This window comes from Geobacillus sp. Manikaran-105 (genome assembly GCF_002809955.1).
Classification (GTDB): Bacteria; Bacillota; Bacilli; order Bacillales; family Anoxybacillaceae; genus Geobacillus; species Geobacillus thermophilus.
On record NZ_PIJG01000011.1, the window covers coordinates 1 to 57671 of the forward strand.

The 57671-nt window shown below is 55.8% G+C and carries 54 protein-coding genes, 1 pseudogene and 1 other annotated feature (1 of these 56 running past the window's edge); of the genes and pseudogenes, 10 read left to right on the plus strand and 45 right to left on the minus strand.

Going from position 1 to position 57671, the window contains the following annotated elements:
* Positions 1 to 187: 187 nt before the first annotated feature.
* The 18 genes from thrS to CV945_RS05070 all read right to left on the minus strand — a co-directional run bounded on the left by thrS (position 188) and on the right by CV945_RS05070 (position 20496).
* Positions 188 to 2131 (minus strand): threonine--tRNA ligase, encoded by a 1944-nt coding sequence (thrS, locus tag CV945_RS04985; protein WP_100659256.1) that lies wholly within the window; start codon positions 2129 to 2131, stop codon positions 188 to 190.
* Between the two features lie 49 nt (positions 2132 to 2180).
* Positions 2181 to 2406: a binding site (T-box leader), on the minus strand.
* A 46-nt stretch (positions 2407 to 2452) separates the two neighbouring features.
* Complete coding sequence (gene ytxC / locus CV945_RS04990) at positions 2453 to 3328, minus strand: putative sporulation protein YtxC (protein WP_100659257.1); 876 nt, start codon at positions 3326 to 3328, stop codon at positions 2453 to 2455.
* A gap of 270 nt (positions 3329 to 3598) precedes the next feature.
* Entirely contained in the window at positions 3599 to 4531 is a 933-nt protein-coding gene (gene dnaI, locus CV945_RS04995) for a primosomal protein DnaI (RefSeq protein ID WP_033010808.1), read from the minus strand.
* Between the two features lie 11 nt (positions 4532 to 4542).
* The gene (locus tag CV945_RS05000; protein WP_044743547.1) at positions 4543 to 5934 is read right to left on the minus strand and encodes a replication initiation and membrane attachment family protein; all 1392 of its coding nucleotides are present in this window, start codon (positions 5932 to 5934) and stop codon (positions 4543 to 4545) included.
* A gap of 105 nt (positions 5935 to 6039) precedes the next feature.
* Positions 6040 to 6501, minus strand: coding sequence for a transcriptional regulator NrdR (gene nrdR / locus CV945_RS05005; protein WP_033008531.1), 462 nt, complete (start codon positions 6499 to 6501; stop codon positions 6040 to 6042).
* Positions 6502 to 6568: 67 nt separating this feature from the next.
* A complete protein-coding gene (locus tag CV945_RS05010; RefSeq protein WP_033008532.1) occupies positions 6569 to 6967 on the minus strand; it encodes a hypothetical protein in 399 nt (132 codons plus the stop codon).
* A gap of 127 nt (positions 6968 to 7094) precedes the next feature.
* Complete coding sequence (gene speD / locus CV945_RS05015) at positions 7095 to 7469, minus strand: adenosylmethionine decarboxylase (protein WP_033008533.1); 375 nt, start codon at positions 7467 to 7469, stop codon at positions 7095 to 7097.
* 300 nt (positions 7470 to 7769) lie between these two features.
* Positions 7770 to 8798 (minus strand): glyceraldehyde-3-phosphate dehydrogenase, encoded by a 1029-nt coding sequence (locus tag CV945_RS05020; RefSeq protein WP_044743538.1) that lies wholly within the window; start codon positions 8796 to 8798, stop codon positions 7770 to 7772.
* A 116-nt stretch (positions 8799 to 8914) separates the two neighbouring features.
* Entirely contained in the window at positions 8915 to 9520 is a 606-nt protein-coding gene (gene coaE / locus CV945_RS05025; protein ID WP_033008536.1) for a dephospho-CoA kinase, read from the minus strand.
* Positions 9521 to 9548: 28 nt separating this feature from the next.
* Positions 9549 to 10373, minus strand: a complete 825-nt coding sequence (gene mutM / locus CV945_RS05030) for a DNA-formamidopyrimidine glycosylase (RefSeq protein ID WP_033008538.1) — start codon at positions 10371 to 10373, stop codon at positions 9549 to 9551.
* A gap of 97 nt (positions 10374 to 10470) precedes the next feature.
* Complete coding sequence (gene polA / locus CV945_RS05035; RefSeq protein WP_100659258.1) at positions 10471 to 13107, minus strand: DNA polymerase I; 2637 nt, start codon at positions 13105 to 13107, stop codon at positions 10471 to 10473.
* Positions 13108 to 13170: 63 nt separating this feature from the next.
* Positions 13171 to 14922 carry a two-component system histidine kinase PnpS gene (gene pnpS, locus CV945_RS05040; protein WP_100659259.1) on the minus strand — a complete coding sequence of 584 codons (1752 nt, stop codon included), beginning with the start codon at positions 14920 to 14922 and terminating at the stop codon, positions 13171 to 13173.
* Positions 14915 to 15622 carry a response regulator transcription factor gene (locus tag CV945_RS05045; RefSeq protein WP_033008543.1) on the minus strand — a complete coding sequence of 236 codons (708 nt, stop codon included), beginning with the start codon at positions 15620 to 15622 and terminating at the stop codon, positions 14915 to 14917. The genes pnpS and CV945_RS05045 overlap by 8 nt, the downstream gene beginning before the upstream one ends.
* Before the next feature lie 169 nt (positions 15623 to 15791).
* Complete coding sequence (locus tag CV945_RS05050; RefSeq protein WP_044743543.1) at positions 15792 to 16259, minus strand: MaoC family dehydratase; 468 nt, start codon at positions 16257 to 16259, stop codon at positions 15792 to 15794.
* Between the two features lie 81 nt (positions 16260 to 16340).
* Positions 16341 to 17279 carry a malate dehydrogenase gene (mdh, locus tag CV945_RS05055; protein ID WP_033008547.1) on the minus strand — a complete coding sequence of 313 codons (939 nt, stop codon included), beginning with the start codon at positions 17277 to 17279 and terminating at the stop codon, positions 16341 to 16343.
* A 26-nt stretch (positions 17280 to 17305) separates the two neighbouring features.
* A complete protein-coding gene (icd, locus tag CV945_RS05060) occupies positions 17306 to 18577 on the minus strand; it encodes an NADP-dependent isocitrate dehydrogenase (RefSeq protein WP_100659260.1) in 1272 nt (423 codons plus the stop codon).
* A 73-nt stretch (positions 18578 to 18650) separates the two neighbouring features.
* Positions 18651 to 19769 carry a citrate synthase gene (citZ, locus tag CV945_RS05065; protein WP_047818860.1) on the minus strand — a complete coding sequence of 373 codons (1119 nt, stop codon included), beginning with the start codon at positions 19767 to 19769 and terminating at the stop codon, positions 18651 to 18653.
* A gap of 271 nt (positions 19770 to 20040) precedes the next feature.
* Entirely contained in the window at positions 20041 to 20496 is a 456-nt protein-coding gene (locus CV945_RS05070; protein WP_044743525.1) for a DUF441 domain-containing protein, read from the minus strand.
* A gap of 93 nt (positions 20497 to 20589) precedes the next feature.
* On the opposite strand from CV945_RS05070, the gene ytvI reads away from it, so the two are divergent.
* Positions 20590 to 21708: a sporulation integral membrane protein YtvI gene (gene ytvI / locus CV945_RS05075; protein WP_044743526.1), complete on the plus strand. Its 1119-nt coding sequence runs from the start codon at positions 20590 to 20592 to the stop codon at positions 21706 to 21708.
* Positions 21709 to 21751: 43 nt separating this feature from the next.
* Here ytvI and pyk read toward each other — a convergent pair whose 3' ends face one another.
* From pyk to dnaE, 6 genes are all read right to left on the minus strand, one after another.
* On the minus strand, positions 21752 to 23515 hold the full coding sequence (gene pyk / locus CV945_RS05080; RefSeq protein ID WP_100659261.1) for a pyruvate kinase: 1764 nt from the start codon (positions 23513 to 23515) through the stop codon (positions 21752 to 21754).
* Between the two features lie 27 nt (positions 23516 to 23542).
* Positions 23543 to 24502 (minus strand): 6-phosphofructokinase, encoded by a 960-nt coding sequence (pfkA, locus tag CV945_RS05085; RefSeq protein WP_100659262.1) that lies wholly within the window; start codon positions 24500 to 24502, stop codon positions 23543 to 23545.
* A 186-nt stretch (positions 24503 to 24688) separates the two neighbouring features.
* A complete protein-coding gene (accA, locus tag CV945_RS05090; RefSeq protein WP_100659263.1) occupies positions 24689 to 25666 on the minus strand; it encodes an acetyl-CoA carboxylase carboxyl transferase subunit alpha in 978 nt (325 codons plus the stop codon).
* Positions 25651 to 26523: an acetyl-CoA carboxylase, carboxyltransferase subunit beta gene (gene accD, locus CV945_RS05095; protein WP_100659264.1), complete on the minus strand. Its 873-nt coding sequence runs from the start codon at positions 26521 to 26523 to the stop codon at positions 25651 to 25653. Before accD ends, accA begins: the two co-directional genes overlap by 16 nt.
* A 75-nt stretch (positions 26524 to 26598) precedes the next feature.
* Entirely contained in the window at positions 26599 to 27201 is a 603-nt protein-coding gene (locus tag CV945_RS05100; protein WP_033008561.1) for a FadR/GntR family transcriptional regulator, read from the minus strand.
* 149 nt (positions 27202 to 27350) lie between these two features.
* A complete protein-coding gene (gene dnaE / locus CV945_RS05105) occupies positions 27351 to 30629 on the minus strand; it encodes a DNA polymerase III subunit alpha (RefSeq protein WP_044743531.1) in 3279 nt (1092 codons plus the stop codon).
* Between the two features lie 112 nt (positions 30630 to 30741).
* Between dnaE and ytrH the strand changes: the two genes are divergently transcribed.
* Together ytrH and ytrI are read left to right on the plus strand one after the other, a co-directional pair.
* Positions 30742 to 31083 carry a sporulation membrane protein YtrH gene (gene ytrH / locus CV945_RS05110; protein WP_033008565.1) on the plus strand — a complete coding sequence of 114 codons (342 nt, stop codon included), beginning with the start codon at positions 30742 to 30744 and terminating at the stop codon, positions 31081 to 31083.
* A complete protein-coding gene (ytrI, locus tag CV945_RS05115; RefSeq protein ID WP_033008567.1) occupies positions 31080 to 31583 on the plus strand; it encodes a sporulation membrane protein YtrI in 504 nt (167 codons plus the stop codon). Before ytrH ends, ytrI begins: the two co-directional genes overlap by 4 nt.
* A gap of 131 nt (positions 31584 to 31714) precedes the next feature.
* On the opposite strand, the gene CV945_RS05120 is transcribed toward ytrI, so the two are convergent.
* Complete coding sequence (locus CV945_RS05120; RefSeq protein WP_033008569.1) at positions 31715 to 32662, minus strand: DHH family phosphoesterase; 948 nt, start codon at positions 32660 to 32662, stop codon at positions 31715 to 31717.
* 100 nt (positions 32663 to 32762) lie between these two features.
* Between CV945_RS05120 and CV945_RS05125 the strand changes: the two genes are divergently transcribed.
* Positions 32763 to 33071, plus strand: coding sequence for a YtpI family protein (locus tag CV945_RS05125; protein ID WP_044743532.1), 309 nt, complete (start codon positions 32763 to 32765; stop codon positions 33069 to 33071).
* 71 nt (positions 33072 to 33142) lie between these two features.
* Here the strand turns inward: CV945_RS05125 and CV945_RS05130 are convergent, their stop codons facing one another.
* Entirely contained in the window at positions 33143 to 34450 is a 1308-nt protein-coding gene (locus CV945_RS05130) for a CBS domain-containing protein (protein WP_100659265.1), read from the minus strand.
* 115 nt (positions 34451 to 34565) lie between these two features.
* Positions 34566 to 35246 carry a metal-dependent hydrolase gene (locus tag CV945_RS05135; protein WP_100659266.1) on the minus strand — a complete coding sequence of 227 codons (681 nt, stop codon included), beginning with the start codon at positions 35244 to 35246 and terminating at the stop codon, positions 34566 to 34568.
* Positions 35247 to 35384: 138 nt separating this feature from the next.
* On the opposite strand from CV945_RS05135, the gene CV945_RS05140 reads away from it, so the two are divergent.
* Positions 35385 to 36479: a M24 family metallopeptidase gene (locus CV945_RS05140; protein WP_100659267.1), complete on the plus strand. Its 1095-nt coding sequence runs from the start codon at positions 35385 to 35387 to the stop codon at positions 36477 to 36479.
* Positions 36480 to 36609: 130 nt separating this feature from the next.
* On the opposite strand, the gene ald is transcribed toward CV945_RS05140, so the two are convergent.
* The 3 genes from ald to CV945_RS17210 form a co-directional block, all read right to left on the minus strand.
* On the minus strand, positions 36610 to 37728 hold the full coding sequence (gene ald, locus CV945_RS05145) for an alanine dehydrogenase (protein ID WP_100659268.1): 1119 nt from the start codon (positions 37726 to 37728) through the stop codon (positions 36610 to 36612).
* An 89-nt stretch (positions 37729 to 37817) separates the two neighbouring features.
* The gene (locus tag CV945_RS05150) at positions 37818 to 38582 is read right to left on the minus strand and encodes an SDR family oxidoreductase (RefSeq protein WP_013144502.1); all 765 of its coding nucleotides are present in this window, start codon (positions 38580 to 38582) and stop codon (positions 37818 to 37820) included.
* Positions 38583 to 38678: 96 nt separating this feature from the next.
* Positions 38679 to 38819, minus strand: a complete 141-nt coding sequence (locus CV945_RS17210) for a hypothetical protein (protein ID WP_011232228.1) — start codon at positions 38817 to 38819, stop codon at positions 38679 to 38681.
* A gap of 112 nt (positions 38820 to 38931) precedes the next feature.
* Between CV945_RS17210 and CV945_RS05155 the strand changes: the two genes are divergently transcribed.
* A complete protein-coding gene (locus CV945_RS05155) occupies positions 38932 to 39378 on the plus strand; it encodes a universal stress protein (protein ID WP_033014467.1) in 447 nt (148 codons plus the stop codon).
* A 64-nt stretch (positions 39379 to 39442) separates the two neighbouring features.
* Here CV945_RS05155 and argH read toward each other — a convergent pair whose 3' ends face one another.
* Both argH and CV945_RS05165 read right to left on the minus strand, forming a co-directional pair.
* Entirely contained in the window at positions 39443 to 40822 is a 1380-nt protein-coding gene (gene argH / locus CV945_RS05160) for an argininosuccinate lyase (RefSeq protein ID WP_100659269.1), read from the minus strand.
* A gap of 42 nt (positions 40823 to 40864) precedes the next feature.
* Positions 40865 to 42085: an argininosuccinate synthase gene (locus CV945_RS05165; protein ID WP_033008582.1), complete on the minus strand. Its 1221-nt coding sequence runs from the start codon at positions 42083 to 42085 to the stop codon at positions 40865 to 40867.
* 216 nt (positions 42086 to 42301) lie between these two features.
* Between CV945_RS05165 and CV945_RS05170 the strand changes: the two genes are divergently transcribed.
* Together CV945_RS05170 and CV945_RS05175 are read left to right on the plus strand one after the other, a co-directional pair.
* Positions 42302 to 42601, plus strand: a complete 300-nt coding sequence (locus tag CV945_RS05170; protein WP_232722012.1) for a hypothetical protein — start codon at positions 42302 to 42304, stop codon at positions 42599 to 42601.
* Between the two features lie 73 nt (positions 42602 to 42674).
* Positions 42675 to 43097: pseudogene (locus CV945_RS05175) on the plus strand (AMP-binding protein); the annotation flags it as partial.
* 151 nt (positions 43098 to 43248) lie between these two features.
* On the opposite strand, the gene CV945_RS05180 reads toward CV945_RS05175, so the two are convergent.
* The 8 genes from CV945_RS05180 to sppA form a co-directional block, all read right to left on the minus strand.
* On the minus strand, positions 43249 to 43770 hold the full coding sequence (locus tag CV945_RS05180) for a MogA/MoaB family molybdenum cofactor biosynthesis protein (protein WP_100659270.1): 522 nt from the start codon (positions 43768 to 43770) through the stop codon (positions 43249 to 43251).
* A gap of 256 nt (positions 43771 to 44026) precedes the next feature.
* Positions 44027 to 45217, minus strand: a complete 1191-nt coding sequence (locus tag CV945_RS05185; RefSeq protein ID WP_100659271.1) for an acetate kinase — start codon at positions 45215 to 45217, stop codon at positions 44027 to 44029.
* 198 nt (positions 45218 to 45415) lie between these two features.
* Positions 45416 to 46405 carry a class I SAM-dependent methyltransferase gene (locus CV945_RS05190; protein WP_100659272.1) on the minus strand — a complete coding sequence of 330 codons (990 nt, stop codon included), beginning with the start codon at positions 46403 to 46405 and terminating at the stop codon, positions 45416 to 45418.
* Between the two features lie 108 nt (positions 46406 to 46513).
* Positions 46514 to 47014, minus strand: a complete 501-nt coding sequence (tpx, locus tag CV945_RS05195; RefSeq protein WP_047818873.1) for a thiol peroxidase — start codon at positions 47012 to 47014, stop codon at positions 46514 to 46516.
* A gap of 151 nt (positions 47015 to 47165) precedes the next feature.
* The gene (ytfJ, locus tag CV945_RS05200; RefSeq protein WP_033007950.1) at positions 47166 to 47627 is read right to left on the minus strand and encodes a GerW family sporulation protein; all 462 of its coding nucleotides are present in this window, start codon (positions 47625 to 47627) and stop codon (positions 47166 to 47168) included.
* Between the two features lie 11 nt (positions 47628 to 47638).
* Positions 47639 to 48328: a DUF2953 domain-containing protein gene (locus tag CV945_RS05205; protein ID WP_100659273.1), complete on the minus strand. Its 690-nt coding sequence runs from the start codon at positions 48326 to 48328 to the stop codon at positions 47639 to 47641.
* A gap of 99 nt (positions 48329 to 48427) precedes the next feature.
* Positions 48428 to 48880: an RDD family protein gene (locus CV945_RS05210; RefSeq protein ID WP_230581324.1), complete on the minus strand. Its 453-nt coding sequence runs from the start codon at positions 48878 to 48880 to the stop codon at positions 48428 to 48430.
* A gap of 31 nt (positions 48881 to 48911) precedes the next feature.
* Complete coding sequence (sppA, locus tag CV945_RS05215) at positions 48912 to 49919, minus strand: signal peptide peptidase SppA (RefSeq protein WP_094239088.1); 1008 nt, start codon at positions 49917 to 49919, stop codon at positions 48912 to 48914.
* Positions 49920 to 50029: 110 nt separating this feature from the next.
* Here sppA and CV945_RS05220 point away from each other — a divergent pair, with 110 nt between their 5' ends.
* Positions 50030 to 50833, plus strand: coding sequence for an NAD kinase (locus CV945_RS05220; protein ID WP_100659274.1), 804 nt, complete (start codon positions 50030 to 50032; stop codon positions 50831 to 50833).
* Positions 50834 to 51125: 292 nt separating this feature from the next.
* Here CV945_RS05220 and mbcS read toward each other — a convergent pair whose 3' ends face one another.
* The 5 genes from mbcS to ezrA form a co-directional block, all read right to left on the minus strand.
* Complete coding sequence (mbcS, locus tag CV945_RS05225) at positions 51126 to 52721, minus strand: acyl-CoA synthetase MbcS (RefSeq protein WP_100659275.1); 1596 nt, start codon at positions 52719 to 52721, stop codon at positions 51126 to 51128.
* Positions 52722 to 52854: 133 nt separating this feature from the next.
* Positions 52855 to 53058 (minus strand): alpha/beta-type small acid-soluble spore protein, encoded by a 204-nt coding sequence (locus CV945_RS05230; protein ID WP_033009180.1) that lies wholly within the window; start codon positions 53056 to 53058, stop codon positions 52855 to 52857.
* A gap of 80 nt (positions 53059 to 53138) precedes the next feature.
* Complete coding sequence (gene thiI, locus CV945_RS05235) at positions 53139 to 54344, minus strand: tRNA uracil 4-sulfurtransferase ThiI (protein WP_100659277.1); 1206 nt, start codon at positions 54342 to 54344, stop codon at positions 53139 to 53141.
* 7 nt (positions 54345 to 54351) lie between these two features.
* Positions 54352 to 55497, minus strand: coding sequence for a cysteine desulfurase family protein (locus tag CV945_RS05240; protein ID WP_044746335.1), 1146 nt, complete (start codon positions 55495 to 55497; stop codon positions 54352 to 54354).
* A 153-nt stretch (positions 55498 to 55650) separates the two neighbouring features.
* Positions 55651 to 57354 (minus strand): septation ring formation regulator EzrA, encoded by a 1704-nt coding sequence (ezrA, locus tag CV945_RS05245; RefSeq protein ID WP_100659276.1) that lies wholly within the window; start codon positions 57352 to 57354, stop codon positions 55651 to 55653.
* A 192-nt stretch (positions 57355 to 57546) separates the two neighbouring features.
* On the opposite strand from ezrA, the gene hisJ reads away from it, so the two are divergent.
* On the plus strand, positions 57547 to 57671 hold the start of the coding sequence (gene hisJ / locus CV945_RS05255) for a histidinol-phosphatase HisJ (protein WP_100659278.1). The gene runs 700 nt beyond the window's last position; only the first 125 of its 825 coding nucleotides appear in the window; the start codon lies at positions 57547 to 57549; its stop codon lies beyond the right edge, outside the window.

The window sequence follows — 57671 nt, forward strand, 5'->3', positions numbered from 1 at the left end:
CTTCGCTTGGTGGCCCCGACGAGCGTCGCGAACAAAAGTTCGCAACCCTCGTCGGGGATCATTTCGGAATGTCACCCACAAATATTTTACTCACACTTTTCAGTTGACCGCAACAATGCGCTCCAGCCTCCGCCTGCGCGCGAAAAAAAAGCGGTCCGAAACGCGTCGGACCGCCATAGGTCGTTCCTTATTTCGCCCGTTTTTCCCGCACGTCTTCCGCTAACAAGGCGACAAATTCATCAAGCCCCATCGTCCGGCTCTCTTTTTCGCCGTAGCGTCGGACGTTGACCGCTCGCTCGGCCGCCTCTTTGTCGCCGACAACGAGCATGTACGGGATTTTTTGCATTTGCGCTTCGCGGATTTTGTAGCCGATTTTTTCGTCGCGCTCGTCGACTTCAACGCGGAAGCCGCGTTCTTTCAGTGTCCGCTGCACGTCATAGGCGTAATCGAGGTGCGCCTCCGGCGACACCGGGATCACCTTGACTTGAACCGGGGCGAGCCATGTCGGGAACGCGCCTTTGTATTCTTCGATCAAGAACGCGACAAACCGCTCCATCGTTGAGACGACGCCGCGGTGGATGACAACCGGGCGGTGCGGCTTCCCGTCTTCGCCGATGTACGTAAGGTCAAAACGTTCCGGCAAGAGGAAGTCGAGCTGCACCGTTGAGAGCGTTTCGTCTTTGCCGAGCGCCGTGCGCACTTGCACATCGAGCTTCGGCCCGTAAAACGCCGCTTCCCCTTCAGCCTCATAGTAGTCGAGACCGAGCTCGTCCATCGCTTCGCGCAGCATTCGTTGCGCTTTTTCCCACATTTCATCGTCGTCGTAATATTTTTCTTTGTCATGCGGATCGCGGTATGACAAGCGGAACGAGTACTCGTCAAGCCCGAAATCTTTGTATACTTCTAAAATCAAGTTGACGACACGTTTAAACTCGTCTTTGATTTGGTCAGGGCGCACGAAAATATGGGCGTCATTAAGCGTCATGCCGCGGACGCGCTGCAAGCCGGTAAGCGCTCCGGACATTTCGTAGCGGTGCATCGTGCCAAGTTCGGCGATGCGAATCGGCAGCTCACGGTAGCTGTGCAGCTTGCTTTTGTAAATCATCATATGGTGCGGGCAGTTCATCGGACGCAGCACAAGCTGTTCATTGTCCATTTCCATCGGCGGGAACATGTTTTCTTTGTAATGGTCCCAGTGTCCTGACGTTTTGTACAGCTCGACGCTGCCGAGCACCGGCGTATACACATGGTCATAGCCAAGCTCGATTTCTTTGTCGACGATATACCGTTCAATGATCCGGCGGATCGTCGCCCCCTTTGGCAGCCAAAGCGGCAAGCCTTGCCCGACTTTTTGCGACGTCGCAAACAGCTCAAGCTCTTTTCCTAATTTGCGGTGATCACGCTCCTTTGCCTCTTCGAGAAGATGCAGATAGCGCTCCAAATCTTCCTTCTTGAAAAACGCTGTCCCGTAAATGCGCTGCAGCATTTTGTTGTTGCTGTCACCGCGCCAGTAGGCCCCCGAGATGCTGAGCAGCTTGAATTCTTTGATCTTGCCGGTCGACGGCACGTGCACGCCGCGGCAAAGGTCGAAAAACTCGCCTTGCTCGTAAATGGAAATCGTCTCGCCTTCCGGAATATCAGCGATCAACTCGAGCTTCAACTCATCGCCGATTTCTTCATACAGCCGGATAGCTTCTTCACGGCTCACTTCTTTGCGGACGATATCCAAGTTTTCTTTGACAATGTTGCGCATTTCAGCCTCAATTTTCGGCAAATCGTCCGGCGTCAGCTTATGCTCCATATCGATATCATAGTAGAAGCCGTTTTCAATAACGGGTCCGACGCCGAGCTTGACGTTGCGATACAGCCGTTTGATCGCCTGCGCCATTAAATGGGCGGCGCTATGGCGCAAAATATCAAGCGCCTCTGGCATATCTTGGGTGATAATCACCAGCTCGCCGTCCTCATGAAGCGGCGTGCGCAAATCGACGAACCGGCCGTTTAGTTTCCCGGCGATCGCTTTTTTCTTCAGCCCCGGACTGATCGACGCGGCGATGTCTTCGGTCGATGTCCCGCTCGCAAACTCCTTTTGCGCCCCGTCCGGGAACGTGATGCGAATCATGTCTGGCATCGGCAATCACTCCTTTGTCATAATTGAAAAAGAAAAAAACTCCTCCCTCAAAAGGGACGAGTTTTCGTCGTGGTTCCACCCTTCTTCCCATGGCAACACAACGCCATGGCTCAACAACAATAACGGCTAGCCACCGGCGGCAACTACTGGGCGCTCCGTTCGCTGCCGCAGCTCTGAGGGGGTAAGCGCATTTTTCGTGTTAGGAAGGTTCCAGCCGCCGCCTTCCCTCTCTGGAAACCGTAAAAATGCACCCATATCCTCGTCATCGCTTGTCTATGCGGTTATTCATGTACGATATTATAGCGGAACCGAAAAGAAAAATCAAGATTCTTCCCCATTTCCGGCGCTGGCGACAAACAAGCGGGAAAAATCAGCGCGGCGGCGGAGGCGAAGCCGCTCTTGAAACACGTTTTGCAGCGTCTGCACCATGCCGTCATCCGGGTGGTCGGTATACAGCTCAATTTCCGCCGGAGCAAGCGAGACAAGCGGCGCGAGCACCGAAGAATCGATATACATCGGCTGGCTGACGACGAGATGGCGGTCGATCAGCTGTTTCACTTCCGCCGCCGACAGCTCGCGGCGGTGGCGGTCGTAAAACACGAAGTGCGGCGGGTCGTGCACCAAATACAGGCGCGGCCATTGCGGCGTCCGGCCAACCAGGCATTCGCGCAGCATTTGCACGAAAGTTTGATACTCTTGCTCCAATTTGTACTCGTCAATCGCGAGCCCGACATAATGTTCAAGCCGCTCGATGTACGGCTTCAGCCGAAAGGTGACAAACGACGAAAACGAGAAGGACAGCCCGTCGCGCAAAAACGAAGCGAACGCCTCGCGCAGCAGCGCCATGCGCGAAGCAGCAAACTCCGCCCCTTTCTGATAATCGCGCCGTTCACCGTCCAAAAACGAATGGGCGAGCGCCAAAATTTGCTGCTGTTCCTCGCGGTCGCGAAAATAAAAGACACCGGAAATGATCGACAACAACAGCCGGTCTTCGAGGACAGACTGCACAAATGCAGTCATGGCTGGTATGATATACGTCTCGAGCACGTGCTTCTCGTCGCCGTATATGTAAACCGCCACGGTCTTGTTTCCGTCGTAAGCGGCGTGAAACAGCGGACAGGCATCCCGTTTCCGTTCATTCAGCAGCCAAAACAGTTTCTCCGCCTCGCTTGCCTTGTCAAAATGGATTTCGATCACCCGCTGTCCCCCCTTCTCCGAGATCAACGCTTGGTTTATATATATGGGGACAACCAGCTGTTTAGACTAAAAAAGCGCAAAACGTCCAACGTTTCCCGCCTACAGGGCTGCGGCGGACGGAGCGCACAGACATTCGCAACGGGTTCATTCGCCAAGATGCCCCGCTCCTTGGCGGCTGGCGGAGAATGCATCCTTTCCGCCCCAGCGCAGAAAAACGGCGCCCCCTTGCGTCAGGGGACGCCTTAAGCGCGCCGTTTGACCGCTTATCCATCATTCGCGGCGGTTTGGCCCGGTAATTTCAACCGGGTGCGCGAGTGAGCGGATCCGCTCCATAATGCGGGCGGCTTTCACTTTTTCTTCCTCGCCGCGCTGCGAATACGTCAAATGGTGGGCGAGCTGCTTCATATCAAAGTTGGAGGTGAAAAAGGTCGGCAAATTTTCAAACATCCGGTATTGCAAAATTGGGCCGAGCACATCGTCGCGCACCCAGCTCGACATCGCCTCCGCTCCAAGGTCATCGAGCATGAGCACCGGCACTTTTTTCACATAATCGAGCTTTTCGTTCATCGTCTGATCTTGCAATGAATGCTTCAGCTCGCGAAACAGCTCCGGCACATAGACGATGAGCGACGGAATGTTCCGTTTCGCCAGTTCATTGGCGATCGCCCCGAGCAAATACGTTTTGCCGACGCCGAACGACCCGTACAAGTACAATCCTTTCATTTTTTTCCCCGGCTCGTACTCCGTCACGAACTTCTCTGCAAACTGGATGGCTTTAATGCGCCCATCGTCGCTAAGATCCACATCCGACAGCGAAGCTTGCAAAATTTCCCGCGGCACGAACATGCTTTGAATGAGCGCTTCCTGCCTTCTCCGTTCATCATCTTGCACTTTTTTTGGACAGCGGTCGTATTCAACGTCAATTCGCCCGCCGGCGACCACCAAGTTCGGATGATACCCCGGCAGCATATTTGGGCATTGCTCGAGCCCTGGGCACTGGCGGCAATGGCCATGTTGCTCGATAAATTCGTACAGCTTCATTAAACTTCGGTCCACCGCATCGCGCGACAGCTGCTGCTCGTGCGCCTGCAAAAACGGCTGCACGTCCGGATGCGTCAAAATATAGCGCCGCATTTGTTCATAGCGCCGCCGGAACCCTTCGTTTCCGAACAGCCGCTGCAACAGTTGATTTACTCGTTCCATCGCCTTTACACCTACGATCCATCACGGTATTTTTTCAGCCGTTCCTCGAGCTCTTTGCGCGCCTGTTCCACATCAAAGTCGTCATCATCCGGCTGGCTGTAATCCATGTTCAGCCAGTCGGGGACGATTTCGGTGCGCACGACTTTGCGCACTGTCCGCGTCCCTTTTTCTTTTTCATTCGCCCAGTTTTGGTACGTCTTTGCTTCCTCTTTAGCCAGCTCCATCGCCTCTTTGACGGTGCGCACCTTTTTGCGCGCCCAATGGCTGGCGATTTTCTCGACATATTTTTTCGATAGTTTCATATTCGTCCGCAGCATGACGTAATAAATCAGCACATTGACGACGCCCGGAAGAAGCTGCTGTTGAAACATAATATCTTCGATCAATTGCAAATCGGCGAGCGACGGCTCCGCTCCCCCGGAAATTTCCTTCAGAAGCTGGCGCGGGGAGATCGTCTCGAGCTGCTTCATCAACGCCTCCTCTTTTGTGCGCGGCTCGATGTGTTCCATCGTCCGGTAAGCGAGCGGCTGCACCCGTTCGACAAGGCGCGGGGCGGCGCCGCCGTGCTCGAGCTCATACCACTCCCGGGCCGCCCGGCGCAGGGCGTCAATGTCAATCTCGTATGCCGGATCGATGACGCCGAGGACAATTTTTTGCATTTCCAGCGGCGGGATGCCGTACAAAAATGCCAACTTTTTGATCGCTTCTTTCACTTTCGCGGTTACGGCCCGGCGCGGCACCATCTGTTTCGACAAGCCGGCAAAAAACAGCTCAAAATCAAACACGCCGTCATCGAGCGCATACGACGCCTCGTCCCGCCCCATGTGCACTTTTCCATCCGGCGGCTCGAGCTCGCGCCCGGCCTCTTCATTGAATCCCGCGACGATTTGTTCAGCATGAACGGACGAAAATACGTCCGAAAACGCGCGCGTCACCCGGGTGAACTTTGTCTCATCCACAGCCGGGCAGGCAAAACAGTCATTCAGCTGGGCAAACATATGACGGCCGACTTGCCGGTACAAAAAGACGCCGAGCATTTCGTCGCGGAAAAATTGATCCGGCGCCAGCGGTGGGCGCAGCTCATACACAAACTGCTTCGGCTCTTCCGCCTCGGGGGCGTGGACGTACGTATTCAGCAGCCCGATGCCTTCGAGCTTCAGCCGCTCGCTGTAAATGTCCGGCAGGCCGCACTGCATGAGCGCCATAAGCCGATGGTGGGTCGCTTCCCGGCCGCCAAGCAGCTCGAGCTCCCCCCAAAGCGTCATATATAAGGCGAGCGCACGATGGCCGATCAGCGGCTGATACAGCATAGTCAACACTTTTCGGTCCGCATCGTGCAGCGCAGTGCGGCTTTGCACCATATACCGATCAACGGCCAACAACTCTTTCCAATGGTGTGGCATCGCTCCGACCTTCCATTCTGCCATATTCGTTTCCATCCACCTCTCGCCTTCCCGGCCGAAAAATAAGCTGAAAAAAGGGCCTGCCGCATTCCCGCCCGTGCCCTTTTACCGTTGTCCTTTTTTAATCAGCTCTTTTAGCTCTTCGATAAATACGTTGATATCTTTAAACTGCCGATAGACGGAAGCGAAGCGGACATAGGCCACCTCATCGATGCGCGACAGCCGCTCCATGACCATTTCGCCGATCGTTTCGCTTTTTACTTCCGATACGCCTTGGCTGCGCAGCTCGCGCTCGATTTCCTGCGTCACTTTTTCCAATTGCTCAAGCGCCACCGGCCGTTTTTCACACGCTTTGATCAAACCGCGCAAAATTTTTTCCCGGCTGAACTCCTCGCGCGTCCCTTCTTTTTTGACGACAATCAGCGGCGGTTCCTCGACCCGCTCAAACGTCGTAAATCGATAGTGGCATTGTTCGCACTCGCGCCGGCGGCGAATCGAGCGGCCTTCTTCGGCCGGGCGCGAGTCAAGCACGCGCGTGCCTTGGTGATGGCATGACGGACATCGCATAACATCCACTCCGTTCCTCTTCTTATCTTCTATCATACCGGAATGGCAGAGGGCAGACAAGCCATAGTCAGCTATTGAGGCCAGAACCAATATACGGCAGGCGGCCGTCAAGCTTCCGGTATAACTCAAGGATGACCGCCCGGCTGCGACCAAAATCAAACGGCAAGAACTTTGTCTCGGTCGTCACCGAAAAGTCCACCGCCGTTTCAAACGGGCGGACGGAAATGACGGTGGCGACGATAAACAGCTTGGGGCCGCGCCGCGTTTGGGCGCAAAGCTCGCCGCGCTCTTCGGAAACGGAAAGCAGCTCGGCGTCAGGCAGCGAAGCGAGCAGCTCTTTCACCGCGTCGATGACAGCGCGGTGGGCCGCTTTGTAGTAATGGCTCCGGAGCTCGGCGTCCTCATGGTTTTCCCGCGTTTCGCAATGGTTCGTCAACGCATACTTCAACTTTTTCCACATGCTCATAGCCACGTCTCCCTAATCGTTCTTTTTTTTTCACCATCATACCATGATTTTGGCCGCCATGGCACCGCCGAAAGCGTAAAAAAAGGAGCGTCCTGTTTACGCTCCTTTTGCTTCCGTTGTTATGGAATTACAGCGCGTGCGCCTTTTTCACTTCAATCGGGCGCATGCCGCGCGGCAGCTCAATCGTTTCCCGCGTTTGCGCGCCAAGCTTTTCGGCGATGTAATCCGCGGCGATGGTCGGGTCTAAATGGCCGCATGTATACACATCAATGCTGGCATAGCCGTGTTCCGGAAACGTATGAATCGTTAAATGGGATTCGGAAATAATGACGACCCCGCTTACGCCTTGCGGAGCGAATTTATGGAATGCGACTTCGCGAATTTCCGCTCCCGACTTTAATGCGGCGTCTACAAACGTTTTTTCAATAAAGTCCATATCGTTCAGTTTGTCAAAGTCGCATCCCCAAAGTTCCGAGATAACGTGACGACCCATCGTATCCATGCGCAAGTCCCCCTTTTAACCAATTTTCTCAAATAAAAAACAGATTTGTAGGTTGCAAAATGGCATGTATAACTACCACGGGGGAAAGTTAGTCCTAAGAGGTCCTAACCCTTTAAGTAGTCACATTACCTTTGCCGTTAAGAAGTTCACGAAACATAGTATACTTTGTTTAGGGGGTTTTTGCAACAGGCTTTTTTAATTTTTTCGCATGCCAAAAGGAAAAAGCGCCCACACCGCCACACGGGCGGATCGGACGCTTTGCGCATCTTTTCACGATTGCGAGATTGGAAGAAAAACTGCTTAAGCGCTCACATGAAGACGCTCATTCATTTTGGCGGCGACAAGGCTGGCCAAGTCGACGACGCGGCACGAATAGCCCCACTCGTTGTCGTACCAGGCGAGCACTTTCACTTTCCGGCCGTCAATCACCATTGTCGACAAACCGTCAATGATCGCCGAATGCGGGTTCGTGTTGAAATCAATCGACACAAGCGGCTCCATCGTGAAATCCAAAATGCCTTTCAGCGGACCATTGGCTGCGCGGAGAAGAGCTTCGTTCACTTCCTCGACCGTCACATCCCGCTTGACGTCAACGACCAAATCGACAAGCGACACGTTCGGCGTCGGAACGCGCAACGCCATGCCATGAAGCTTTCCTTTTAAATGCGGCAGCACCAGCCCGAGCGCCTTCGCGGCTCCCGTCGTCGTCGGGATGATCGACTGGGCGCATGAACGGGCGCGGCGCAAATCTTTATGCGGATTGTCGATGTTTTTTTGATCGTTCGTATAAGCATGAACGGTTGTCATCAGGCCGTTTTCAATTCCGAACGCTTCATCAAGCACTTTCACGACCGGGGCGAGGCAGTTCGTCGTGCACGAAGCGTTGGAAATGATAAAATGACGGTCAATATCCAACATCTGTTCATTGACGCCGACGACAATCGTCACATCCTCATTTTTGCCCGGAGCGGTTAAAATGACGCGTTTCGCCCCAGCATCCAAGTGAAGGCTTGCCTTTTCGCGGGCGTTAAATTTGCCGGTCGCTTCAATCACAATATCAATATCAAGCTCTTTCCACGGCAATTGTTGCGGATCGCGCGAGTTCAGCAATTTCACCTTTTTGCCGTTGACAAGCAATCCGTCTTCCAAAGCGGCGACATCGCCGTCGAATTTGCCGTGGTTGGAGTCGTATTTCACCAAATGGGCTAACGTTTCCGGCGGATAGCTGGCATTCACCGCCACAATTTCAAGGTCGGGAGAATTGATGGCTCTCCGGAATACCATCCGTCCAATTCGTCCGAATCCGTTAATCGCCACTTTCGCCTTCATTCACCTTGTTCCCCTCTCATATATGTTATACTATTTATTTTCATCCGCATAAATAGTATATCATATTTTTATGAAATGTGGAGAACAAAATCAATAAAACGCAGCAAAAAAGACGCCTATTTTCCCAAGGCGTCCCATTGATGCAAAATGGCCAGCAACTGCCGGCGTGTCTCTTCGATCGTCCCGTTGTTGTCAATCACCGCATCGGCCCGTTTCACTTTTTCCGCCATCGGCCACTGGGAGCGGATGCGGGCGAGCGCTTCCTCTTCGGTGAAACCGTTGCGCGCCATGAGCCGGCGGAGCTGAACGTCATCGTCGACGTACACGACAAGCACTTTATCCACCCAATGAGTCAGCCCGCTTTCAAATAACAGCGGAATATCTAGGACGACGGTCTTCGCTCCGGAGCGGATGTGCGCTTCTTTTTCAGCCAGCATTTTTTTCCGCACCGCTGGGTGAACGATGGCGTTGAGCACTTTCCGCTGTTGTTCGTCGTTAAAGACGATCGCCCCGAGTTTGGCTCGGTCGATTTCGCCGTCCGCCCGCAAAATGCCCGGACCGAATGCAGCGACGATTTGCCGGTACGCCTCCTCCCCCGGGCGGACGACGGCGCGCGCCGCCTCATCCGCATCGATGACCGGAAGGCCGAGCTCGCGCATCATCGCGCTGACCGTGCTTTTGCCGCTCGCAATTCCACCGGTTAATCCGATCGTGAATGCCATTCGGCACCCCTCCTTTTTTGTCTGCTGCCTAGCGTTGGCAACGCGGGCAATAATGCGTGCCGCGGCCGGCGACAACCATTTTCTCAATCGGGGCGCCGCACCGTTTGCACGGCTCCCCTTTGCGGCCGTATACGAACAGGCGATGCTGGAACGTTCCGGCTTCTCCTTGCGTATTCACATACGTGCGCACCGTGCTTCCCCCTTTCATGACCGCCTCGCCGATCGTCGCCACCATTTCTTCGTGCAACCGTGCAAGTTCTTCATCCGTCAGCGAAGCAGCCGGCCGTCCAGGGAGAATGCCGGCGCGAAACAGCGCTTCGTCGACATAAATGTTGCCAAACCCGGACACGACCGTTTGATCAAGCAACAACGCTTTCACCGTCCGCTTTGTTTTCGCCGCTTTTGCGGCCAACACCGCCGGAGAAAACGCTGGGGACAGCGGTTCCGGCCCTAATTGAGCGAGCGGCGGCCGGCAGTCTGCTTCCTCTTTCGCGTACACGTGCATGGTTCCGAATTTGCGTACATCGCGATAACGAAGCTCACTGCCGTCTGTAAAACGAAACACAATGTGCGTATGCGGTTCAAGCGGCTCATCGGACTGGGCGACCGCGTAGCGCCCCTCCATGCGCAAATGGGAGATGAGCATATCCCGGTCAAGCAAAAATTTCAAAAATTTCCCGCGCCGATCGATGCCGCGCACCGTCTGCCCGGCCAGCCTGGCAGCAAACGCCGCCGGGTCTTGCGGATGACGAATGATATTCGGCCAAAACACCCGCACCTCTTCAATCGTTTTGCCAGCGACAAGCGGCAACAGCGTGCGGCGGATCGTTTCCACTTCCGGCAGTTCCGGCATGGCGCCTCCCTCCTTTTCCTGTTCGTGCACCTGTTTTAAAGCAACAGCTCATTGCGCGGCCCCGTGAAAAACCGAGCAGCTGGCGGGCAGGCCGCTTTTATTTAGCGTCGTACCACGTCGGACCGTAATGGTAATCGACTTTCAGCGGCACGCGGAGTGCGACGGCTTGCTCCATCACCTCTGGAACGAGGCGGCACAGCCGCTCGATTTCCTCTTTCGGCGCCTCCAAAATGAGTTCGTCATGCACTTGCAGCAACAGGCGCGCCTGCAGCCGTTCTTCGCGCAGCCTTACGCTTAGATCGATCATCGCTTTTTTAATAATATCAGCGGCACTCCCTTGGATCGGTGTGTTCATCGCCGTCCGCTCGGCGAAGCTGCGGACGTTGAAGTTGCGGCTTGTAATATCGGGCAAATAGCGGCGCCGATGCAGCAGCGTCGTCACATACCCTTTTTGTTTCGCTTCTTGCACAATGTTGTCCATATATTGCTTTACACCTGGAAAACTGGCAAAATATCGCTCAATAAATTCAGCCGCTTCTTTGCGCGTAATGTTCAAGTTTTGCGCCAGACCGTAATCACTAATGCCGTACACGATGCCAAAATTGACGGCCTTCGCTTGGCGGCGCATGTTGGCTGTCACGTCTTCTTCGCTCACATGGAAAATGTCCATGGCTGTTTTCGTATGGATGTCCAACCCGCGCCGGAACGCTTCAATCAAATTGTCATCTTCCGCGATATGGGCGAGGACGCGCAGCTCGATTTGCGAATAGTCGGCCGCAAAGATGAGCCAGTCCGGCTCCGACGGCACGAACGCCTGGCGGATTTTCCGCCCTTCCTCAAGCCGAATCGGAATGTTTTGCAAATTCGGTTCGACGGAGCTGAGGCGCCCGGTTTGCGTCAACGCCTGATTGAACATCGTGTGCACTTTGCCCGTCACGGGGTGCACCACTTTCAGCAGCCCTTCAATATACGTTGACTGCAGCTTGCCGAGTTGGCGGTAATGCAAAATATGTTCGACGATTTCATGGTGCGGTGCAAGCTTCTCAAGCACATCGGCTGAAGTCGAATAGCCGGTTTTTGTCTTTTTCAACACCGGGAGCTGCAGCTTGTCAAATAAAACCGTCCCGAGCTGTTTCGGCGAGTTAATGTTGAACTCTTGGCCGGCGAGTTCGTAAATGCGCCGCTCGACCGCCTGCAGCTGCTCGGTGAGCTCCGCCCCCATCTGTTCAAGCCGCTTCGTGTCCACTTTCACTCCAGTAAATTCCATATTGGCCAAAATGCCAGCCAGCGGCTGTTCGAGCTCGACGAGCAGCCGATCTTGTTCGTTGCGGCGCAGTTCGTCCATCAACGGCTCTTCAAGCGCCCAAATGGCCGCCGCCTTGCGGGCGAGATGCTCGGCAAGCGTCGGTTCATCAGGAACCGTCCGCTTCGCTCCTTTTCCATAGACCGCCTCATCCGACCGCACCGCCTCGTACTGATGCATTTTCGCCACCACGGCAACGTCGCCCGCCGCCTGCGCCGGATCGAGCAAGTAAGCGGCCAGCAACAGATCGAACACGACGCCGCGCAGTTCGATTCCTTTCCATTTTAACGCGACGGCCGCCCGCTTTGAATCAAACATCGTTTTTTTCTTCGTCTCATCGCCAAGCCAAGCGAGAAATTTCGGATCGGCGAGCGCCGTCTCCGGGCGCAGGAAAAACCGCCCGCGTTCGTTGGCCAAGGCGATCCCGACAATCGGGGCATGGTGATAGTTGTCGCCCACCACCTCCACGACGAGGGCCGCTTTGTCGGCGAGCATTTCGTCCGTGACGCTGTCGGCGATCGCAAAATCCATCCCGGCGAGCGGCTTCTCGCCTTCATCCGTTTGGACGGCCATCTTGTCGAGAAACGACTGGAATCCAAGCTCCTGAAACAAGGCGACCACTTTTTCCCGGTCTTCTCCTTTGTAGACAATGTCATCGAGCGTCAGCTCAACCGGGGCGTCGCGGCAAATAGCGGCCAGCTGTTTGCTTAAAAGCGCCAAATCCCGGTATTGGCGCAAATTTTCTTTCAGCTTCTCCCCTTTGATCTCATCGATCGATGCCAGTACGTTTTCGACCGTGCCGAATTGCTTGAGCAGCTTGACGGCTGTTTTTTCCCCGATGCCGGGCACGCCAGGGATGTTGTCGGATTTGTCGCCCATCAATCCTTTCAAGTCGACAATTTGCTCCGGGGTGAGGCCGTATTTTTCCGCGACCGTCTCCGGCGTGTACGACTCGATGTCGGTAATCCCTTTTTTCGTAATCTCCACCGTCACTTGCGGGGAAGCAAGCTGGGTTAAATCGCGGTCGCCGGAAATGACTTTCACTGCAAACCCTTCCCGCTCAGCCCGCGCCGCCATCGTTCCGATAATATCGTCCGCTTCGTAATGGTCGAGCTCATAGGCGGGGATGCGGTACGCCTTGAGCAATTCGCGCAGCAGCGGAAACTGTTCCGACAGTTCCGGCGGCGTCTGCTGCCGCCCGCCTTTATAGTCTTGGAACGTTTCATGGCGGAACGTCGTTTTCCCGGCGTCAAACGCCACGAGAATGTGGGTCGGCTGCTCTTCCGCCAAAATTTTGTTTAACATCATCGTAAACCCGTAGACTGCGTTCGTATGAATCCCTTTATCGTTATGCAAAAGCGGCAACGCGAAAAAGGCGCGGTACGCCACGCTGTTGCCGTCAATTAAGACGAGCTTGTTTTTCAACATCATCCCTCCTCGGACGTTCCTTGTTCTATTGTACCACGCCGGCGGGCGGCCATAAAAAGAAGCCGGCTACCGCCCCGGCTTTGGAAAATGGATCGTGAACACGGTGCCGCGCCCCACTTTACTCGCTACGGTAATATATCCATGGTGAGCCTCAACCAAATGTTTCACAATCGCCAGGCCCAACCCCGTTCCGCCGGAATCGCGGCTGCGCGCCTTGTCGACGCGGTAAAAACGCTCAAAAATGCGCGGGATTTCTTTTTCCTCAATGCCGATTCCGGTGTCTTTCACATGGATCAGCACTTCTTTCTTCGTCTCTTCCGCCTCGACAGCGACCCGTCCGTGCTCCGGCGTATACGTGATGGCGTTGGCGAGCAAGTTCAGCAAAATTTGCTTCATCCGATTTCTGTCACCGCGGATGACAAGCCCGGATGGCGATTCGATATGCAAATCAATTTGTTTTTCCGCCGCTTTTTGGCGAAACACAGCAGCCGCTTCGGCGATGACTTGAGCGATATCCACGTCTTCGAGTTGCAGCTGAAATCCGTGCTGCTCGATTTTCGACAAGTCCAACAGTTCCTCAACGAGCGTCTGCAGCCGCTCGCTTTCTTTTAAAATGATGGTCAAAAAATGCTCAAGCGCCGCTTCGTCTTTCATCGCCCCGTCAAGCAGCGTCTCAGCGAATCCGCGGATCGACGTCACCGGCGTTTTCAACTCGTGCGACACGTTGGCGACAAAGTCTTTGCGGATTTGCTCGAGCCGCTTGAGCTCGGTAATGTCGTGGAACACGACGACGATCCCTTTCCATTCGGCGTTCGTGCCAATGATGGGAGCCCCGTATACATCGAAATGTTTCCGCTCGATGCCAATCGTCAGCCGCATATGCCGGCGCATCGTCGTTTCAGTGATGAAAATATCATCGATAAACCGGACGATGTCGCGGTGCGGCAGCACATCGGCGTACGGACGGTACAAACAATCCGACGGATCGAGATGAAACTGAGTCTGGAACGCCCGATTGATGAGAGAAATATGTCCGCGGTGGTCAATAAACAACAGGCCGCTGCCGACGTTTTCAATGAGCGTGTGAAGCCGATCGGTCTGAATTTCCCGCGCCCGGCTCATCTCCTGCAAATGGCGGGCCAGCCGGTTGATCGAGCGCACAAGCATCCCGGCCTCGTTATATTCACCATCGGGCACACGGGCGGCGTAATTGCCTTTTTCCAGCTCAAACGCCACTTTCGTCGCTTCTTCAATCGGCTTCATATATTGATTGGCGATTTTCCAGACGAGGGCGATGATGACAACGAGCGCCATGCCGAGGCTGCTCGTGAGCACGCCCCAAATTTGTTGGTTCACTTTTTTCAGTGAGCTCGTCGGCGTGCTTAACACGACATAGCCGTCTCGCTCCGAGCCGCGTCCGTATGGAGCGATGTAATAGTATACATCGTTCGCTTTTTCAATAACCGAAAAGCGCGGAAACTGCTGTTTGCGCAAAATGGTGCGGACGATGCGCTCATGGTCTTTGTCGCTGATCGCTGCGACGCGACCGCTGTCAAACCGCACCCGTTCTTCTTTATCGAGCACGGTGATGCGGGACGACAGTTCATTCCCCATTTCCTGCAAATCGGCGCGGATTTGCTCGAGCGGTTCATTTTCAAGCAAAATGGCGAGCGCTTTCGCCTCTTTTTCCATCCGCTTGTTCATCGTCTCGGCGTAAAACTGTTTGAGCAGTTGTCCAAGCAGCAAACCGAGGGCGATCAAAACCGTGACGATGAGCGTGATGAGCCAAAACAACAGCCGGTTGCGCAAGCTATCCATGCCGCTTGGGCTCCTCCAGTTTGTAGCCGAGGCCGCGCACCGTTTTGATGTATGCCGGTTTTTTCGTGTCCTCTTCGATTTTCTCGCGCAAATGGCTGATATGGACATCGACAATGCGCGTATCGCCGGCAAAATCATAGTTCCATACCGCGCTGAGCAGCTGGTCGCGCGTCAGCACCCGCCCTTTATGCCGCGCCAAATACAGGAGCAGCTCAAATTCTTTCGGCGTCAGCTCGAGCGGCTTGCCGCTGATCGCCGCCTCATATCGCTCTGGAAAAATCTCGAGCCGGCCGACGGCAAGCCGCTCGCCCGCCTCCGCCGCCGGCTGTGCAATCTCCGTACGGCGCAAGATCGCCTTCACCCGCGCAACAACTTCCCGCGGGCTGAACGGCTTGGTCATATAATCGTCGGCGCCAAGCTCGAGGCCAAGCACTTTGTCAAACTCGTCATCGCGGGCCGTCAGCATTAAAATCGGCGTCATGATTTGCTGCTGACGGAGCCGCTTGCACACTTCGACACCGTCAAGCTTCGGCAGCATCAAGTCCAAAATGATGAGCGCCGGCTGTTCGGACGCCACTTTGGCGAGCGCTTCTTCGCCGTCATAGGCAGCCACAGCTTGAAAGCCGGCTTTCTCCAAGTTGTACGCCAACAATGTCACGATCGGCTGTTCGTCATCAACGACTAAAATTTTTTTTTCCATGCCGCTCCTCCGTTTCATCCGATAGTTTCTGCCCTTATGATACCATAACTCGCGATTTGTCACAGAAAAAAATAAAGAGACTGCTCCCCCGGCGGGCAAGCAGCCCCGCAAGGAACAGTCTCTCGCACGTTGTCGCCGGCTTTTGGCCGCCGGCGAAACACGATTCCGGTCAAAAATTTTCCAAAACCCGGCCATCAAAACGCGGCAAGGCGTGCGGCGGACAGACGGACAACGTTCCATCCAGCACCGTCTCCGTCCCGCGCGTCGCGGTCACGGCCAAGGTGACGCAATGGCCTTCCTCATCCACCCCGGTCACTTCGAGCCAAAATTCGAGCGTCTCATAATGGTAAACCGGGCGGAGAAAGCGGATGTCCTGCCGGGTGATGTAGCTTCCCGGACCGGGCAAATATTTGGAGACCGCCGACGTAATCATCCCCGTCAACATAATCGGCGGCACAACCGGCCGGCCGAGCGGCGTCTGCGAAGCGTAGTCATGTTGGATGTAAAGCGGGTTGGCATCATCGGTCAGTCCAAGGTAAAGAAGCAAGTCTTTGTCCTCAATGGACGCCTGAAAGACAAGTTTTTCTCCAACCTGAATCTCCCCGATCGTTCTCCCGGGTTTCCGTTTTTTCAACACGTTCCCACCCCTTTGTCTAGAAAGCGCTTTCATTCATCACGGGCAAAAATTCGGGACAGCGCCCGAATTTTCGCCTTTTCGTTATTCCAACACGCGCATGACGTTTTTGACCGATTCGACCGATTTGGCCAGCGCCGCTTTTTCATCTTCGGTCAGCTCGAGCTCGATCACTTTCTCGATGCCGTTGCCGCCCAAGATCGTCGGCACTCCCAGGTAAATCCCTTCATAGCCGTACTCGCCCTCAAGGTAGGCGATCGCCGGCAAAATGCGGCGCTGGTCTTTCAAAATCGCTTCGACCATTTCGACGAGCGAGGCGGCCGGCGCGTAGTAGGCGCTGCCGTTGCCGAGCAAGTTGACGATCTCGCCGCCGCCTTTGCGCGTCCGCTCAACGATGGCGTCCAAACGGTCTTTCGGAATGAGCTTCTCGAGCGGAATGCCGCCGGCGTACGAGTAGCGGACGAGCGGCACCATGTCATCGCCATGGCCGCCCAGCACGAAGCCGGTGACATCTTTCACCGAAATGTTCAGCTCTTGGGCGACGAACGTGCGGAAGCGCGCCGTGTCCAACACCCCCGACTGACCGATGACGCGGTTTTTCGGAAAGCCGGACTCTTTGAAGACCGTGTACGTCATCGCATCGACCGGGTTCGTCAGGACGATGATGTAGCAGTTTGGTGAGTATTTGACGACTTCTTTCGTCACTTGTTTCATAATTTTTTGGTTCGTCGTCACCAAGTCGTCGCGGCTCATCCCCGGTTTGCGGGCGATGCCGGCCGTAATGACGACGATGTCGGAATCGGCCGTGTCGGCATAATCCGACGTACCGATAATGTTGGCGTCAAAGCCGAGCACCGGGCTCGACTCGAGCATGTCAAGCGCCTTCCCTTTCGTCGGATTTTCCAACTGCGGAATATCGACCAATACGATGTCGCCAAGCTCTTTTTGCGCCAGCAGGAACGCTGTCGTCGCCCCCGTGAATCCGGCGCCGATCACCGAGATTTTTTTCCGTTTCATCGCCATCGTTTGCCATCCCTTTCCTTCAAAGGTTAGTCCATATTGCGGATGAGCGCATCAGCAAATTCCGAACATTTCACTTCGGTTGCCCCTTCCATCAGGCGGGCGAAGTCATACGTGACGATTTTCGCGGCGATGGTTTTCTCCATCGCTTTGATGATCAATTTCGCTGCTTCGTTCCAACCAAGATGCTCAAACATCATGACGCCCGAGAGAATGACGGACGACGGATTGACTTTGTCAAGACCGGCGTATTTCGGCGCCGTGCCGTGCGTCGCCTCGAAAATGGCGTGGCCGGTTTCGTAGTTGATGTTGGCCCCCGGCGCGATGCCGATGCCGCCGACTTGAGCGGCCAGCGCGTCGGAAATGTAGTCGCCGTTTAAGTTCATCGTCGCGATGACGTCAAATTCGCGCGGACGCGTCAAAATTTGTTGCAGGAAGATGTCGGCGATGACATCTTTGATAATGATTTTGCCGGACGCTTCCGCTTCCGCCATCGCTTTGTTCGCCGCCTCTTTGCCCTCGGCTTCGACGATCCGATCGTATTGCGCCCACGTGAACACTTTATCGCCGAATTCTTGTTCGGCAAGCTCATAGCCCCAGTTTTTAAACGCGCCTTCCGTGAACTTCATAATGTTCCCTTTATGGACGAGCGTCACCGACTTGCGGCCGTGTTCGATCGCATAGTTGATCGCCGCGCGCACAAGCCGTTTCGTCCCTTGTTCGGAAATCGGCTTAATGCCGATGCCGGACGTTTCCGGGAAACGGATTTTGCGCACGCCCATTTCGTTTTGCAAGAAGTCGATCACTTTTTTCACTTCCGGCGTTCCTTTGGCGTATTCAATGCCGGCGTAAATGTCTTCCGTGTTTTCCCGGAAAATGACCATATCGGTGTCTTCCGGGCGTTTCACCGGCGACGGAACGCCAGGAAAGTAGCGAACCGGACGCAGGCAGACAAACAGGTCGAGCTCTTGGCGGAGCGCGACGTTGAGCGAACGGATGCCGCCGCCGACCGGCGTCGTCAACGGCCCTTTAATGGCGATTATGTATTCGCGGATCGTCTCAAGCGTTTCATCCGGAAGCCAGCTGCCCGTCAGCTTGTACGCTTTTTCACCAGCGAGCACTTCCTTCCAGACGATTTTTTTCTCACCTTTGTACGCTTTTTCCACCGCTGCTTCGAGCACGCGCGAAGCGGCCGCCCAAATGTCCGGGCCGGTTCCGTCCCCTTCAATGAACGGAATGATCGGATTGTTTGGAACATTGAGCACACCATTGGTGACAGTAATTTTTTCCCCTTGCGTCACGAGTAAAACCCCCAATGCCAGTTTTTTATTGAAAAGGCGTGAAGGCTCGCCTTCACCGCCTTGTCCACTTGTTTCAGCCGCGCTCGTCGATCGGCACGTACGCCCGCTTGCCCGGGCCGGTGTACTCGGCGCGCGGACGGATGAGACGGTTGTTGTCATATTGTTCCAAAATATGGGCCAACCATCCCGATGTCCGGCTCACGGCAAAAATCGGCGTAAACAAATCATGATCGATTCCTAAACAATGGTAAACCGAAGCGGAATAAAAGTCAACGTTCGGCGGCAGCGCTTTTTCCGACGTGACAATTTCCTCGATTTTCGTCGACATTTCGTACCAGTGCGGTTCGCCGACGAGCTTCGTCAGTTTTTCCGACATTTTCTTCAAGTGCTTGGCGCGCGGGTCGCCTTTCCGATAGACGCGATGACCGAAGCCCATAATTTTTTCTTTGTTGGCGAGCTTCGTGCGGATGTACGGCTCGACGTTGTCGACCGTGCCGATTTCCGTCAACATTTTCATCACCGCTTCGTTCGCCCCGCCGTGAAGCGGTCCTTTCAACGCGCCGATCGCCGCCGTGATGCCGGAATAAATATCGGACAGCGTGGCTACGCAGACGCGCGCCGTAAACGTCGACGCGTTCAACTCATGGTCGGCGTGCAGCACGAGCGCCTTGTTGAACGCTTCCGTGGCGATGTCGTCTGGTTCTTTGCCGGTCAGCATGTACAAGAAATTGGCGGCAAAGCTCAAATCTTTGCGCGGCGCAACCGGTTCCAACCCTTTGCGCACGCGGGCGAAGGCAGTGACAATCGTCGGAATTTTCGCCTGCAAGCGGATCGCTTTCCGGTAGTTCGCTTCTTTCGTCATCACGTCCGCTTCTTCGTCGTACAGGCCAAGAAGCGAGACGGCAGTGCGCAGCGCGGCCATCGGATGCACGTTCTCAATCGGATAGAGCTTGAAGTGTTCGATGATCTCGCGCGGGATGTCGGCATTTTCCGCCAATTGCTGTTTCAGCTCCTCGAGCTGTTCTTTCGTGGGCAGCTCGCGGTGCCAAAGCAAATAAATGACTTCTTCAAAGGAAGCGTTTTCGGCCAAATCGTCGATGTCATAGCCGACATACGTCAATGTATCGTCGATGATTGAGCTGATGCTAGAGGTTGTCGCTACAACTCCTTCCAAACCGCGGGTTACCGTCATGTCAATCTCCCCTTTTCTTTATAGTTCCTCGTTCCTGCTTGCCGCTTTACGGCCGGTGAGCGCTTGCTCGAAACAGGCGCAAAAAACAAGCGCACGCTCTCGAAAGTGCTTACATCACCGCGCGGATGCCGCCGCGCTGTGGCGGGGGGGCGCCGCTTGACCCGAAAACTAGCTTACGCCTACTATTATAAACAATTATCAGACTTTTGTGAACGGAAATGTATCGTCCTGGCAAAAGACATTACATAAGAATAACGTTCCCCGCCCCAGTTCAAAAATATTCTACCATTTTTATGACCATATAGGCAATCCCCGCGCCGATCAACGGACCGACCGCCACCCCGTGAAACAGCGACACCGCAATGACCGTGCCAAACACAAGCGCCGCGGTGATATGTGGGTCATTCGCCAAAAGCGTCACGCCCCCTTTCGCGATCAACGCAACAAGAATGCCAGATAAAAGCGCCACCCAGGCCGCCAACGATTGCAGCGAGCCGGCAAGCTGCTTAAGGCCGATCTCCCCGGAGGCAATGGGCGCCAGCACGGCGATCGTAATGAGCGTAATGCCCCAGTTGAGGCCTTTGGCATGGATCAACGGGAGCAGCCGCTGATCGAGGCCGGCGAGTTTAATGGCAAGCAGCACGACAATCGCGGCAATAAATGATTTGTTTTTCGCCAATAGGCCGACCAAAAGCAGCCCGAGCAAAAACAAGACGGGTTCGTTCATGATTGTTCGCCCTTTCCTCTGAAACTTGTCTTTTTGCTTCTTCGTAAAGAAACATGTAATATATCAGTATGGAAAACGAGTGGGGGTGAAACATTGTCCCGAATATATGTTGACCGCTTTTTGCGTTTTCTCATCGTCATCGCGATCGTTGCGTTCGGCGCTGCCGCCGCCTACTATGCCGCAACATTGACGTACCCGTTTATCATTGCCTTTTTCATCGCCTTTCTCATCAACCCGGTCGTCGACTTGTTGGAACGAAAGGTAAAAATGCCGCGCTGGCTCGCGGTCAGCGCCACGCTCATCGTCTTGTTCGCCGCTGTCGCCGGGCTGGTGACGCTGTTGATCGCCGAGATCGTTTCGGGAACGCAATATTTGGCCAATGTGGTGCCGGAAAAATTCCAGGCGCTCGTCGCGTACATCGAATCGTTTGCCGCCAATCAGCTTATCCCGCTTTACCAAGACTTGGCCGTCTTGTTTAAAAGCTTGAACGCCGATCAACAAGATACGATCATGCAAAACATTCAGGCGGTCGGAACGCAAATCGCGACGACGGTCGGCGAATTCATTCAGCGCGTGCTGCAAAACATTCCCCAGCTCATCGCCTGGCTGCCAAACGCGGCGACCGTATTTATTTTTTCACTGTTGGCGACCTTTTTCATCAGCAAAGACTGGCACCGCTTAATGCGGATGGCGCAGCGTTGGCTGCCGGCGAAAGCCCGCACGAGCGGGAAAACGGTGTTTTTGGATTTGAAGCGGGCGTTGTTTGGCTTTATTAAAGCGCAAGCGACGCTCATTTCGATTACGACGGTCATCGTGTTGATCGGCTTGCTCATTTTGCGCGTCGATTACGCGATTACGATCGCGTTGATCATCGGCTTTGTCGATATTTTGCCCTACCTCGGGACCGGCATCGTCTTCGTGCCTTGGATCATTTACGCCGCCATCAGCGGCGACATCCCGTTTGCGATCGGGCTCGGCGTTTTGTATATCGTCGTTCTCGTCCAACGGCAAATTATGGAGCCGAAAGTGCTCTCCTCCTCGATCGGGCTCGACCCGCTCGCGACGCTCATCGCCTTGTTTGTCGGCTTCAAGCTGCTCGGCTTCCTCGGCCTCATCGCCGGTCCGGTCGCGCTCGTCATCATCCGCACGCTCCACAGCGCCAACGTCTTCCGCGACATTTGGCGCTTTATCGTCGGCAGGCCGACTTTGTAAAAAACAGCCTTGGCTCCACTGGCCAAGGCTGTTTCAGTCCGCGTTACAACACGCTGGCATGGCCGCGATAGACGGCCCCGAACCCGCCGTCCACCGTAATCTCCTGCCCATCTTTAAACAAGGTTGTTGCGTTTTCCACTCCGACAATCACTGGAATCCCAAGGCTCAAACCGACGACCGCCGCATGGCTGGTCAACCCGCCCTCTTCAGTAATGATGGCTGCCGCTTTTTCGATCGCCGGCATCATGTCGGCATCGGTGCTGACAGTGACTAAAATGCCGCCGTCTGTCATTTTTTGCCGCGCCTCTTCCGCCGTTTTGGCGACGACCGCCTTGCCAAACGCCGACTTGCGGCCGATCCCTTGCCCTTTGGCCAGCAAATCGCTGATGACGTGCACTTTCATTAAGTTCGTTGAACCGGTTTCGCCGACCGGCACGCCGGCGGTGATGACGACCAAGTCGCCGTGCTTCACCAACCCGGAGCGCACCGCCGCATCGACGGCGACATCGAGCATTTCGTCCGTCGTGTTCACATGCGGCGCTTCTTTCGTATACACGCCCCACACAAGCGCCAGCCGGCGCGATACCGCTTCATTTGACGTCACGGCAATAATCGGCGCTTTCGGGCGATACTTCGCCACCATTTGCGGCGTTTTTCCGCTCACGGTCGGCGTCACGATCGCCGCCACATCCAAGTTGAGCGCGGTGTGGGCGACCGACTGCCCGATGGCGTCGGTGATCGTCGTTTGGCTTTCTTTTGTGCGTTGGGACAAAATGTCGCGGTGCTCAAGCGCCTGTTCGGTGCGGAGCGCGATTTGGTGCATCGTTTTCACCGCTTCGACCGGATACTGGCCGGCCGCCGTTTCCCCGGAAAGCATGACGGCGTCGGTGCCGTCAAAAATGGCGTTGGCGACGTCGCTCGCCTCCGCCCGCGTCGGACGCGGATTGCGCTGCATCGAATCGAGCATTTGCGTCGCCGTAATGACCGGCTTGCCGAGCATGTTGCACTTTTTAATGAGCAGTTTTTGAATGAGCGGCACTTCCTCAGCCGGAATTTCCACGCCCAAATCGCCGCGCGCCACCATCAGGCCGTCGGCGGCTTCTAAAATTTCGTCAATGTTGGCGACGCCTTCTTCGTTTTCAATTTTGGCGATAATTTGGATATGGAGGGCGTCATGCGCCTCAAGCAGCTCGCGGATCTCCAGCACATCGGACGCCCGGCGCACAAACGAGGCAGCGATGAAATCGATCCCTTGGCGAATGCCAAACAAAATGTCAGCCCGGTCTTTCTCGGTGATGCCCGGCAAGTTGACTTTGACACCCGGCACATTGACTCCTTTTTTGTTTTTCAACACGCCGCCGTTTAACACGGTCGTGACGATTTCTCCCGCTTGCTTGTCGACCGCGTTGACTTCCAGGCCGATGAGCCCGTCGTCAAGCAAAATTTTCGCGCCGACGGACACATCGTCGATCAACCCCGGGTACGTGACCGAAATTTTTTCCGGCGTGCCGAGCACTTCGCTCATCGAAATGACGAGCTTTGCCCCTTCCTTCAGCTCAATGGCGCCGTTTTCCATATTGTGCGTCCGGATTTCCGGCCCTTTCGTGTCAAGCAAAATGGCGACCGTTCGGCCCGTTCGTTTCGCCGCTTCGCGAATGTTGGCGATGCGCCGCCCGTGCTCTTCATGATCGCCGTGCGAAAAGTTCAGGCGCGCCACGTTCATTCCTGCTTCCATCAGCTGCACGAGCTTGTCCACGCTCTCGCTTGCCGGCCCGATCGTGCAGACGATTTTCGTTTTCCGCTTCATCGTGTCTTCTTCCTTTCCCCTCGGGACTTAAATGGACAATTCTTTCGACAATGCGTACATCCGCTGATCGATCGTATGTTTGTTGGCCAGCGCCTCCGCGATGTCATGGTCGACGAGCTGGTTGTTTTGGATGCCGACGCAGCGCCCGCCTTTTCCTTCAAGCAGCAGCTCGACCGCCCGGGCGCCGAGGCGGCTCGCGAGCACGCGGTCAAACGCCGTCGGCGACCCGCCGCGCTGCACGTGGCCAAGCACCGTCACGCGCGTCTCAAAGCCGGTCGCTTCTTGGATTTGCCGGCCGAAGTCGACGCCGCTTCCGACCCCTTCCGCCACGATGATGATGCTATGTTTTTTGCCGCGCTCATGGCCGCGTTTTAAGCGGGCGATGACGTCGTTCATATCATAATCGGCTTCCGGAATTAAAATCGTTTCCGCCCCGCCGGCCAGCCCCGACCATAAGGCGATGTCGCCGGCATGGCGGCCCATCACTTCAATGACGTACGTCCGCTCGTGCGACGTCGCCGTGTCGCGGATTTTGTCGATGGCATCAATGACCGTATTGAGCGCCGTGTCAAACCCGATCGTAAAATCGGTGCCCGGAATGTCGTTGTCGATCGTTCCCGGCACGCCGACGCACGGAAAGCCGTGCTCGGTCAGTTTTTTCGCCCCTTGGTACGACCCGTCGCCGCCGATGACGACCAGCCCTTCAATGCCGTGCTTTTTCAGCTGTTCGATTCCTTTTTTCTGCCCTTTTTCCGTCTTAAATTCCGGGCAGCGGGCCGTATAGAGTATCGTGCCGCCGCGGTGGATAATATCCCCGACATCGCCGACTTCCAGCTTTTTGATGTTGCCGGCGATCAGCCCGGCATACCCGTGATAAACGCCGTACACTTCCACCCCGTGGTAAATCGCTTTGCGGACAACCGCGCGAATGGCCGCATTCATGCCCGGCGAGTCGCCGCCGCTTGTCAACACACCAATCCGTTTCACTCATTCCACCTCATTTGCATCAAATTCAACACGTCCGACCTCATACATCTGTCGCTCTTGAACAACCCTAATGTACCATGAACATGGGCGGAACACAACAGCGACGCCTTGTTGAAACGGCTTACATGAACAGAATTTTTTCATGGACAGAACAAAGCTGCCCCGAAAGTCGAGACAGCTTTTTCCTTATCTTGCCCGAATCGTTTCCTGCAAAAACGACACTTGGCCGATTTGTTTAAATTTTTCATAGCGCTGCCGGACGAGCGCCTCGCCGTCAAGCGCCAACAACTCTTTCAACGACCGGCGCAGCACGCGGTCCATTTCCTTTGCCTGCTCGTCAGCGTTGCGGTGGGCGCCGCCTTTCACTTCCGGAATGATTTCGTCAATGACGCCGAGCGCTTTTAAGTCGTGAGCGGTAATTTTCATCGTTTCCGCCGCCCGTTGCGCCAATGACGCATCCTTCCATAAAATAGCAGCCGCCCCTTCCGGCGAAATGACCGAGTACGTGGAATTTTCAAGCATATGAATATGATTGCCGACGCCAAGGGCGAGCGCCCCGCCGCTTCCGCCTTCGCCGATGACGATGCAGACGACCGGCACGGTGAGCCCTGCCATTTCAAACAAGTTGCGGGCGATCGCTTCGCTTTGCCCGCGCTCTTCGGCCGATTTGCCCGGATAGGCGCCTTTCGTGTCGATAAAGCAGATGATCGGCCGCGAAAACTTTTCTGCCTGCTTCATGAGCCGCAGCGCCTTCCGGTAGCCTTCCGGGTGCGGCATGCCGAAGTTGCGGCGCAAATTTTCTTTCGTATCTTTGCCGCGCTGGTGGCCAATGACTGTCACCGGCAGCCCGTCATATTCGGCGATGCCGCCGACGATCGCCTCATCGTCGCCAAAGCAGCGGTCGCCATGGCATTCCAGAAAATTCGCAAACAGCCGCCCAATATAATCAAGCGTCGTCGGCCGCTGCGGATGGCGGGCGATTTGCACGCGGTCCCACGGCGTCAAATTGGCATACACGTCGTTTTCCAGCTTGGCGAGGCGCGCCTCCAGTTTCTCGATTTCCGCCGACAAGTCGACATCGGCCGTTTTCATAAACTCTCTCAGCTCTTGAATTTTGCGGCGCAGCTCGACAAGCGGCTTTTCGAATTCTAATTCCGCCACCATCCTGATTCCCCTCCTCCCGCGTGAATGCGAAGCACGACCGCCAGCGTCTCTTTCAGCTCATGGCGGTGAATGACGGCATCCAACTGACCGTGCTTTAACAAAAACTCCGCCGTCTGAAAATCTTCCGGCAGCTCTTCGCGCACCGTCTGTTCGATGACGCGGCGGCCGGCGAAGCCGATGAGCGCGCCAGGTTCAGCGAAGTTGTAGTCGCCAAGCGAGGCGAAACTCGCCGATACGCCGCCTGTTGTCGGATGGGTCATGACGGAAATGAACAAGCCGCCGTCGCTGCTGAACCGTTTGAGCGCCGCGCTCGTTTTCGCCATTTGCATCAAGCTTAACACCCCTTCTTGCATGCGGGCGCCGCCGGAAGCGGTAAAAATGAGAAACGGCACACCTTTATCGTGCGCTTGTTCGACTGCACGGGTGATTTTTTCGCCGACAACAGAGCCCATGCTGCCCATGCGAAACGAGGAATCCATGACCGCAATGACGAGCGGATGGCCGTCAAGCGTCCCTTCGCCGGTCACGACCGCCTCGTTCAATCCCGACTTGCGCCGGTCTTCCTCGAGTTTTTCTATGTAGCCCGGAAACCCGAGCGGGTTGACAGAAATCATATCGGCATCATATTCGCGAAAGCTGCCGTCATCCAGCACGCTCTCGATCCGTTCGCGCGCCGGCATCGGATGATGGTAGCCGCAGCTTAGGCAAACGCGCAAATTTTTCACCAACTCTTTTGTATACATAATTTTTTTGCATTGCGGGCATTTCGTCATCACGCCTTCCGGCACCTCATGCCTCACTTGCTCGGAAGGAAGCGACGCATACTTCTTCTTTTTGGCAAATAAATCTTTCCACACGAGGGAGCTCCTCCTTTGCGTTTTCGCCTCTCTACTACTTTATCGAAAATGCAAGCGGTTGTTTGTCAAACGGTGTCAGTTCTGTTTCGACAACGGCGAAGGCCGGTGCCTCTCCCAGACAGCAGCGGCTTCAGCCGGATCGCGTTTTTTCAATGCTGCTAACAGCTGGTCATAAAACGAGTCGGCAAGCGGTGGGTCGGGCGCACAGGCGGAGGCAAACCTAGACAGCGCCCGCCAAATGCGGATGAGCAAGTAGTTGTCAGCCGCCTCAGCGACCGCCTGAAAAAACGGCGTGAAATCAGTCGGTTTTTGGCGAACGGTTTTTTCCAGCCTCTCCAGCGCATCTTCACTGCAGCGGAGGCAAGCGAGCTCGAGCAGCAGCCGTTCGATCAGCCATTTCGTTTCCGCCAAATCCGCTTTCGCCCGTTCATTTTCAAGCAAAAACATCGCCAGCAACTCAATCAGCTGATGTCCGCCGACCTCGCACAAGTAGGTCCCTTCGCCGCGCCGCGTCTCAATCAGGCCGAGAAACTCAAGCGCCCGCAGCGCCTCGCGCACCGACGAGCGGCCGACGCCGAGCCGCTCGGCCAGCTCGCGTTCTGACGGCAGCTTGTCGCCCGGGACAAGGCCATCCTCGACAACGAGACGATGGATATGCTTCAACGTCTCGGCGTACACTTTTTCATCGTTGAACGGAGACCCCTCCTTTTCGGTTCATGCCATACTCCATGCGTGGGCGGCATGCCGTTCAACCGCAGCCAGACGCACTGGTCTGACCACCTAATGGTTATACGATATAATAAAATAGCGAAATAGTAAAGGGGAAGTTATTTCACAGCAATGCGCCCGAAGCCGAATAAGGCGAGCAGCCCATCGACAAGCGGCGCTGTGAGCGCGACGGCGTACTGCTCCGGAAGACGGAGAAGCGTCCGCTTCGCTTCGTCATACAAATAGACCGGCGTAGCGCCGCGCTGCTGCTCAAGCAGCTGTTTCAGCTTGGACAATTTGGCCTCATCGGCCCGGCTCGCGTTAATGTATAGCGCCGACACGGGCAGGAGGCCGGCGCGGCGGATGATGAGCTGTCGCCTGCCTGCGCGCCGGTCGACCGTTCCAAAAAGCAACACAAAGTTTCCTTCCGCCAGCTCATCGGAGGCGCGGGCATAAATGGACGGAAAGGCGACCGCCTCCACTTCCCCGCTTTCATCGCTGATTGTCACAAACGCCATTTCCTCCCCCCGTTTCGTTCTCGTTTTCCGCTGTTTGGCCACATAGCCGCCGACCACGGCCGCCGAACCGTGCATTTCGGCAATCGGCACCGCCCGGGCCGCTTGAAACAGCGGGCGGCAGACCGCGGCCGGATGTGGGGTGACGGCAAACCCGAGCAACTCTTTTTCCCGTTTCCGCCGCTCATCCGGCGGCAGCGGGGGGGCATCCATGTATTTCGGCTTCAGCGACAATCCGCCTGTGTCCAAGTACGGCCCGACCAATTGCACGTGTTCGACCGCCACGTCAATGCTCGCTAAAAGCGAAGCCCGCTCCCCGTCCATTTCATCAAACGCGCCGGCCAAAACGAGCGCCTCAAGCGCCGGGCGCGGCAATCCTTTCGGCAACAGGCGGATGGCGAAATCGAAAAAATCGGCAAACGGTCCGCGCTCCCGACGCTCTTCGATGATGAGCCTCGCCGCTGTGCCGACATGTTTCACCGCCGCCAGCCCGGTGCGGATCGCCTTGCCTTCGATCGCAAACCGATAGCCGCTCCGGTTGACGGATGGCGGCAGCAGCGGAATCCCTTTTTGCGCTGCTTCGCTAGCGTAAAGAGCCGTTTTTTCCCGGTCGCCGGAAGCGCCCGAGAGCATGGCCGCGTAAAAACAAAGCGGATAGTGGGCTTTAATGTAGGCCATCGCATACGACAACAGCGCATAGCTGACCGCGTGGCTCCGGTTGAAGCCGTAATCGGCGAAGCGGACGATATGCCGGTACAATTCCTCGGCAACTTCCTTTGGATAGCCGTTCGCCGTGCAGCCGGCGACAAACGCCTCCCGCTGTTCAGCGAGACGCGCCTTCTCTTTTTTCGCCACCGCCCGCCGGAGCACGTCCGCTTGTCCGAGCGAAAACCCAGCCATGCGGGCGGCGATTTGCATAATTTGCTCTTGGTAGATCAGCACTCCGTAAGTCGGCGCCAAAATCGGCTCAAGGTCAGGATGGATATACGAAATCGCCTCGTCTCCGCGCTTGCGCCGGATATAAGCAGGAATCATGTCCATCGGCCCCGGCCGGTACAAGGCGTTGACAGCGACCAAGTCTTCCAGCTCCGACGGCCGCAATTCCGCAAGCACACGCTTCATTCCGCTTGATTCAAGCTGAAAAATGCCGTTTGTCTCTCCGGCGCTCAGGAGCGCATACGTTTTTTCGTCGTCAAGCGGAACGCGACGCACATCAAACGGCTTTCCTGTCTGCCGTTCGATGAGACGCACCATTTGCCCGAGCAGCGTCAACGTGCGCAAGCCGAGAAAATCCATTTTGAGAAGGCCGAGCGCCTCGAGCGACCCCATGGCGTATTGCGTGAGCGGCCATTCGCCATGGCTTGGCTGCAACGGGACTTGGCGCACAAGCGGCTCAGGGCTGATGATGACGCCAGCCGCGTGAATCGATGTATGGCGCGGCAGCCCTTCGAGCGTTTGCGCGATATCCAGCCACTGCTTGCCGTCCGGCACCGTTTCGGCGGCGCGGCGGAACGCGGTCGACTCGCTGCGCCATTGGCGGATCGTCACCCCTTGTTTATCCGGCAAAAGCGACACAACCCGCTCCGCCTCGCTCCCGGGAATGCCGAGCGCTTTCGCCGTCTCGCGCAGCGCCGACTTGGCGCCGAACGTCCCAAACGTAATGATTTGCGCGACGCGGTCGCGCCCGTATTTGTCCGCCGCATAGCGAATCATTTCTTCGCGCCGGTCATCGGGAAAATCAAGATCAATATCCGGCACCGACACCCGCTCCGGATTCAAAAACCGCTCAAACAACAGCCCGTATTGGATCGGATCGACATCGGTAATAGCCAAAGCATAGGCGACGAGCGAGCCGGCCGCCGAACCGCGGCCCGGTCCGATGAGAATGCCACGTTGGCGGGCGTAGGCAACCACATCGGCGACAATCAAAAAATAATCGCTAAAGCGCATTGCCTGAATGACATCAAGCTCATGCCGCAGACGCTTCCAGTAACGCTCATCGGCGCCCGGCACACGGCGGGCGAGCCCTTGTTCGCACAGACGGCGTAAATACCCGTCCGCCGTCTCGCCGTCAGGCACCGGAAATTTCGGCAGCCGCCAGCCGCCAAACGGGATGTGCAGTTCGCACCGATCAGCGATCGCCGCGCTGTTCTCAAGCGCTTCTGGCAAGTCGGCAAACCGGCGCGCCATCTCATCCGGCGCCGCCAAATAACGGCCGCCATCCTCTTGGACGTCAGCAAATGGCACGCCGAGCCTGATCGCCTGCAGGCAGCGCCACGCTGCGGCGTCGCCGCGCTCAACATAACGGACGTCATTCGTCGCCACGACCGGAACCCCGGCTTCTTCCGCCAACTGCCGCAACGCTCCTTCGTACGGTGCGCGCGTCCGCTCGCCGCGCTGGACAGCCACATACAAACAGCCAGGAAACAGCTGTTGATAGCGGGCGAGCACCGCTTTCGCCTGCTGCCATTCCCCGGCGGCCAGCAGCGACTCGACCCGCCCTTCAGCCCCCGGGGTGATGGCGACAATTCCACCGCTCAACCGGCGGAGGGCGTCTTCATCGATCTGCTTTTCTTCGCCCATTTGGATCATCGTGCTGATTTCGATTACATGGTGGTACCCTTCCTCATTGGCGGCCAACAGCACGAGCGGATAGGCGCCGTCCCCGCTGAGAGCAATATCGGCCGTCACGCCGATGATCGGACGGATGCCATGGCGCTGGCACTCCTTGTAAAAGGGCAGAGCGCCATACAGCACGTTGCGGTCGGTCAACGCCAAGGCGGGGCAGCCGAGCTGTTTCGCCTTGGCCGCCAGCGCTTCCACGGTGGCCGTGCTTTGAAACAAACTATAGCCGCTTGACACATGCAAGTGCACAAACGTCATAGACAGCCCTCCCTTATTCATCCGTCTGCGGACGAAAACTTTTCCATTGGCTGCATGCTCCGTCCCATTCGTTGATATACATAGTAAAAGAGAAAGAAAGGGCGGGGAAACGATGGACGAAAAAGCAGCGTTTTTGCCGGCGTTGATCCAAAGCTATTTTATCGCGGTCGGCGTGTTGCTTGGCGGCGCCATCATCGGCGCGCTCGGCGCATTTTTGAGCGGCGGCCAGCCGCTGACGGCCATGTACCGGTTTGCCGGCGACTTGCGCATTTGGGCGGTCGTCGCCGCCATCGGCGGAACGTTTGATACGTTTTACGTCGTCGAGCGAGGGCTGTTTCTCGGGGAAACAAAAGACATTGTGCGGCAGTTTTTGCTCATTTTGTCCGCCATGGGCGGCGCGCAAACAGGAGTGGCGATCATTACGTGGCTGACACAGGAGCACATTTCGCCATGAGAATTCCTCCGTATTACCAATATCCGTCATGGCAGCGTTTTTTCGCCGGCGTAGCGATTGGGGCGCTCATCAGCTGGTTTGTCTTTTTGTACATTTTCGGCGTCCTGCAGGAAAAGCAGGTGCGGCACGTCAATGAGCTGAACGAGCAGATCGCCGACTTGCAAAATGAAATTCGCATTTGGCAAGAAGACTATATCCATTACAACAAAGAAATGAAAAAAAAGCTGACCGTGCAGGACGTGTCCGTCCACCTTGTCAACGCCGAGCAATACAAGCTTGATTCGTACACAGCGTTCCGCATCGAAGACAGTGTGAAAGAAGATTTGTCCCATTTAATCACCAAAGATATTGAAACGGTGTACAACAGCCGCGAGCTGATCAAGCGGGCAATTGAAAACAAAACGTATACGATCCACGAAAAAGCGTACCGGCTGGAAATTCATACGCTCACCATTTTCACCCTTTTGGCTGTGGAAGTGAAATTGAAGCCGCTCCCTTAACACGCCATGCAGCCGACAAACGAGAAAAGCCAAAACAAACCGACACCCCGACGCCGACAAGAGCGCCGGACGCTGCATCAGGCGGCAAAAGAGGGGGCGGCGCCGCATGACGCCCTTCTCGCCCCCTTCTGTTACCGTTCCGCCCGGCAAACGGCTCTCACCTCTTCAACAATGCGGTCGGCTTCTTCCCATGAAGCGATCGACGCGCCGGCCGCCAGCGGATGGCCGCCGCCGCCATGCCGCTTGGCGACGACATTGATGACCGGCCCTTTCGAACGAAAACGCACGCGAATCTCCTTCTCCTCCTCAACGAAAAACACCCAGGCGATGATGCCATCAATGTTGCCGAGCAGCCCGACAAGCTGCGACGCTTCAAGCGGGGTGACGCCGTATTCTTCGAGCAGCGCCCGCGGCATTTTCACCGCCGCCACTCCTTCATCGATCGTGAAATTCGACAGCACATAACCGCTCAAACGGGCGAGCGGCAGGCTCGTCCGGTACAGCCCGTCATACAATTCCGTCAGCGAAAAGCCGTACGAAATGAGCTCTCCGGCATAGCGAAACGTTTTTTCGCTCGTACGCGGAAACAAAAAACGGCCCGTGTCGCCGACAATGCCGGCATAAATCAGGCGCGCCGCCTCGGCGGTCATCGTCAGCCCGTCGTCTTTGCCGGCCAAATACAGTTCGTAAATCATTTCGCTCGTCGAGCTGGCGTCGGTGTCAACCCACATGATGTCGCCGTACGGCGTATCGTTCGGATGGTGGTCGATTTTGATCAGCTTCCGCCCGAGCCGGTAGCGGCTGTCACAAATCCGCTCTTCGTTCGCCGTGTCACAGACAATCACGAGCGCCTGTTCATAGGCGCCATCGTCAATGACATCCATTTGACGTAAAAATGACAACGATGGATCATCCGTCCCCACCGCATACACTTGTTTTTCCGGAAACGACGCCCGAAGCAGCGCCGCCAGCCCGCCTTGCGACCCGTACGCGTCCGGGTCCGGGCGCACGTGGCGATGGATGATGATCGTATCAAATTGGCGAATCGTTTCAAGAATGTCCCGGCAAACGTCTTTCATCACTTCGTCCCCTTTTTATGGCTTGTCATTTTCAACCGCTGGCATTTTTCCGCGCTTCTATGTACAATGGAAAAAGAAACGGACTACGGAGGGAGCCAGCATGCCCGTATTGGTTATTTTCATTATATTTTCCTTTTCGTTTTACGTCTATTATAAAATCCGCTACGTTCGCTCGCAGCGCCCGATGGAGCGCCGCTTCCTCTCGGCGAAATCGAGCATGGCGCTCGGGCTGTTTGTCGCCTTGTTCGGAGTCAACCAGTTGTTTTTGTATCAGACAACTGTCACCTATATCATCTCCTCCATCTTTATCGCCCTAGGCGCCGGCAGCGTCTGGGCCGGCTACCGCGCCTACCGCTACTATCTGCCGCAGGCGATCGAAGAGGCGGAAAAAGCGGCGAAACAAAGCTGACCATAACCGTTCACAGCGAAAGGGAAAGGATGTCCAGCAACAAAGGGCGGACATCCTTTTTTCGTTGTCGATTACCGGTCGATCAGCTGGCACATCATCATCGCCTTCCCGACGATGGCGCCTTCATTGTACACCTCGACGTCCACTTTTCCGAACTTGCGCCCGAGCTCTAAAAGCTTCGCCTGCACGTCGACTGTAGTGTCGATTTGCACCGGCTTGATGAAATAAATCGTAATGCTTTCCATCACCAAATCGCCGCGTTTGTACGCCCGCAGCATCCGCGCCGCCGCTTCGGTGACGATCGTCGTAAACACGCCGTACGAGAGTGTCCCTAAATAGTTCGTCATTTGCGGCGTGATCGTGCAGCGAAACAGCGTTTCTTTGTCGCCTGACTCGCGGAACTGGGCGGTGACGAGGTCATCGATCGTCTCGCCGACTTGCGGCTGGCGCTGCGCCATTTGCAGCGCTTTTAACACGTCTTGGCGGCTGATGATCCCTTGCAGCCGGTTATGGTCATCAACGACCGGAAGCAGTTCAATCCCTTCCCATACCATGATGTGCGAGGCAAATGCGACCGATGTTTTTCCGTTCACCGTAATCGGCTGCTTCGTCATCACCTTTTCGACCGGCAGCTGCCGGTCGACATCCAGCACGTCTTTTGCCGTCACAATGCCTTGCACTTTCAACTGGTCGTCGACGACCGGAAACCGGGTATGGCGCGTCTCGCGATTTAGCACATACCAGCGCTCGACGGGATCGTCTGTATATAAATAGGCTGTTTTCTCGACAGGGGTGACAATGTCCTCAACGAGCACAATCTCCTTTTTGATCAGCTGGTCATAAATCGCCCGGTTGATCATCGTCGCGACCGTAAACGTGTCATAGCTCGTCGAAATGATCGGCAGCTGCCGCTCATCGGCGAGCTTTTTCACGTGGTCGGCCGTGTCAAACCCGCCGGTGATGAGCACGGCCGCCCCCGCCTGAAGCGCCAGCTCGTGCGCCTTCGTCCGGTTGCCGACGATAAGCAAATCCCCTGCGCCCGTATAGCGCATCATCGCCTCCAGCTGCATTGCGCCGATGACAAAACGGTTGAGCGTCTTATGCAACCCTTCACGTCCGCCAAGCACTTGGCCGTCCACAATGTTGACAACCTCGGCGTACGTAAGCTTCTCAATGTTTTCCTTCCGTTTCTTCTCAATCCGGATCGTGCCGACGCGTTCAATCGTGCTCACATACCCTTTGTTCTCGGCGTCCTTGATCGCCCGGTACGCCGTCCCTTCGCTTACGCCCATTTCCTTGGCGATCTGCCGGACGGAAATTTTCTCGCCGATCGGCAGCCGGTGGATGTATTCTAAAATTTGTTCATGTTTGGTCGCCAACGGTCTTCACCCTTTACGCATTGTTACTTTCATTATACAGGGCTCAGCAGCGGGGATTCAACGATCGCGCCGGCCATCAGAAAGCGCCCTTCCCAAAGTGGGAAGGGCGCCGCTGTTACAGCTCGATGCTTTCGCCTGGCTTCAGAGCACGGCCGACACCCGACGGTAGAAGCGAGACGAACCGTTCGGGGTCTTGGGTGATCGGCGGGAACGTGTTGTAATGGATCGGCACGACGAGTTTCGCCCCGAGCCACTCGGCGGCGACCGCCGCGTCTTCCGGCCCCATCGTGAAGCTGTCCCCAATCGGCAAAAAGGCGACATCGATGTTATGGCGCTCGCCGATCAGCTTCATGTCGGAAAACAGCCCGGTATCGCCGGCATGATAGATCGTTTTGCCTTCGGCCGTGAACAAAATGCCGGTCGGCATGCCTAAATAAATGATTTGCTTGTCCTCGGTCACAAACCCGGAGCTGTGGAACGCCTGCGTCAACTTGACCGTGCCAAAGTCAAATTCGCGCGCCCCGCCGATGTTCATGCCAAACGTCTCGACGCCTTGCCAGCTTAAATATGTCGCCAGCTCAAATGTGGCCACGACAAGGGCGTTGTTCCGCTTGGCGATCTCCACCGTATCGCCGACATGATCCCCGTGTCCGTGCGTGAGCAAAATGACATCCGCTTTCACATCCGCCGCGTTCAAATCGGTCGTCGCATTGCCGGTGATGAACGGGTCGATCAAAATCGTTTTTCCGTTCGTCTCAATGCGGACAACCGAATGGCCATGGTAGCTGATTTTCATCGTCACATCTCCCCCTTCCCTTCCCATGATTCGCCGCCATTCGCCCATTTCCTTCTTTTCCTGCCTGTCCATTTACAAACGGCCCGTTTCTTGGTACGCTCAAAATGGACAACAGTGAAAAAAGGAAGGAATGGGACGATGAACAAACGGCTGCAAGCATTTTCCTCTTGGCTTCAACAACAACATAGTTCATTCGCCTTCGTCACGTCAAGTGCGAACGTGTTTTATTTGAGCGGATTTCGGTGCGACCCGCACGAACGGTTGCTGGCGCTTTTGGTCTTTCCTGACGGCGAGCCCGCGCTCGTCTGCCCGCAAATGGAAGTCCCGCGCGCCCGCCGGAGCGGCTTTGGGCATACGGTGATCGGCTACGACGACAGCGCCGACCCGTGGGAAGAGATCGAGCGCCATCTCAAAGCGCGCGGTGTCAAGGCCGTCTCGATTGCCGTCGAAAAAAACGATTTGTCGTTCGCCCGTTTCGAGCGGCTCTCGGCGCTGTTTCCGAACGCCCAATGGCTCGATGCCGAAGAAAAGCTGCGCCAGCTTCGCCTGATCAAAGATGAGCAGGAAATGAAAGCGCTGCGCCAGGCGGCGGAGCTGGCCGACAAAGCGGTCGAAATCGGCGTCTCGGCCATTCGCCCGGGCGTGACGGAGCTTGAACTTGTCGCCGTCATTGAATATGAGCTGAAAAAACTCGGCGTTGAAGGGATGTCGTTTCCCACGACCGTGCTTGCAGGCGCCAAATCAGCCGATCCGCACGGCGTGCCGGGAACGGCGGCGGTCGCACCGGGCGATTTCGTGCTGTTCGATTTGGGCGTCATCGTCGATGGGTATTGCTCCGACATTACCCGCACCGTCGTCTGTCAGACGGCAAGCGACGAACAGCGGCTCATGTACGATACCGTTCGGCGCGCCCAGCAGGCGGCGATCGACACCTGCCGCCCGCAAACCGCGATGAAGGAGATCGACCGCTCCGCTCGAAACGTCATCGAACAAGCCGGCTACGGCCCGTACTTCACCCACCGCGTCGGGCACGGCTTAGGAATCGAAATCCACGAATACCCATCGCTTCATGGCGCCAACCCCGACCCGCTCGCTCCCGGCATGGTGTTTACGATCGAACCGGGCATTTACGTCCCATCCATCGGCGGCGTGCGCATTGAAGACGATGTCGCGGTCACGAACAACGGCGTTGAGGTGTTGACGTCGTTTTCGAAGGAATTGATCATTGTATAACGAGAAAAACCATTGGCAAAAGCTTCTGCGAATAAGCGCACGAACAAAGCTGTCCACCGGATCGATCCCGAAGCCGATTCGGACAGCTTTGTTTTCTCATCGCCATCAAGGCGGCTCCATCTTCATGATTTCATCCGTGCAACAACGAATGAACATCTGTATACGGCATGTTGTGCGCCGCCGCGACCGCTTCGTACACGATGTGCCCATCGAGCGTGTTGATCCCTTTTAACAGCGCCGGGTTATCCAAGCACGCGGCGCGGTAGCCTTTGTTGGCGATTTGCAAGGCGTATGGGATCGTGACGTTCGTAAGCGCGAATGTCGACGTGCGCGGCACCGCGCCCGGCATGTTGGCGACGGCGTAATGGACGACGCCGTGCTTGACGTATGTCGGATCGTCGTGCGTCGTGACGCGGTCGGTCGTTTCGAAAATGCCGCCTTGGTCAATGGCGATGTCGACCAACACCGATCCCGGCGTCATCGAGCGCACCATCTCTTCCGTCACCAGCTTCGGCGCTTTCGCCCCCGGGATCAAGACGGCGCCGACGACCAAATCCGATTCGCGCACGCACTCGGCGATATGGTACGAGTTGGACATGAGCGTCGTCACGTGGTCGCCGAACAAATCATCGAGCTCGCGCAGCCGCTCGGCGTTAATGTCCAAAATCGTCACGTCTGCCCCGAGACCGACCGCGATTTTCGCCGCGTTCGTCCCCGCCGTTCCGCCGCCGATGATCGTCACTTTGCCGCGCCGCACTCCGGGCACGCCGCCAAGCAAAATGCCTTTCCCGCCGTGCGGCTTCTCGAGAAACTGGGCGCCGACTTGCACCGACATGCGGCCGGCGACTTCACTCATCGGCGTCAACAGCGGCAGCGAGCCGTTCGCAAGCTGCACCGTCTCGTAAGCGATGCCGACCACTTGCTGCTCGACGAGCGCTTTCGTGAGCGCTTCGGCCGCGGCTAAATGCAAATACGTAAATAAAATGAGCCCTGGACGGAAATAGCGGAACTCCTCAGGCAGCGGTTCTTTCACTTTCAACACCATCTCCGCCGCCCAGGCATCTTCCGCTTTTGTCACGATCACTGCCCCGGCTTTTTCATATTCAGCGTCAGAAAACCCCGACCCAGCGCCGGCTTCCGTCTCCACATACACGTCATGCCCCGCTTTGACGAGCGTCATCACGCCTGCCGGAGTGATGGCGACGCGGTTTTCATTGTTTTTGATTTCTTTTGGAATGCCGATCTTCATCACTTTTTCCTCCTTTTTCCTTCCCGCTTCTCCTTTTATTGTGCCCCGTTTCGCGCAAAAGCAAACGAAAAAAGGAGGAGGCGCTGTTCTCAACGGAAAAGGTGGCGGTAAATGACGTTCGCTCCGCCGGTGACGTCAATGACGGCGCCGGTGATGAAATCCGAGTCGTCCTCGCATAAAAACGCGATCACGCGGGCGATATCTTCACCAGTCCCCGGGCGTCCGACCGGCGTTTCCGCATCCCTTCTCGCGCGGGCGTCGGCGATCCCCGCCTCTTTCATGGCGCCGACAATATTGCCTGGGCACACCATATTGGCGGTAATGCCATATTCCGCCTCTTCCAGGGCGATCGTTTTCGTCAGCGATACAAGCCCGACTTTCGCCGCGCCGAACGCCGAACGGTGCACCCAGCCCGGGGCATCCGCCGCTCCTTGAAATCCGTACGTAATGATGCGGCCAAACCGTTGTTTTCGCATAATCGGGATCGTCCGCCTCACTAAATGGAAGACCGAGCTCAAATTGCCTTCAATCATTTCGTACCATTCGTCTTCCGTATAATCGGCCAGCTTTTTCCGCTCAAAAATGTACGGCCCTGCATTGTTGATGAGGCAGTCAATGCGGCCAAACCGCTCCATGGCGGCGTCCACAAGCGCCGCTAAATCGTTTTTGTCCGTCACATCTCCCTGCACAAACTGGAGGCGGTCAGCGGCGCCGCGGTACTTCTCGGCAAGCGAGCGCACCGCCTGTTCATCGCTCCGGTAGTTCACCGTCACCGAGTAGCCTTTATCAAGCAGCAGCTCGGTCACTTTTCTCCCCAATCCTTTCGCTCCGGCCGTAATCAAGGCGTGCCGCACCCTTCTCCCTCCTCGTCGCGATTTGCTGTCTCATTTTTACTTTACTACAAACCGGAGCGAATACAAAAAAATAACCATAACGCGCAGGCGCTATGGCTATTCGCCGACTTCGCGGCGCGGGTCGTAATACGATTCATCCTCGTCAACAATGCCGCTTTCATACGACTCGGTAATTTGCTCGGTGATCGTCCGCACTTCCTCCTCATCGTACTGCCAGTCGTTATACCGCTTTTCCATTGCTCTTCCTCCCCTGTTCACAAAATCTCAATATATGGCCTAGTTTCTCGTCAAAGGGCGATGGGTATACCATATATAGAGATAGCATTTTTAACCAAAGGGAGGGGAGAACATGACCATGACCTACCAAACGATCGTCGTCGCCGTCGATGGCTCGAAGGAAGCGGAATGGGCGTTCAAAAAAGCGGTTCAAATCGCCAAGCGAAACGGGGCGAAACTCATTTTGACCCACATCATCGACTTGCGCGGCTTTACGACCGTTGAAGCGCACGATTACGCCCTCGCCGAACGTTCGGAACAGTATGCGAACGAATTGCTTGAGCGGTATAAAAACGAAGCCGTCGCCGCTGGACTCGACGATGTGGACACCGCGGTCGAATTCGGCTCGCCGAAAGTGAAAATCGCCAAAGACGTCGCTCCGAAATACAAAGCCGACCTCATCATTTGCGGGGCGACCGGGTTGAACGCGGTCGAGCGGTTTCTGATTGGCAGTGTCTCGGAAAACATCGTCCGCCATGCGAAATGCGATGTGCTTGTGGTCAGGACACCGAAAGAATAGCCTTCCGCGCCCAACGAATGCATCCCTGTGCCGCCGGCAAATGCCAAAAAAGAACACCCCGCCGTTACGGGGTGTTTAGCTTTTCTTTCGCTTTTTCAAGCGCCGCCCGCACTTCGGCAAAACCGGTGCCGCCGGCGCTGTTGCGGCGATTGACGGCCGTGCGCGGGTTCAAGGCGTCATAAATGTCTGCGTCAAAGAGCGGCGACGCCTCCTTATACACGTCAAGCGGCAAGTCGGCCAAAAAGACGCCTTTCTCAATACAAAGCAGCACGAGCTTGCCGACGACCTCATGCGCCTCGCGGAACGGCATGCCTTTTGCCGCCAAGTAATCGGCAAGCTCGGTCGCGTTGGAAAAGTCCTGCTTCGTCGCCCGCTCCATGACGTCTGTGCGCACGTTCATCGTTTCAATCATGCCGGTGAAAATTTTCAGCGACCCGACGACCGTCTTTACTGTATCAAACATGCCTTCTTTATCTTCTTGCATGTCCTTGTTGTAGGCGAGCGGCAGCCCTTTCATCACCGTGAGAAGCGCCATCAAATGGCCGTACACGCGGCCGGTTTTGCCACGGATGAGCTCGGCCATGTCCGGGTTTTTCTTTTGCGGCATGATGCTGCTGCCGGTCGCAAACGCATCATCGAGCTCAATGAACTGAAACTCTTGGCTCGACCAAAGGATGAGCTCTTCAGCGAGCCGCGACAAGTGCATCATGAGCATCGAGCTGTTGCTTAAAAACTCGATGATGAAATCGCGGTCGCTCACCGCATCCAAGCTGTTTTCGTAAAGATCGGCAAAACCCAACAGCTCCGCCGTCCGCCGCCGGTCGATCGGAAACGTCGTTCCGGCGAGCGCCCCGGCGCCGAGCGGCGAGCGGTTAATCCGTTTCAGCGACTCAGAAAAACGTTCATAGTCCCGCTCGAGCATCCAAAAATACGCAAGCAAATGATGAGCAAACGAAATCGGCTGCGCCCGCTGCAAATGCGTATACCCGGGCATGATCGTGTCGACATGTTTGTCGGCTTGAGCGACAAGCGCCCGCTGCAGCCCGCGGATGAGACTGAGAATCTCTTCAACGCGCTTGCGCAAGTATAAATGCATATCGGTCGCCACTTGGTCGTTCCGGCTCCGTCCAGTGTGCAACTTGCCGCCGACCGGGCCGATGTCGTCGATCAACATTTTTTCAATGTTTAAATGAATGTCTTCATACGCGACGGAAAACTCGAGTTCCCCCCGCTTCGCTTTTTCGAGCAGCCGCAGGAGTCCGCTCTTGATCTTCTCGACATCTTCCGCCGGCAAAATGCCGCATTCGCCAAGCATCGTCACATGGGCAAGGCTGCCTTCAATGTCTTCTTCAACGAGCTCTTGGTCGAATGGGATCGACGCGCCAAACTCGTCGACCCATTCTTCCGCTGTTTTCGTAAACCGTCCGCCCCAAAGTTTTTTCACGAATCTCGCCGCAGAGGAATGCGACTTCCTCCTTCCTTTTCCTTATTGGCCGGCCGATACCGACGCTTTGTGTTGCTTGTTGACGATGCTGTTGACTTTCGTCGGCAGACCGTACAGCGAGATGAACCCGACCGCCGCTTGATGGTCAAACTCGTCTTCCGACGTGTACGTCGCCAGCTTTTCATCATAAAGCGAGAACGGCGATTTGCGCCCTTCGACGATCGCATGGCCTTTAAACAGCTTCACGCGCACGACGCCGGTGACGTTTTTCTGCGTTTCTTTCAAAAACGCGACAAGCGCGTCTTTGAGCGGCGAAAACCACAGGCCGTTGTAAATGACTTCGGCGATTTTTTGCTCGATGATCGGTTTGAAGTGCGCAACTTCCCGCACCAATGTCAAGTCTTCGAGCTCTTTATGCGCTTTGATGAGCGTGATCGCCCCCGGGCATTCGTACACTTCGCGCGACTTAATGCCGACAAGGCGGTTTTCGACGTGGTCGATGCGGCCGACGCCGTGCTTGCCGGCCAACGCGTTCAGCTCCAAAATCAATTGCGCGAGCGGATACGCCTTCCCGTTTAACGTCACCGGCACACCTTGTTCAAAGCCGATCTCGATGACATCCGGCACATCCGGCGCGTTCTCAAGCGAAGCCGTCAGCTCATACGCCTCTTCCGGCGGCGCCGCCCACGGGTCTTCCAAAATGCCGCACTCGTTGCTTCGTCCCCACAAGTTTTGGTCGATCGAAAACGGGCTGTCCAGGTCGACCGGAATCGGAATGCCGTGCTGTTTCGCGTATTCGATTTCTTCCTCGCGCGACCAGCTCCACTCGCGCACCGGGGCGATGACGTCCAAGTCCGGATTGAGCGCGTTGATCGACACTTCAAAGCGCACTTGGTCGTTCCCTTTCCCCGTGCAGCCGTGGGCGACCGCCACCGCGCCTTCGAGCTCGGCGATTTCAACGAGTTTTTTCGCGATGAGCGGACGCGACAGCGCCGAGACGAGCGGATATTTCCCTTCATACAGGGCGTTCGCCTGCAGAGCGATGAGCGCATACTCGTTCGCAAACTCGTCTTTGACGTCGATGACGTACGATTTGATCGCGCCGACTTTGAGCGCTTTTTCTTTCACGAAATCAAGGTCTTTTCCTTCCCCAAGGTCCAAGCAGCACGCGATCACATCATACCCGCGCTCCTGAAGCCATTTGATCGCCACCGATGTATCTAAACCGCCCGAGTAGGCCAACACCAATTTTGGATTTGCCATGGTCGTTCTCCTCTCCTGTCACATAAATATACTTAAATATAAATAAATATTCAAATTTAATACATTATCACTTTATCAGCTTTCCCGTGATTTTTCAATACTTATTCAACAAAAAGAATAAAAATTCCTCACCGATATGCGGAAATGTTTCGTATAATAGAAAAAAAGGAGGCGGCAAGAATGAACGACATCTTCATCTAAGACAAACGGCTCGGCATCCGCCTGCCGCATCTGGACAAGCCTTGGGAGGACTACAGCCCAAACGAACAAGAGGCGATTTTACTGGAATGGGAAACGATCCGCGGCTTGATCCCCGACCGCATCGCCGAACTGGAGCGGGAAATCAACGAAAAACAAGACGCGCTCGGCCAAGAAGCGGATTTTGCGCGCTCGTGCCAGCTCAATGCTGACATCGCCGAGCTCGCTTCGATCGTGAATGATTTATGGATTTGGTATCGGGTCAGTCCCCATGTTTCCTTTGAAAAGGAAGCGGCGGTAAAACGCAAAATACGCTGACGAAACCGGCCGTCTCTTTTTTCTACGGCCATGTCGCCCCCGCCGCCCTTGCCGCGGCTTTCGCGACCACCTCCTTTATCCGTATATGCGCTATGCGATTGGCCTGCGCGATGACGATGTCTTTTTCGGCGGGGCGGATCCGGGCTGGGCGTACGGGCTCGTCTTTTGCACCTTTGCGCCGATGGCCTTTGGCGTGCCGATCGTCTTTTACGAAGGGCCGTTTCAACCAGAAACGTGCTATTCCTTGATGGAAAAATACCGGGTGACCAATTTCGCGTACGCCCCGACCGCGTATCGGGCGATGGCGGCGGCCGGCGCGGACGTCATTCGCCGCTATCAACTGAACGTGCGCGCCATGAGCTCGGCGGGCGAGCCGCTCAATCCGGAAGTCATCCGCTTTTTCCAAGAGCACGTGGGCGTCACGATCCACGACCATTATGGCTTGTCGGAAACGTTGATGCTGATCGGAAACTTACATGAATACCCGCGCGAAGTCGAATTTGTCGCCGAACTGCCGAAAACGCCAAGCGGAAAAATCCAGCGGTTCATCCTGCGCAATCAAGAGCGGGAAAAATGCATCAAGGCTTGATGAATGAAAGAGGATGCCCGCAGCGGGCATCCTCTTTTTCGCTTATGTTCTCTTTTCGTCAACGCGGCGCCCTATCCTTCCGAATCTCCCGCACGACATGCCCAAGCTCAGGCAAAATAAGCTTCGTCATCGCGAGGCGCACAGCGCCGGTGGAGCCGGGAGTGCAAAAGACGGCGGTGTCCATCGCCACGCCGGCGACAGCGCGCGACAGCATGGCGGCTGGGCCGATGTCTTCCGTGTAGCTTAAGAAGCGGAACAGCTCGCCAAAGCCGACGAGCTCTTTCTCGAGCAGCGCACCGACCGTTTCGATCGTCACATCGCGCTTGGCAATGCCGGTGCCGCCGTTTGTAAGCACCGCATCGACGTCAGGGCGGCGGCAGCTGTCAAGCACTGCCGTGCGAATGGCATCCGCTTCGTCTTTGACGATCTCATAGCCGACGACCTCATGCCCGGCTTCGGTGAGCAGCTCGATCATCAGCCGGCCGCTTCGGTCGGTTTCCTCGGTTCTTGTGTCGCTGACGGTGATGACTTTGCAGCGGACGGTTTGGGGAGCTTCTTGTTTATGGGCAGCTGTGCTCATTCCCTCATCTCCTTTTGTCATTGTGTTGTTGGCTATAGTATAGCAAAAATTACCCAACTCTTGCCCGGCTGCTTCTCGCTGGCGAAACGAAAGGAAAAGACCCCATCGTGAAATCAATGTCTTCCTCTCCGTCCGGAGTTGTTGAAACAAGAATCAAGCGCACCAAAGCGGCAAAACAAAAAAATGGCTGCCCCGTTTGTTTGGGGCAGCCGTTTTGGCCAAAATGGCTGCAACGATTCTTTTTATTACAATCCGCTTACAAATTCGCCAGCCGCATGACATCACGGGCGATCATGACCTCTTCGTTCGTCGGGATGACGAGCACTTTGACCGGCGAGTGCGGGTAGCTGATGAACGCTTCTTTGCCGCGCACTTTGTTTAACACCGGATCCCAGTAGACGCCCATGAACTCAAGGCCGCGCAGCACTTTGGCGCGCACGACATCGCTGTTTTCGCCGATGCCGGCGGTGAAAATGATGGCGTCGACGCCGCACATGCGCGCCGCATACGAGCCGATGTATTTATGAATGCGGTTCGCAAACACTTCCAGCGCAAGTTCCGCGCGCTCATTTCCTTCGGCGGCCGCTTTTTCCAAGTCGCGCAAGTCGCTCGAGATGCCGGAGATGCCGAGCATGCCGCTCTTTTTATTCAGCACTTCAATCACTTCATCAGCGGTCATTCCTGTTTTTTCCATAATGTATGGGATAAGCGCCGGGTCGATGTTGCCAGAGCGCGTCCCCATCGCGACGCCCGCTAATGGCGTAAAGCCCATCGACGTGTCGATCGATTTGCCGCCTTCGACCGCCGCGATGCTCGCCCCGTTGCCTAAATGGCACGAGATGAGGCGCAGCTGCTCGATCGGCCGGCCGAGAAGCTCCGCCGCCCGCTGGGTGACGTATTTGTGCGACGTGCCATGGAAGCCGTACTTGCGAATGCCGAATTTCGTGTAATACTCATACGGCAAGCTGTACAAAAACGACTGTTCCGGCATCGTTTGGTGAAACGCCGTATCAAAAACGGCGACGGCCGGCACGTTCGGCAGTACTTCCTGAAACGCGCGGATGCCGACGAGGTTGGCCGGGTTATGAAGCGGAGCGAGCTCGGACACTTCTTCGATTTGTTTTATCACCTCATCGGTGATCAACACCGAATCGCTGAACTTCTCCCCGCCGTGGACGACGCGGTGGCCGATGCCGTCAATTTCGTCAAATGACCGGATGATGCCATAGCGAATCAGTTTGTCAAGCAGCAGTTTCACCGCCACGGCATGGTTCGGGATGGAAGTGACTTCCCGCTGTTTCTCCCCGTTCACGACGATCGTAAAAATCGCGTCGTCAAAGCCGATCCGCTCGACGACTCCTTTCGTTAACACCGTTTCCGCCGGCATGTCAAACAATTGGAATTTCAACGAAGAACTTCCCGCATTAATGGCTAACACTTTTGCCATCGAACATACAGCTCCTTTTTGCCAAAATCCGTTCGCACTTACGGTTAGTGTGCGCGATTGGGCGCTGTTTCACTATGCCTTTTTCATTGTATGCCTCCCTTTTCTTCCTTTCAAGCGGCGCTTTCTTTCGTAATCGGTTGCAAGGAAATGTTTTTATGTTGTGAAAATAAAAACAGCCTCCAAGCAGGTTGGAGACTGTCAGCGCCCTTTTTCGCCGGCGATCCAGGCATCGATTTTCGCCATCATCGCCTGCATGGCCGTCTTGTTGGAAAAGCGCGGCAGTTCGGCGAGCAGCACTTGTTTCGGCGCTTTCGCCATCGGGCCTTTCTTTTGCAAAATGAATATGCTTTTCGCCGCCTGCTCGTGTTTAAACATGGACAGCGGCAACTGCAACAAGCCTTGGACGATGGCGGTTTCTTTTAAAAATTCATTCAGCTGTTCCGCCTGAGGGCTGGAAAACAGCGTGTTCGGAATGAGGAAAAACAAATAGCCGCCGTCTTTTGTATAGCGCAAGCTTTGCTCGATCAACAAATGATGCGCATACGACCGCCCTTCTTTCGCTTTTAACGCAAAGCGGCTGGCATTGGCGTCATCCGGGTAGTAGCCGACCGGCAAATCGCAGACAACGACATCGGCCGGTTCGACGAACAAAGGGCGCAGGCTGTCCTGGTTAAACAGCTGCACCGGGTGCTGCTGCAAGTTGGCGTTGACATACGCGAGTTTGACGAGCAGATCGTCAACGTCGGCGCCGTAGCTTTTCGCCTGCCGGCCGCCGAGCCCGTTTAACACGGCTGTAAGCAAATTGGCCGTGCCGACGGCCGGGTCGAGGATCTTAAGCGCCAAATGCGAGCGCGTAAACTCGCGGACCAAATACGCCAAAAACAAACTGACCGCATCCGGAGTCATTTGGTGGTGCGGCTGGACATGCTTGCGCATCCCTTTTAACACCGCAAGCTGAAACGCCTTGCGGATTTCTTCGTTTTGAAACCGTTCCAGCATCAGTTCGCGATACTGCTTTTTCAGCCGTTTCGCGTTCAGCTCGCTCACCTCATCTTGCAGCACGTCGCCGTGAAACAAATTTTCCCCTGTTTCCGCGACAGCTTCCAAATACGTGCATTGCAGCTCCTCCTGCAAAATGCGGGCCGTTTCATCCAAGACGGCAAACAGCCGTTCAACGGGTGTCATCATGCGTGCGTCCCCCTTTCTGCCCATGTCCCTTCTATTGTACGTCCGTCCGCCCCGCAAGGCAAACAGCGGCCAAAACGAAACGGCCCCGAACGGGTCGGGGCCTTTTCATTATTTCGCCGCTTTCGCCGCTTCAATCGCCGCTTCGTAGTTCGGATGGTTCGTCACTTCCGGCACGTATTCGACATACGTCACTGTGTCATTGCTGTCGATGACAAACACGGCGCGGGCAAGCAGGCGAAGTTCTTTGATCAAGACGCCGTATGCTTGTCCAAATGAGACGTCGCGATGGTCGGACAACACTTCAACGTTTTCGATGCCGGCGGCGCCGCACCACCGTTTTTGCGCAAACGGCAAATCGACGCTGATCGTCAGCACTTTCACGTTGTCAAGCTTCGCCGCTTCCTCGTTAAACCGGCGCGTCTGCGCGTCACAAACGCCGGTGTCAAGCGACGGCACGACGCTGATGAGGCGGACGTGCCCCTTCGTATCGGCGAGCGTCACTTCCTGCAAGTTTTGATCAAGCACGGTGAAATCCGGTGCTTTGTCGCCGACTTTCACTTCGTTGCCGACGAGCGTGACCGGATTGCCTTTAAACGTCACTTGAGCCATGGCTTCTCCCCCTTAGGAAAAAATATGTACCATCTCCATAGTAAAACGAAAAGGCGGCGTTTGCAATCGTTTTACTCGCCGCATCGCCCCTTTCGCCTGCGGCCCGCCAAAACAAAGCGCTGGACGAAACCCGATCCAGCGCCAAGCCCGGCTAAATATCAAAATCGTTCGCGGTGGAAGACGCGCCGTCTTTTTTGTTTTTCTTCAACATCGCCTGGATTTTTTCGATGGCTTGTGGGGCGACATCGAGAATTTTTTCGTATAAATGCGTGCTTTCATCCAGATGGAGAAGTTTGACACCCGATGAGTTGACGACGAGAAACGCGATCGGGGTGATCGACACGCCGCCGCCGCTGCCGCCGCCAAACGGGTGCCCGTTCCCCTGTTGCTGCCCGTTTTGCCCGTTCGTTTGCGCCCCTTGGCCGTTTGTCTGGCCGTCAAGCATAAATTCGCTGCCGCCGGCCGCAAACCCGAACCCGACCTTCGACACCGTTAAAATGACGCTGCCATCCGGCGTCTCGACCGGATCGCCGATAATCGTGTTGACGTCGATCATTTGTTTTAAATTTTCCATCGCGGTTGTCATAAGCCCTTGGATCGGATGGTTCGTCATCATCATTCCTCCTAATAGCCTTCATTTGCCTGTCGCGCAGCGGAAAGGCTGCGCTTTGGCGGACGCCGCCTGCGCCAATGTTTGATGACGCGCAATCCTGCTACCATAGCATGCCCGATTCGGAAATGAAACATACATAAAAACGACGTTTCCGAGACGGCTCGGTCGTACACGGGAACGATCGCAATCACCGGGGTCGTTTTCATGTTCATGTACCGGCTCGCCGCTCCGATAATAGCGTATTTCAACGACCAGCCAAGCCCGACGAGCAGCCCGGTCGATGCCGCATCACCCGTTCCGATGTTTGTCTTCCATTCCCATTTGGTAATCGTCACATGGCGACAAAATTGTTTCATAATTTCATGAAAATCGATGACGTGCTCCAAAAACTGTTTTACTTTGCGAAAAAAGTCGGCGATTTTTTTCGGCGTCCATTTTCCTTTCTTTTCTTCCTTGCCGCGCGTCTCCCCCATCCCTTTTTTGTGGATGAACGCCACCCCGGGCGCTTCCGATTCGGTTTCCAGCTTGATGAGCGGAATGTGAATCGTGTAGCGGATGAGGCCAAACAGCGTGCGCACCACAATTTTGTATTCATCATCGTCCTGCCGATGGCGAAACACAACCGTCACGGAAAGTTTCATGAAGGCGGCAAGAAGGAACAACATCACAACGGCTATGGCGACTATGATTACGACTTTCAAGGCCCGTCCTCCCTTTCACCATATCATTGTCGCCATATGGAAAAAAAATAAACCTGCCGCATGGCAGGTGAACAACGCCGTTTGCCCCGCAAAAGCCGGCTACTCGCGGATGACGATCGTATCGGCAAACTGGTCGTGCATTCCTTTTTTCTTTTCCGAAAAGGCGACAAACAAAAAGCCGACAAACAGCAATGTTTTGCTGATGAATTTGCCGATGACTTCGCGAAACAACACGGTCAGCCAGGTGAGCGGCCCTCCTTGTTCGTCGACGACTTTTAAACCGAACACCATCTTGCCGAGTGTCTGCCCGAACGCTTTCGTCATCAGCACAAAGTAGGCGTAAAAAACGACCGCCGCCGCCACCGAGGCCGGCGCAAACAACCCGTCCCGCTCAAGCGGCCAATCGAATAGGCGGAAAAGCGGCCAAACGACAAGCCGGTTGAGGCTCGAGACAACAATGACATCAAGGCAATACGCCCAAAAGCGAAGCCAAAACCCTCCGTAGCGGGGAGCGGGGTCCGCCGCATCACAGATGGACGCCGGCAGCGCCATCGATTGTGTGTCCTCCATTTCTTGATCCCCCCTATTCGGCGTACAAGTACATAAGCCGCGGCGAGGATGGGCGCGACAACAGGCGGATGAGCCCGGCCGCCTCGCTGTCCGGCTTTATCCGGTTCGACACCATCTCAAAGAGAGAGCTCCACGGCGCATCGTTCACGTATTTTACCACTTGAGCGCCGGTTAAATGATGCTCTTTTTTGAGCGCAGCGATCGCGTCATCCAAGTAGCCGAACTCGTCGACAAGGTGGAGCGCCTTCGCCTGTCGCCCGTCATAAATGCGGCCGTCCGCCAGCTTGCGCACCGTCTCTTCCGGCATCTTTCTCCCTTCGGCAACGACATCAACAAACGCCTCATACGATTGATCAATCAACCGCTGCAAAATGTCCCGCTCCGCCTCGGTCATTTTGCGCGCCGGATTCATGAGGTCTTTGTACGGCCCGCTTTTGATCGTGACAAGCTCGACGCCGTACTTCTTTGCCAGCCCTTCATAGTTGACGCTTTGCATGATGACGCCGATCGAGCCGGTGATCGTCTCCGGGCTGGCGAAAATTTTATCGCCGGCCGCTGCGATATAGTAACCGCCCGAGGCGGCCATGGTCCCCATCGATACATAAATCGGCTTGTTCGTCTTCTTTTTCAGCTTCATCAGCTGATCGTAAATTTCCGCGCTTTCCGCGACACCGCCGCCCGGCGAATTAATGCGCAAGATGATCGCTTTGACGTCTCGATCTTCCTTCGCCTGTTTGATCATTTGCAAAAACGTTTGGTGATTGTACTGTGATGAGGAAAGAAACGACTCCGCTTCCCCCGCATCTTGAATCACTCCGTTCACTTCCAACACTGCGATTTTTTTCAACGGGTCGCCCTCGGCGATGACTTCTTCGCTAAATGGCGACTCCATGAGCGCCAGCCACCTTTCCGACCAGTCGCCCTCCTTGTCGGACAAAAGAACGCCAACCGCCTGAACAAGCACGGAGATCACAAACAAGGCGGCGGCGATGGCCAACGCCGTCCATCGTTTTCGATTCATCATCTTCCCCCCTTTGCATCGGCTGCCATATTTTTAGAATCGTGGCAAACGTGGTACAATATTCATTGTACATCGGTTCAAGATTCGACGCTACTAGGAGGATGCAAAATATGGATACCGAACGCAACCGCCTTTATTTTTTTTATAAGCGCGACGATGAACTCGTCCGGCGAGTGAAGCCGCTCATCGAACGGGCTGAGCGCGGGCCGTTTGTCGTTGTCGACGACTATCGGGAAGCGAACATCATTGTCAGCATCGGCGACGACGGCGCGTTTTTGCAGGCGGTCCGGCAGACGGGATTTCTTCCTGACCGTTTGTACGTCGGCGTGTCCGTCTTGCCGGCGCGCGGGTTTTACTGCGATTTCCATATTGACGACATCGATCATATGGTGGAAGCGGCGAAAAATTGGAAACTCGAAGTGCGGCGCTACCCAATCATCGAAGTGACGATCGACGGCGCGGCTTCGTTTTTCTGCTTAAACGAATGTTCGATCCGCTCGCAAGTCATTAAAACGATGGCGGTCGACGTGTTCATCGACGATTTGCATTTTGAGACGTTCCGCGGCGACGGCATTATCGTCTCGACGCCGACCGGCAGCACCGGCTACAACAAGTCGGTGCACGGGGCGGTCGTCGATCCGCTTTTGCCGTGCTTTCAAGTGAGCGAACTCGCTTCGCTCAACAGCAACCGCTACCGGACGCTCGGTTCGCCGTTCATTTTGAGCGGCACGCGGACACTGACGTTGAAAATGTCGGAGGAAACGAGCCATTTTCCGATCATCGGCCTGGACAATGAGGCGCTCAGCATCCAGCACATTGAACGGATCGACATCCGCCTGAGCGACCGGGTCGTGAAAACGGTGCGCTTAAAAGATAATTCGTTTTGGGAGAAAGTGAAACGCGTCTTTTTATAAACCGCGCAAAAAGAGGCTGACCTAAAAGTGTGGCAATGCTCCTATCTGGGGCAACATGAAAAATAGACCACCACGAAAAACCCGGTAAAACCAAGGGTTTCAGAGGTGGTCTCTTTCACATACTTCGGTTACATTTCATCCAAAAGGGGCTTTTGAATCAGCTCCTTCTTTTCCAGCGGGACGGACAGGCAAACGAAACGCCTCCGCTCCCGGCTTTTTTCGGCTCGGCGCTGCCTTCCCGCCGGGCAGCGCCGGATTGACGGAAAAACGCGCGCTTCATTCGGATCCGCGCTTACAACGACCGGCCGGCGAGGCGCGCTTCCCGCTCGCGCAGCTCGACGCGGCGGATTTTTCCGGACGCCGTTTTCGGCAAATCGTCGACAAACTCGATTTTGCGCGGGTATTTGTACGGCGCTGTCAACTGTTTGACATGTTCTTGCAGCGCTGGAATGAGGGACGGATCGTCTTTGTCAACCCCCTCGCGCAAGACGACGAACGCCTTGACGACATGGCCGCGCACTTCATCCGGGCTGGCGACAACGGCGCACTCTTTGACGGCTGGGTGTTTGACAAGCGCGTCCTCGACTTCAAACGGGCCGATCGTATAGCCGGCGCTGATGATGATGTCATCGCCGCGCCCCTCAAACCAAAAATAGCCGTCCTCGTCTTTTCGCGCCTTGTCTCCGGTGATATAGTAATCGCCGCGGAATTGCATCGCCGTCCGCTCCGGATCTTTGTAGTAATATTTGAACAACGCCGGCGTTTCGACGTGGACGGCGATATCGCCGACAACGCCGACCGAGCACGGCTCGCCGTTTTCATCGATAATCTCGACGCGGTTACCCGGCGTCGGTTTCCCCATCGAGCCCGGTTTGATTTCCATTCCTTTCATGACGCCGACCAGCAGCGTATTTTCCGTCTGCCCGTAGCCGTCGCGCACTTCGATGCCGAAATGTTTGGCAAACGTGTCGATCACTTCACGGTTGAGCGGCTCGCCGGCAGACACCGCGCTGTGCAGAGCCGATAAGTTGTAGCGGCCGATGTCCGTCACTTTCGCCATCAGTCGGTATTCGGTCGGCGTGCAGCAAAGCACGTTGATTTGATATTTTTCAAGCAGCTGCAAATATTTTTCCGGCTCAAAGCGGCCGTAATAGACAAAGCCGGTCACCCCTGAGCCGAGCACCGACAAAAACGGGCTCCAAATCCATTTTTGCCACCCCGGCCCGGCCGTCGCCCAGACGAGGTCGCCTTCTTCGATGCACAGCCAGTTTTTCGCCGCCGTGCGCAAATGGGCGTACGCCCAACCATGGCAATGCACAACCCCTTTCGGATTGCCGGTCGTGCCGGACGTATACGACAGAAACGCCATATCGTCGCGCGAGGTGTCCGCCGCTTCGAGCGTTTCGCTTTCCTTCGCGATGGCCGCTTCAAGCGGCAGCCAGCCGTCATGCGCCTGCGCGCCGATTGAAAACTTCAACAGCCGGTCGACGCCGTCGATCGGAGCGAATTCGCCCACATACGGTTCATAGGCGACGACCGCTTTCGCTTCGCTATGGGACAGCCGGTATTGCAAATCTTTCGTCCGCAGCATCTCCGAGCTCGGAATGACGACAAGCCCGGCTTTGAGCGCCCCTAAATACACTTCATATGCCTCAATGAGGCGCGGCACCATAACGAGCACTTTGTCCCCTTTCTGAAGGCCATGCGACAAGAAAGCGTTTCCAATTTGATTGGCGCGCGCCATCAGGCGGCCGTATGTAATCTCGCGCGTTTCCCCCTGCTCATTTTCCCATTTTAACGCGATTCGGTCTGGATCGGCCGCCGCGTGCCTTTCCATTTCCGATGTTAAATTGTACCGCTCGGGCGCGATCAAGTCTTCCCGTCTCATCGTTTCTCCCCCTGTTCCTCGTTCGTTTGCCGGCGTCGGCATTTCCATTATACAAAATAGTTATTATATTTTGAATAATTTTTTGACATAAAAGCGGCGGGGGCATCCCCCGCCGCGAAGCCATCATATGAAATTAGAATTGGCGTGCGCCGCCCAATTGTTGTTGCGCCATGGCAACGAGGCGTTTCGTGATCTCGCCGCCGACCGAACCGTTGGCGCGGGAAGTCGTGTCAGCGCCTAAGTTGACGCCAAATTCTTGGGCGATTTCGTATTTCATTTGTTCGAGCGCTTGTTGGGCACCCGGAACAAGCAATTGATTGTTGTTGTTGCGTGCCATCTGTTTTCACCTCCTTGTACGTATAGAATGTGTGAAAACAGACGGCGATATGCAGCAACGCTTTTGGTAAATTTTGAGATTTAGAACAATCCGGCGAACTCGTCAGTCCGTCCGTTTTCTTCGTCAATCACCATCGTTTCCGTCTCGTTGACCGCCTTCTCGAGCAGCGGGGCGAGATCCAGTTCGCGCTCATACTGGAGCACTTTCTCTTTTTTCGGTTTCGTTTTCGGCGCCCGCGGCGTAAAAATGGTGCAGCAGTCTTCGTATGGAAGAATTGAAATATCATGGGTGTCAATGCGCTTCGCCATCTCGATGATTTCCATTTTATCCATCGAGATGAGCGGGCGCAAAACTGGTGTGTTCGTCACTTCATTGATGACGTACATGCTCTCGAGCGTCTGGCTCGCCACTTGGCCGAGGCTTTCGCCGGTGACGATCGCCAGCGCCCGGTGGCGGCGGCGCAAAGCGTCCGTAATGGCCAGCATCGCCCGCCGGGTGGAAATGAGCGAATACTCGTTCGGCACCCCTTGGTAAATGGCTTGCTGCACTTCGGTAAACGGCACGATATGCAGCTTGATCGTTCCGCCGTACACCGTCAGCTTCCGCACCAAGTCAATGACTTTTTGCTTCGCTCGCTCGCTTGTATACGGCGGGCTGAAAAAGTGGACGGCCTCAATTTCCAAGCCGCGCTTCATCGCCAAATACCCGGCAACCGGGCTGTCGATGCCGCCGGAGAGCATGAGCATCGCCTTGCCGCTCGTCCCGACCGGCAGGCCGCCGGCGCCGAAAATGTCGCGGCATGTGACGTACGTGCCGTCTTGGCGCACCTCGACGCGCACGTCAATGTCCGGTTCACGCACGTTGACGGTCAGGCCGTCCGTCTGCCGCAAAATGTGCGCCCCGATTTCATGGTTCAACTCATCGCTCCGGTAGGGAAACTGCTTATTGACGCGGCGGGCGCTCACTTTAAATGTTTTTCCGTTGTGCGGCAGCTGCCGTACGGCGGCGAGCGCCGTTTCTTTGATCGCTGCCAGGTCGTTTTCGCATTTCATCGCCAGGCTGAACGAATGGATGCCAAACACCGTTTTCAGCTTGTCGATGATCGGCTCGTGCGGCTCACCGTTTAATAAAATGTACATCCGGTCGCGCATATATTCAATCTGAATACAGGGAAACGCCCGCAGCTTACGGGCGATGTTTTGTTTCAGCCGCCGCACGAACACATTGCGGTTTTTCCCTTTCGTCGTCATTTCACCGTAGCGGATTAAAATGCGGTCGTACTTCATTTCCATGTCATCCTGTTACCTCGCTTAACGTTTTGATCGCCTGCCTGATGGCGGCCACCGCTGGCGCGATCTCTTCTTGCGTATTGTCAAACGACAGGCTGATGCGGATGCCGCGCTCGGCCCGGTCTTCGCCCAATCCCATCGCCAGCAGCGTTTTGCTCGGCGCCTTTTTTTTCGACGAGCAGGCCGAGGTCGTCGAGACGTAAACGCCGCTTTTCTCAAGCTCATGAACGAACACTTCCGGCTTCAGGCCGGGCTTTAAGGAAAAGTTGATGATATGCGGAGCGGCACCGTCGCGCGGCGTGTTGATCGCAATGTCCGGAACGGCCGCGAGCGCTTCCAGCCACTTGTCTTTGAGCTCCTTGAGCCGGCCGATGTCCCGCTCATACCGCTCCATGGCAAGGCGGAGCGCTTTGGCCATCGCGACGATGGCGGCGACATTTTCCGTGCCGGATCGGAGCCGCATTTCTTGGCCGCCGCCGGCCAACAGCGGCATCAGACGGACGCCTTCGCGGACGTACAGCGCACCGGCGCCGCGCAGCCCGTGAAATTTATGGGCCGATATCGTGCATAAATCAACGCCCGCTCGCTGCAAATCGAGCGGCACTTTGCTGATGCCTTGCACCCGGTCGACGTGAAACAGCGTTTTCGGATAGCGGGCCAAAAGCGCGCCGATTTCTTCGATCGGCTGCACGGTGCCAACCTCGTTGTTCACATGCATGACCGAAACGAGAATCGTATCGTCGCGCAACGCACGCTCCACTTGTTTGGCCGACACTCTTCCGTCCCGGTCAACCGGCAAATACGTCACCTCAAAGCCGAGCTCTTCAAGCTGGCGGCACGGCTCGGCGACGGACGGATGCTCGATTTCCGTCGTAATGATGTGCCGGCCGCGCTGCCGGTACTGCCAGGCGACGCCTTTAATGGCCAAATTGTTTGCCTCGGTCCCGCCCGAGGTGAACACGATTTCGCCCGGCTTGACGCGCAGCATGGCGGCGACTTGTTCACGCGCCTGCGCGAGCAGCCGCTCCGCCTTCATGCCGAGCCCATGAAGGGAAGACGGGTTGGCGAAATAGCTGGATGCGACCGCAACGAACGAATCGATCGCTTCCGGAAACGGCTTCGTCGTCGCGCTGTTGTCAAGATAAATCATCGTTTCCATCCTCCGCTCGTCATCGGCAAATGTACACATAACCATATCATATAAAAGCAGACTGAAAACAGCAACGAAAACACACACGCATTTACAGTATCCGCCAAAAACCCGATAAATATCGGCCGAAACCGATATTTATCGGGTTTTTGCTCACGATTGTTGATCGTTGTCCGCCTGCCACAGCTGCCGCACGCGGTCGAACGCGCCCGGCTCGACTTTCTCCACCGTCGCCACCGCCTGCCGGAGCGCTTCCTCGTAATCGTAATGACGGAACAAAAATTCGGCCTCTTCAAGCCCTTTATGCACCTCCGGATAACGGCGGCGATAGCGGTTGCCGTACTGAATCGTCCGCTCGGCCAAGGCGGCCTGCTCGATCATTTCGACCGTCCGCTCATGCAGCCGCTCGACGACCGCCTTCGCTTCTTCGAGCGCCCCGTCGACCGCCGGCATGTGAAGCGGCTTTTCTTCAAGGCGGGCGGCGACGGCCTGCAAGCTCGTTTTGGCCTCTGCAAGCTCATGTGAATAAGACTCCGGCAGCCCCGGCAGCCGGCTTTTTTGCACGAGGCGAACCGCTTCGGACAACATTTTCCGCATGTCATCAAGCTTTTCGCGGGCGATCAGTTCATCTTTGCGCAGCGTCTGCAGCATGCGGCGAAACTGTTCATGCTCCTCTTTCATCATGTCGATTTGGGATGTAAGCTGCTCGAGCTCCTCGCGCAGCAGCGAATACGCCGTTTTCGCCTCGGCGGCGCGGTCGTGGATGAGCCAAAACCGCTTTTGCAGCTTTTGCAGCTGCTTTTCAATGCTTCGGTATTTTTCCACGTCCCCCGGCGGCAGATGATAGCTTTGCTGGACGAACAGCGCTTCCGCCCCCGTCTCCTTCGCCGCGGCGGCGAGCTCCTCAAGCATGCCGCCAATGCGCGGCATTTCCGTTTGCACGTACTGATGGGCCAGCACTTCCTGCTCAAGCGAATCATACAGCGCCTCGATTTCTTCTTTCAGCCCGGCGAGCATCTGCTTCGCCTCTTCAATGCGCAGTTCGCCGATCATCGCCAAACAGTGCTGAATTTTTTCCTGCTTTTCCGCAAGCGCGCGCTCGATGTCCAAGTGGTCGAGAATGTACCCGCTTTGCTCCATTTCCCGATAGCCGTCGGCGAGCTCGGCAAGCTGGGCGGGAAGCGATGTTTGGCACTCGCCAAGCAGCGCCGGGATGTCCTCCATCATCGCGGCGAGGCGGTTCAGCTCCTGCTTGAGCGCCAGCACGACGTCGCGCGCTGCCAAATAGTTGCCGGCTTCTGTCAACTCGACAAACAACTGAAATTGCTTTTCCGCCTCAGCCAACCGGACGTCCAGCAGATCGGCGGCCGCCCCGAACGTATACCGATAGGCGAGCAGCGTTTTTTTGGCTTCCCGGTGCGCGGTGCGCAGCTCTTCGATTTCGACCCGGCTTTGTTCCTCGCTGCCGATCAGCTCGTTGACTTCGCAAATGATTTGCTGAATTTCTTCCTCCACGCGCCGGAGTGCGTCCGCCGTTTGCCCGAGCAGCCGGCGCGCCTTTCGATACCGGTATTTGTCCAACAGCGTTTCGGCGTCAAACAGCTGCTCCTCGACGTTCGGCAGCTTGACGGCCACGATGTCATCCCACTGTTGGCGCCAGCGCTCAAACAACTGCTCCGTCTCCCCGGTCATGTTCAGCTGTTTCACCTTGGCAAGCTCATCCGGCACCGGTTCATTCATCAACCGGATTTTCCACTCTTCAAGCCCGTCGATTTCCCGGTACATCCGCTTTCGGCGCAGATGATTATATCCAATTGCTCCTGCCGCAAGGAGCAGAATAACCCACACGATTCCCATCCGCTAATGCCCCCTTGCACTCAAGCTACTTCGAAGTGAATGAAAATGGCGGAGAAGGCAAACATATATATTTTTCAATGTTTTTATGATACCATGTTATCGACATTTTTTGACCAAAATTTTTATTTTTTTTACAAGAATCTTCAATTGGTTTGCTGTGATACAATGATGGAAGGAAAGGGGGAACCCGCTTTGCGCGACGGCCACATTCACACACCGTTTTGCCCGCACGGAAGCCAAGATCCGCTTGAGGCCTATGTAGAGCGCGCGATCGAACTGGGCTATACCGACATTTCCTTTACGGAGCATGCCCCGCT

What these genes read in the sequence shown, in the direction of transcription:
- thrS (WP_100659256.1), bottom strand. Translation starts at nt 2,131, where the DNA reads ATGCCAGACATGATTCGCATCACGTTCCCGGACGGGGCGCAAAAGGAG.
- dnaI (WP_033010808.1), bottom strand. Translation starts at nt 4,531, where the DNA reads ATGGAACGAGTAAATCAACTGTTGCAGCGGCTGTTCGGAAACGAAGGG.
- CV945_RS05000 (WP_044743547.1), bottom strand. Translation starts at nt 5,934, where the DNA reads ATGCCACACCATTGGAAAGAGTTGTTGGCCGTTGATCGGTATATGGTG.
- nrdR (WP_033008531.1), bottom strand. Translation starts at nt 6,501, where the DNA reads ATGCGATGTCCGTCATGCCATCACCAAGGCACGCGCGTGCTTGACTCG.
- CV945_RS05010 (WP_033008532.1), bottom strand. Translation starts at nt 6,967, where the DNA reads ATGAGCATGTGGAAAAAGTTGAAGTATGCGTTGACGAACCATTGCGAA.
- speD (WP_033008533.1), bottom strand. Translation starts at nt 7,469, where the DNA reads ATGGATACGATGGGTCGTCACGTTATCTCGGAACTTTGGGGATGCGAC.
- CV945_RS05020 (WP_044743538.1), bottom strand. Translation starts at nt 8,798, where the DNA reads ATGAAGGCGAAAGTGGCGATTAACGGATTCGGACGAATTGGACGGATG.
- coaE (WP_033008536.1), bottom strand. Translation starts at nt 9,520, where the DNA reads ATGGCATTCACGATCGGATTAACCGGTGGAATTGCGAGCGGCAAAAGC.
- mutM (WP_033008538.1), bottom strand. Translation starts at nt 10,373, where the DNA reads ATGCCGGAACTGCCGGAAGTGGAAACGATCCGCCGCACGCTGTTGCCG.
- polA (WP_100659258.1), bottom strand. Translation starts at nt 13,107, where the DNA reads ATGATGTTGAAAAACAAGCTCGTCTTAATTGACGGCAACAGCGTGGCG.
- pnpS (WP_100659259.1), bottom strand. Translation starts at nt 14,922, where the DNA reads ATGGATAGCTTGCGCAACCGGCTGTTGTTTTGGCTCATCACGCTCATC.
- CV945_RS05045 (WP_033008543.1), bottom strand. Translation starts at nt 15,622, where the DNA reads ATGGAAAAAAAAATTTTAGTCGTTGATGACGAACAGCCGATCGTGACA.
- mdh (WP_033008547.1), bottom strand. Translation starts at nt 17,279, where the DNA reads ATGGCGATGAAACGGAAAAAAATCTCGGTGATCGGCGCCGGATTCACG.
- citZ (WP_047818860.1), bottom strand. Translation starts at nt 19,769, where the DNA reads ATGACGGTAACCCGCGGTTTGGAAGGAGTTGTAGCGACAACCTCTAGC.
- CV945_RS05070 (WP_044743525.1), bottom strand. Translation starts at nt 20,496, where the DNA reads ATGAACGAACCCGTCTTGTTTTTGCTCGGGCTGCTTTTGGTCGGCCTA.
- pyk (WP_100659261.1), bottom strand. Translation starts at nt 23,515, where the DNA reads ATGAAGCGGAAAACGAAAATCGTCTGCACGATCGGGCCGGCAAGCGAG.
- accA (WP_100659263.1), bottom strand. Translation starts at nt 25,666, where the DNA reads ATGGTGGCGGAATTAGAATTCGAAAAGCCGCTTGTCGAGCTGCGCCGC.
- dnaE (WP_044743531.1), bottom strand. Translation starts at nt 30,629, where the DNA reads ATGACGTTTGTGCACTTGCATGTGTCAAGCGGCTATAGTTTGTTTCAA.
- ytrH (WP_033008565.1), top strand. Translation starts at nt 30,742, where the DNA reads ATGGACGAAAAAGCAGCGTTTTTGCCGGCGTTGATCCAAAGCTATTTT.
- ytrI (WP_033008567.1), top strand. Translation starts at nt 31,080, where the DNA reads ATGAGAATTCCTCCGTATTACCAATATCCGTCATGGCAGCGTTTTTTC.
- CV945_RS05120 (WP_033008569.1), bottom strand. Translation starts at nt 32,662, where the DNA reads ATGAAAGACGTTTGCCGGGACATTCTTGAAACGATTCGCCAATTTGAT.
- CV945_RS05125 (WP_044743532.1), top strand. Translation starts at nt 32,763, where the DNA reads ATGCCCGTATTGGTTATTTTCATTATATTTTCCTTTTCGTTTTACGTC.
- CV945_RS05135 (WP_100659266.1), bottom strand. Translation starts at nt 35,246, where the DNA reads ATGAAAATCAGCTACCATGGCCATTCGGTTGTCCGCATTGAGACGAAC.
- CV945_RS05140 (WP_100659267.1), top strand. Translation starts at nt 35,385, where the DNA reads ATGAACAAACGGCTGCAAGCATTTTCCTCTTGGCTTCAACAACAACAT.
- ald (WP_100659268.1), bottom strand. Translation starts at nt 37,728, where the DNA reads ATGAAGATCGGCATTCCAAAAGAAATCAAAAACAATGAAAACCGCGTC.
- CV945_RS17210 (WP_011232228.1), bottom strand. Translation starts at nt 38,819, where the DNA reads ATGGAAAAGCGGTATAACGACTGGCAGTACGATGAGGAGGAAGTGCGG.
- CV945_RS05155 (WP_033014467.1), top strand. Translation starts at nt 38,932, where the DNA reads ATGACCATGACCTACCAAACGATCGTCGTCGCCGTCGATGGCTCGAAG.
- CV945_RS05165 (WP_033008582.1), bottom strand. Translation starts at nt 42,085, where the DNA reads ATGGCAAATCCAAAATTGGTGTTGGCCTACTCGGGCGGTTTAGATACA.
- CV945_RS05180 (WP_100659270.1), bottom strand. Translation starts at nt 43,770, where the DNA reads ATGAGCACAGCTGCCCATAAACAAGAAGCTCCCCAAACCGTCCGCTGC.
- CV945_RS05185 (WP_100659271.1), bottom strand. Translation starts at nt 45,217, where the DNA reads ATGGCAAAAGTGTTAGCCATTAATGCGGGAAGTTCTTCGTTGAAATTC.
- CV945_RS05190 (WP_100659272.1), bottom strand. Translation starts at nt 46,405, where the DNA reads ATGATGACACCCGTTGAACGGCTGTTTGCCGTCTTGGATGAAACGGCC.
- tpx (WP_047818873.1), bottom strand. Translation starts at nt 47,014, where the DNA reads ATGGCTCAAGTGACGTTTAAAGGCAATCCGGTCACGCTCGTCGGCAAC.
- ytfJ (WP_033007950.1), bottom strand. Translation starts at nt 47,627, where the DNA reads ATGACGAACCATCCGATCCAAGGGCTTATGACAACCGCGATGGAAAAT.
- CV945_RS05210 (WP_230581324.1), bottom strand. Translation starts at nt 48,880, where the DNA reads ATGGCGCTGCCGGCGTCCATCTGTGATGCGGCGGACCCCGCTCCCCGC.
- sppA (WP_094239088.1), bottom strand. Translation starts at nt 49,919, where the DNA reads ATGAATCGAAAACGATGGACGGCGTTGGCCATCGCCGCCGCCTTGTTT.
- CV945_RS05220 (WP_100659274.1), top strand. Translation starts at nt 50,030, where the DNA reads ATGGATACCGAACGCAACCGCCTTTATTTTTTTTATAAGCGCGACGAT.
- mbcS (WP_100659275.1), bottom strand. Translation starts at nt 52,721, where the DNA reads ATGAGACGGGAAGACTTGATCGCGCCCGAGCGGTACAATTTAACATCG.
- CV945_RS05230 (WP_033009180.1), bottom strand. Translation starts at nt 53,058, where the DNA reads ATGGCACGCAACAACAACAATCAATTGCTTGTTCCGGGTGCCCAACAA.
- thiI (WP_100659277.1), bottom strand. Translation starts at nt 54,344, where the DNA reads ATGAAGTACGACCGCATTTTAATCCGCTACGGTGAAATGACGACGAAA.
- CV945_RS05240 (WP_044746335.1), bottom strand. Translation starts at nt 55,497, where the DNA reads ATGATTTATCTTGACAACAGCGCGACGACGAAGCCGTTTCCGGAAGCG.
- ezrA (WP_100659276.1), bottom strand. Translation starts at nt 57,354, where the DNA reads ATGGGAATCGTGTGGGTTATTCTGCTCCTTGCGGCAGGAGCAATTGGA.